Annotated in this window: 54 protein-coding genes, 1 riboswitch and 2 other annotated features (2 of these 57 cut by a window edge); of the genes, 4 read left to right on the top strand and 50 right to left on the bottom strand. The window is 49.3% G+C overall.

Features of this window, described 5'->3' with window-relative positions; genetic code table 11:
* From BM124_RS09445 to BM124_RS09380, 13 genes are all read right to left on the bottom strand, one after another.
* Positions 1-1,490 carry the 5' portion of a chemotaxis protein CheA gene (locus BM124_RS09445; RefSeq protein WP_093337072.1) on the bottom strand. It extends 592 nt beyond the left edge of the window, so only the first 1,490 of its 2,082 coding nucleotides appear in the window; its start codon is at positions 1,488-1,490; the stop codon falls past the left edge of the window.
* A 224-nt stretch (positions 1,491-1,714) separates the two neighbouring features.
* Positions 1,715-2,365 carry a phosphate signaling complex protein PhoU gene (gene phoU / locus BM124_RS09440; protein ID WP_093337071.1) on the bottom strand — a complete coding sequence of 217 codons (651 nt, stop codon included), beginning with the start codon at positions 2,363-2,365 and terminating at the stop codon, positions 1,715-1,717.
* A gap of 16 nt (positions 2,366-2,381) precedes the next feature.
* The gene (gene pstB, locus BM124_RS09435; RefSeq protein ID WP_093337069.1) at positions 2,382-3,203 is read right to left on the bottom strand and encodes a phosphate ABC transporter ATP-binding protein PstB; all 822 of its coding nucleotides are present in this window, start codon (positions 3,201-3,203) and stop codon (positions 2,382-2,384) included.
* Positions 3,204-3,224: 21 nt separating this feature from the next.
* A complete protein-coding gene (gene pstA, locus BM124_RS09430) occupies positions 3,225-4,133 on the bottom strand; it encodes a phosphate ABC transporter permease PstA (RefSeq protein WP_093337068.1) in 909 nt (302 codons plus the stop codon).
* On the bottom strand, positions 4,133-5,074 hold the full coding sequence (gene pstC / locus BM124_RS09425) for a phosphate ABC transporter permease subunit PstC (RefSeq protein ID WP_093337066.1): 942 nt from the start codon (positions 5,072-5,074) through the stop codon (positions 4,133-4,135). Before pstC ends, pstA begins: the two co-directional genes overlap by 1 nt.
* Positions 5,075-5,148: 74 nt before the next feature.
* Complete coding sequence (locus BM124_RS09420) at positions 5,149-6,225, bottom strand: PstS family phosphate ABC transporter substrate-binding protein (protein ID WP_093337118.1); 1,077 nt, start codon at positions 6,223-6,225, stop codon at positions 5,149-5,151.
* A gap of 434 nt (positions 6,226-6,659) precedes the next feature.
* Positions 6,660-7,403, bottom strand: coding sequence for an MBL fold metallo-hydrolase (locus BM124_RS09410; protein ID WP_093337063.1), 744 nt, complete (start codon positions 7,401-7,403; stop codon positions 6,660-6,662).
* Positions 7,404-7,597: 194 nt separating this feature from the next.
* Positions 7,598-7,900, bottom strand: a complete 303-nt coding sequence (gene rpmA / locus BM124_RS09405; RefSeq protein ID WP_093337117.1) for a 50S ribosomal protein L27 — start codon at positions 7,898-7,900, stop codon at positions 7,598-7,600.
* Positions 7,901-7,918: 18 nt separating this feature from the next.
* Positions 7,919-8,248: a ribosomal-processing cysteine protease Prp gene (locus BM124_RS09400; RefSeq protein WP_093337061.1), complete on the bottom strand. Its 330-nt coding sequence runs from the start codon at positions 8,246-8,248 to the stop codon at positions 7,919-7,921.
* A 12-nt stretch (positions 8,249-8,260) separates the two neighbouring features.
* On the bottom strand, positions 8,261-8,569 hold the full coding sequence (gene rplU / locus BM124_RS09395; RefSeq protein WP_093337060.1) for a 50S ribosomal protein L21: 309 nt from the start codon (positions 8,567-8,569) through the stop codon (positions 8,261-8,263).
* 11 nt (positions 8,570-8,580) lie between these two features.
* Positions 8,581-8,654 (bottom strand) — a sequence feature (ribosomal protein L21 leader region).
* 50 nt (positions 8,655-8,704) lie between these two features.
* The gene (locus BM124_RS09390) at positions 8,705-10,213 is read right to left on the bottom strand and encodes an Rne/Rng family ribonuclease (RefSeq protein ID WP_170841076.1); all 1,509 of its coding nucleotides are present in this window, start codon (positions 10,211-10,213) and stop codon (positions 8,705-8,707) included.
* The gene (locus BM124_RS09385) at positions 10,140-11,084 is read right to left on the bottom strand and encodes a M50 family metallopeptidase (RefSeq protein WP_093337056.1); all 945 of its coding nucleotides are present in this window, start codon (positions 11,082-11,084) and stop codon (positions 10,140-10,142) included. The genes BM124_RS09390 and BM124_RS09385 overlap by 74 nt, the downstream gene beginning before the upstream one ends.
* Positions 11,077-11,862, bottom strand: a complete 786-nt coding sequence (locus BM124_RS09380; RefSeq protein ID WP_093337055.1) for a M23 family metallopeptidase — start codon at positions 11,860-11,862, stop codon at positions 11,077-11,079. The genes BM124_RS09385 and BM124_RS09380 overlap by 8 nt, the downstream gene beginning before the upstream one ends.
* A gap of 147 nt (positions 11,863-12,009) precedes the next feature.
* On the opposite strand from BM124_RS09380, the gene BM124_RS09375 reads away from it, so the two are divergent.
* A complete protein-coding gene (locus BM124_RS09375) occupies positions 12,010-12,210 on the top strand; it encodes a TatD family hydrolase (RefSeq protein ID WP_093337053.1) in 201 nt (66 codons plus the stop codon).
* Between the two features lie 528 nt (positions 12,211-12,738).
* Here BM124_RS09375 and arsC read toward each other — a convergent pair.
* The 24 genes from arsC to BM124_RS09260 form a co-directional block, all read right to left on the bottom strand.
* Positions 12,739-13,149 carry an arsenate reductase (thioredoxin) gene (arsC, locus tag BM124_RS09370; RefSeq protein WP_093337051.1) on the bottom strand — a complete coding sequence of 137 codons (411 nt, stop codon included), beginning with the start codon at positions 13,147-13,149 and terminating at the stop codon, positions 12,739-12,741.
* Between the two features lie 12 nt (positions 13,150-13,161).
* Entirely contained in the window at positions 13,162-14,493 is a 1,332-nt protein-coding gene (locus tag BM124_RS09365; protein WP_093337050.1) for an arsenic transporter, read from the bottom strand.
* Between the two features lie 15 nt (positions 14,494-14,508).
* On the bottom strand, positions 14,509-14,868 hold the full coding sequence (locus BM124_RS09360; protein ID WP_093337048.1) for an ArsR/SmtB family transcription factor: 360 nt from the start codon (positions 14,866-14,868) through the stop codon (positions 14,509-14,511).
* Positions 14,869-15,108: 240 nt separating this feature from the next.
* Complete coding sequence (locus tag BM124_RS18930) at positions 15,109-15,276, bottom strand: hypothetical protein (RefSeq protein ID WP_170841075.1); 168 nt, start codon at positions 15,274-15,276, stop codon at positions 15,109-15,111.
* 900 nt (positions 15,277-16,176) lie between these two features.
* On the bottom strand, positions 16,177-16,974 hold the full coding sequence (minD, locus tag BM124_RS09355) for a septum site-determining protein MinD (protein ID WP_093337047.1): 798 nt from the start codon (positions 16,972-16,974) through the stop codon (positions 16,177-16,179).
* A gap of 35 nt (positions 16,975-17,009) precedes the next feature.
* Positions 17,010-17,696, bottom strand: coding sequence for a septum site-determining protein MinC (minC, locus tag BM124_RS09350; protein WP_170841074.1), 687 nt, complete (start codon positions 17,694-17,696; stop codon positions 17,010-17,012).
* Positions 17,697-17,804: 108 nt separating this feature from the next.
* Positions 17,805-18,329, bottom strand: coding sequence for a rod shape-determining protein MreD (gene mreD / locus BM124_RS09345; protein ID WP_093337044.1), 525 nt, complete (start codon positions 18,327-18,329; stop codon positions 17,805-17,807).
* Entirely contained in the window at positions 18,326-19,264 is a 939-nt protein-coding gene (gene mreC, locus BM124_RS09340) for a rod shape-determining protein MreC (RefSeq protein WP_093337042.1), read from the bottom strand. Before mreC ends, mreD begins: the two co-directional genes overlap by 4 nt.
* A gap of 14 nt (positions 19,265-19,278) precedes the next feature.
* Positions 19,279-20,322: a rod shape-determining protein gene (locus BM124_RS09335; protein WP_093337041.1), complete on the bottom strand. Its 1,044-nt coding sequence runs from the start codon at positions 20,320-20,322 to the stop codon at positions 19,279-19,281.
* A gap of 251 nt (positions 20,323-20,573) precedes the next feature.
* Positions 20,574-21,245, bottom strand: coding sequence for a RadC family protein (gene radC / locus BM124_RS09330; RefSeq protein WP_093337116.1), 672 nt, complete (start codon positions 21,243-21,245; stop codon positions 20,574-20,576).
* A gap of 35 nt (positions 21,246-21,280) precedes the next feature.
* A complete protein-coding gene (locus tag BM124_RS09325; protein WP_244504290.1) occupies positions 21,281-21,904 on the bottom strand; it encodes a Maf family protein in 624 nt (207 codons plus the stop codon).
* Between the two features lie 67 nt (positions 21,905-21,971).
* Positions 21,972-22,922, bottom strand: a complete 951-nt coding sequence (locus BM124_RS09320; RefSeq protein WP_093337038.1) for a hypothetical protein — start codon at positions 22,920-22,922, stop codon at positions 21,972-21,974.
* 145 nt (positions 22,923-23,067) lie between these two features.
* Complete coding sequence (locus tag BM124_RS09315; RefSeq protein ID WP_093337036.1) at positions 23,068-23,844, bottom strand: hypothetical protein; 777 nt, start codon at positions 23,842-23,844, stop codon at positions 23,068-23,070.
* Entirely contained in the window at positions 23,834-24,427 is a 594-nt protein-coding gene (locus tag BM124_RS09310; RefSeq protein WP_093337035.1) for a hypothetical protein, read from the bottom strand. Before BM124_RS09310 ends, BM124_RS09315 begins: the two co-directional genes overlap by 11 nt.
* 32 nt (positions 24,428-24,459) lie before the next feature.
* On the bottom strand, positions 24,460-25,443 hold the full coding sequence (pilM, locus tag BM124_RS09305; protein WP_093337033.1) for a type IV pilus biogenesis protein PilM: 984 nt from the start codon (positions 25,441-25,443) through the stop codon (positions 24,460-24,462).
* A gap of 48 nt (positions 25,444-25,491) precedes the next feature.
* Positions 25,492-26,247 carry a prepilin peptidase gene (locus tag BM124_RS09300; protein ID WP_093337031.1) on the bottom strand — a complete coding sequence of 252 codons (756 nt, stop codon included), beginning with the start codon at positions 26,245-26,247 and terminating at the stop codon, positions 25,492-25,494.
* Positions 26,248-26,854: 607 nt separating this feature from the next.
* Complete coding sequence (locus BM124_RS09295) at positions 26,855-27,358, bottom strand: competence type IV pilus major pilin ComGC (RefSeq protein ID WP_093337114.1); 504 nt, start codon at positions 27,356-27,358, stop codon at positions 26,855-26,857.
* Positions 27,359-27,465: 107 nt separating this feature from the next.
* Positions 27,466-27,549, bottom strand: a riboswitch (cyclic di-GMP riboswitch).
* 55 nt (positions 27,550-27,604) lie between these two features.
* On the bottom strand, positions 27,605-28,813 hold the full coding sequence (locus BM124_RS09290) for a type II secretion system F family protein (RefSeq protein ID WP_093337030.1): 1,209 nt from the start codon (positions 28,811-28,813) through the stop codon (positions 27,605-27,607).
* A gap of 47 nt (positions 28,814-28,860) precedes the next feature.
* On the bottom strand, positions 28,861-29,922 hold the full coding sequence (locus BM124_RS09285; protein WP_093337028.1) for a type IV pilus twitching motility protein PilT: 1,062 nt from the start codon (positions 29,920-29,922) through the stop codon (positions 28,861-28,863).
* Between the two features lie 15 nt (positions 29,923-29,937).
* Positions 29,938-31,593, bottom strand: coding sequence for a GspE/PulE family protein (locus BM124_RS09280; RefSeq protein ID WP_093337026.1), 1,656 nt, complete (start codon positions 31,591-31,593; stop codon positions 29,938-29,940).
* Between the two features lie 15 nt (positions 31,594-31,608).
* Positions 31,609-33,033, bottom strand: a complete 1,425-nt coding sequence (locus tag BM124_RS09275) for a VanW family protein (RefSeq protein WP_093337025.1) — start codon at positions 33,031-33,033, stop codon at positions 31,609-31,611.
* Entirely contained in the window at positions 33,030-33,716 is a 687-nt protein-coding gene (locus BM124_RS09270) for a hypothetical protein (RefSeq protein ID WP_093337023.1), read from the bottom strand. Before BM124_RS09270 ends, BM124_RS09275 begins: the two co-directional genes overlap by 4 nt.
* Before the next feature lie 192 nt (positions 33,717-33,908).
* Entirely contained in the window at positions 33,909-35,210 is a 1,302-nt protein-coding gene (locus BM124_RS09265; protein ID WP_093337021.1) for a bifunctional folylpolyglutamate synthase/dihydrofolate synthase, read from the bottom strand.
* Between the two features lie 27 nt (positions 35,211-35,237).
* On the bottom strand, positions 35,238-37,880 hold the full coding sequence (locus tag BM124_RS09260; RefSeq protein ID WP_093337113.1) for a valine--tRNA ligase: 2,643 nt from the start codon (positions 37,878-37,880) through the stop codon (positions 35,238-35,240).
* A gap of 57 nt (positions 37,881-37,937) precedes the next feature.
* Positions 37,938-38,158: a binding site (T-box leader), on the bottom strand.
* Positions 38,159-38,433: 275 nt separating this feature from the next.
* Here BM124_RS09260 and BM124_RS19510 point away from each other — a divergent pair.
* The gene (locus BM124_RS19510; RefSeq protein ID WP_280139724.1) at positions 38,434-38,559 is read left to right on the top strand and encodes a hypothetical protein; all 126 of its coding nucleotides are present in this window, start codon (positions 38,434-38,436) and stop codon (positions 38,557-38,559) included.
* A gap of 29 nt (positions 38,560-38,588) precedes the next feature.
* Here BM124_RS19510 and spoVID read toward each other — a convergent pair whose 3' ends face one another.
* Positions 38,589-39,623 carry a stage VI sporulation protein D gene (gene spoVID, locus BM124_RS09250; RefSeq protein WP_093337018.1) on the bottom strand — a complete coding sequence of 345 codons (1,035 nt, stop codon included), beginning with the start codon at positions 39,621-39,623 and terminating at the stop codon, positions 38,589-38,591.
* 222 nt (positions 39,624-39,845) lie between these two features.
* Between spoVID and BM124_RS09245 the strand changes: the two genes are divergently transcribed.
* Positions 39,846-41,156 (top strand): MFS transporter, encoded by a 1,311-nt coding sequence (locus BM124_RS09245; RefSeq protein ID WP_093337016.1) that lies wholly within the window; start codon positions 39,846-39,848, stop codon positions 41,154-41,156.
* Positions 41,157-41,177: 21 nt separating this feature from the next.
* Here BM124_RS09245 and hemL read toward each other — a convergent pair whose 3' ends face one another.
* From hemL to hemA, 6 genes are all read right to left on the bottom strand, one after another.
* Positions 41,178-42,467, bottom strand: a complete 1,290-nt coding sequence (hemL, locus tag BM124_RS09240; protein ID WP_093337015.1) for a glutamate-1-semialdehyde 2,1-aminomutase — start codon at positions 42,465-42,467, stop codon at positions 41,178-41,180.
* 126 nt (positions 42,468-42,593) lie between these two features.
* Entirely contained in the window at positions 42,594-43,577 is a 984-nt protein-coding gene (hemB, locus tag BM124_RS09235) for a porphobilinogen synthase (RefSeq protein WP_093337013.1), read from the bottom strand.
* Between the two features lie 14 nt (positions 43,578-43,591).
* On the bottom strand, positions 43,592-44,350 hold the full coding sequence (locus tag BM124_RS09230) for a uroporphyrinogen-III synthase (protein WP_093337012.1): 759 nt from the start codon (positions 44,348-44,350) through the stop codon (positions 43,592-43,594).
* Entirely contained in the window at positions 44,347-45,282 is a 936-nt protein-coding gene (gene hemC / locus BM124_RS09225; RefSeq protein WP_093337010.1) for a hydroxymethylbilane synthase, read from the bottom strand. The genes BM124_RS09230 and hemC overlap by 4 nt, the downstream gene beginning before the upstream one ends.
* A gap of 94 nt (positions 45,283-45,376) precedes the next feature.
* On the bottom strand, positions 45,377-46,207 hold the full coding sequence (locus tag BM124_RS09220) for a cytochrome C assembly family protein (RefSeq protein WP_093337009.1): 831 nt from the start codon (positions 46,205-46,207) through the stop codon (positions 45,377-45,379).
* Positions 46,208-46,224: 17 nt separating this feature from the next.
* Positions 46,225-47,619: a glutamyl-tRNA reductase gene (hemA, locus tag BM124_RS09215; protein ID WP_093337007.1), complete on the bottom strand. Its 1,395-nt coding sequence runs from the start codon at positions 47,617-47,619 to the stop codon at positions 46,225-46,227.
* 237 nt (positions 47,620-47,856) lie between these two features.
* Here hemA and BM124_RS09210 point away from each other — a divergent pair, with 237 nt between their 5' ends.
* Positions 47,857-48,333 (top strand): hypothetical protein, encoded by a 477-nt coding sequence (locus BM124_RS09210; protein WP_093337006.1) that lies wholly within the window; start codon positions 47,857-47,859, stop codon positions 48,331-48,333.
* A 10-nt stretch (positions 48,334-48,343) separates the two neighbouring features.
* On the opposite strand, the gene yihA is transcribed toward BM124_RS09210, so the two are convergent.
* The 6 genes from yihA to BM124_RS09180 form a co-directional block, all read right to left on the bottom strand.
* Entirely contained in the window at positions 48,344-48,928 is a 585-nt protein-coding gene (gene yihA / locus BM124_RS09205) for a ribosome biogenesis GTP-binding protein YihA/YsxC (RefSeq protein WP_093337004.1), read from the bottom strand.
* On the bottom strand, positions 48,915-51,245 hold the full coding sequence (lon, locus tag BM124_RS09200) for an endopeptidase La (protein ID WP_244504289.1): 2,331 nt from the start codon (positions 51,243-51,245) through the stop codon (positions 48,915-48,917). Before lon ends, yihA begins: the two co-directional genes overlap by 14 nt.
* 378 nt (positions 51,246-51,623) lie before the next feature.
* On the bottom strand, positions 51,624-53,339 hold the full coding sequence (gene lonB, locus BM124_RS09195; RefSeq protein ID WP_093337001.1) for an ATP-dependent protease LonB: 1,716 nt from the start codon (positions 53,337-53,339) through the stop codon (positions 51,624-51,626).
* Positions 53,340-53,542: 203 nt separating this feature from the next.
* Positions 53,543-54,823: an ATP-dependent protease ATP-binding subunit ClpX gene (gene clpX, locus BM124_RS09190; RefSeq protein WP_093337000.1), complete on the bottom strand. Its 1,281-nt coding sequence runs from the start codon at positions 54,821-54,823 to the stop codon at positions 53,543-53,545.
* Positions 54,824-55,214: 391 nt separating this feature from the next.
* A complete protein-coding gene (gene tig, locus BM124_RS09185; protein ID WP_093336998.1) occupies positions 55,215-56,558 on the bottom strand; it encodes a trigger factor in 1,344 nt (447 codons plus the stop codon).
* Between the two features lie 163 nt (positions 56,559-56,721).
* Positions 56,722-57,671, bottom strand: partial view of a tetratricopeptide repeat protein gene (locus BM124_RS09180; protein WP_093336997.1) — the 3' portion only. 58 nt of this gene lie beyond the right edge of the window; 950 of the gene's 1,008 nt are visible here — the last part of the coding sequence; its start codon lies off the right edge, out of view — the gene reads right to left on this strand; it ends in the stop codon at positions 56,722-56,724.

Raw genomic sequence — 57,671 nt, 5'->3', positions numbered from 1 at the left:
TCATTCATTTTTTCCAGGTCCTCTTCGTTTACGACACCATTTTCAAGCGATTTTTTTATGACCTTTTCCTTGTCAATGCCATTGCCGTCATCCTCGATTTCAATGAAAACATTATTTCCGCTGTGGTAGGCACTCAAATGCACATTACCCTGGGCAGGTTTTCCGGCAGCTTCACGGACATCCGGCTGTTCTATGCCGTGATCAATCGAGTTGCGGATCAAATGAACGAGAGGATCGCCAATTTCGTCAATGATCGTACGGTCGAGTTCCGTCTCAGCCCCTGAGATTTCAAGGTTCACATTTTTGCCGAGTTCTTTGGAAAGACTTCTTACCATTCGCGGGAAACGGTTGAATACCTGATCCACCGGCATCATTCTCATATTCAGGATGATTTCCTGAAGATCACCTGAAATTCGTGACATGCGTTCCACTGTTTCACTGAGCTCATTATTATTGAGCTCGCTTGATATCTGTTCAAGTCGGCCCCTGTCGATGACCAGTTCTTCGAACAGGTTCATCAATACATCAAGCCGGTCAATATTCACCCGGATTGTCTTATTGAGTTCACTTCCCTTTTTGGAGCCGCCGCTGTGTTTTTCCGATTTATCTGATTTAGCAGATTCTTTCTGTTCGTCTTTTTTGGCTGGCGCGCTCTCCGCCGGCTCTTCAGCATTAGACGGACTGGTGCTTTCTGCTTCCGGAACAGGTTCTTCCACATTAACGACTTCCACAGACACGTTCGTTATTTCTGAAACTTTAAGAACACGCTGCTTCAGTTCTTCCTGTTCCACACTGGAAATTACGGTGATCACAAAGGAGAATTCGAAATTTTCATCTTCCAGATCATCAGCGGGAGGAGTGGATTTAATAATGTCACCGACCTGCTCAAGCACATCAAAAATCATATAGACACGGGCTGCTTTCAACATCGTCTGTTCATCAAGTGTGATCTCGATTTTATAGGGGTTATATCCCTGTTCATAGGATTGTTTGAGCACTGTCCGCTCATATTCATCGTAGGATTCCTGAACCGCTGTCTGTTCCTGCATTGGTTTCTGCGGAGAATCCACAGCGGCAGCCGCCGTTTCAGACGCTGCTGCTTTTTCCTGATCTTTGTTCTGCAGCGCTTCAAGCTTTTGTACCGTTTCATTAACATCCCGGGAACCATCGCCACCACCCGCAATATCCGTGATCATTTCTTCAAGATCATCAACCGATTCAAACACAACATCCATGACATGAGATGTTACGCTCATCTGTTCATGACGGATAAGATCCAGCACATTTTCCAGATTGTGTGTCAGATGCGCAAGATCTTCGAATCCCATCGTTGCTCCCATCCCCTTTAAAGTATGGGCAGAACGGAAGATTTCCCCCACAATCGATATATCTTCCGGTGCTTTCTCCAGCTGCATCAAATGATCATTGAGTGTCTGCAGATGTTCCTGACTTTCATCAATAAATACTTCCAAATACTCAGATTGACCCATCATCCAAACCCCCTGATTCTGCAAGTTATCTATAATAAGAACTGTTTTTCTTATGTTTTTGTCTGTTACTCCACTTATATCGGTAAGTATAAGAAAAATTTCATAGTTCAGGAGTTATTTTTTCTTAAAAACTATTTTCTTTAGTTCGAAATACTCATTATACATTGGTTTTATCGTCCTTTAAATAAAAAATAACCGGCACAGGATATCTGCGCCGGCTGTATTTAATTTAAATCAAAATGTTTTCCGTTGGATTCATACACAATCCATTCCGCAAGATTTGTAGCATAGTCGGCTATCCGTTCTACGTAACGTCCGATAAACGCAAGCTGGGTCGTTTGTCCGGCGTTGGTTTCATCACTCAGCGTAAAAAGACTCTGAATATAGTGCTTGTACTTCTGATCCACTGTATCATCTAGTGTTGCAATGCGCTGCGCCCGCATTAAATCTCTGTTCTGATAAGCTGTCAACGCTTCACGAAGCATTTCTTCGGCAACATCCGCCATTTCCAGAATCGCTTTTATTTCATCTTCATTGCTGTTCTGCTCCATCCGCTTCGCTGCTTTCACAATATCTACTGCAAGGTCTGCGACTCTTTCCAGATCGCTCGACACTTTCATAGCGACGATAGTCGTACGAAGATCGGTCGCTACCGGCTGCTGCCGGGCAATCATCATCGTAGCGTCATCATGAATACGAAGTTCTATCCCGTTAATATCGCTGTCGCGTTCAATAAGGACATTCATCTCTTCTTCGTCCGGATTGTTGAGAAGATTCAACGCCTGTCTGAATGCAGCTATGACATCTTCCCCCATAGAGAAAATGTCTGCTTTCAGCTGCAGGAGCTCCTGCTCATACGTCCCTCTCACGCCCATACATCAGCCTCCTTACTCAGCCGAACCGGCCGGAAATGTAGTCCTCGGTACGCTTATCGTCGGGGGAGGAAAAGATTTTGTCCGTCCGGTCGTATTCGACGACTTCCCCGTTCAGGAAAAAGGCGGTGTTGTCTGAAATACGTCCTGCTTGCTGCATATTGTGTGTGACGATGATAATGCTGTAATTTTTCTTCAATTCCTGTACGAGTTCCTCAATTTTTAATGTTGAAATCGGGTCAAGTGCAGAAGTGGGCTCGTCCATCAGGAGTACATCAGGTTCTATCGCAAGACACCTTGCAATACAGAGACGCTGCTGCTGTCCGCCGGATAGACCGAACGCGTTTCTTTTCAGGTCATCCTTTACTTCTTCCCAGAGAGCTGCTCCTTTTAAGCTGCTTTCCACAATTTCATCGAGCACTTTTTTGTCTTTTATGCCGTGGATTTTCGGGCCGTATACGATATTTTCGTAAATGGATTTCGGGAACGGGTTCGGATTCTGAAAGACCATCCCTACTTTAGTCCGGAGCTGCTCCACTTTGTACTTTTTATCAAAAATATCCTGGCTTCTGTAATAAATACCGCCGGATGTCTTCACCGAAGGAATCATTTCCGTCAAACGGTTCAGAGTTTTAATAAACGTGGATTTCCCGCACCCTGATGGACCGATAATGGCAGTTACTTCCCGTTCCGGAATGTCCAGTTCGATATTTTTCAGGGCCTGATCTTCACCGTACCACAGATTAAGCTGATCGACTTTGTAAACCGAATCCCCGGTTTTTTTTGTTTCGGTTGTGGTGTTCTCTTCATATTCTGTATTTTTGTCCTGGCTTGCGAGCATCGTAAACACCTCTTTAAAAATTTAGAATCGACGTTGGAATTTGTTTCGTATCCATACGGCAATGGAGTTCATTAAAAGCAGCATAACCAAAAGAATAATAATTCCGGCTGCGGCTACCATGTGAAATTCTTCCTGCGGACGGTTTGTCCAGTTAAAGATTTGAATAGGCATGACGGTAAACTGCGACATAATGCTCTCGGGCAGGAAGGCGATGTAGGTCAGAGCCCCGATCATGATGAGTGGAGCCGTCTCTCCAATCGCCCGTGAAAGGGCAAGAATAGTTCCTGTTAAAATGCCTGGTACCGATGCCGGCAGTACGACCTTAAATATTGTCTGCCAGGTTGTCGCTCCCATCGCATAAGAAGCCTGCTTCAATTCGGACGGAACAGCGCGGAGAGCCTCCTGTGTAGATACAACGATAATCGGCAGAATAAGGAGAGACATTGTCAGCGCCCCTGCAATAAGACTGCGCCCTAAAGCCAGTTCCCGAACAAACAGCGTCAGCCCGAGCAGACCGAAAACAACAGACGGCACGCCGGCGAGATTGGATATATTGGTCTGGATAAGTGCTGTAAAGCGGTTCGGCTTCGCGTATTCCTCCAGATATATCGCTGTGCCGACTCCGAGTACAAAAGAAATCGGAGCAGTCAATGCCATCATCCAGATGGTTCCGATAAGCGGCGCCTTTAAGCCTGCCTGTTCCGGATGTCTGGAAGCAAAGTTCGTGAACAGCTGCCAGTCGAGCGAGCCAATTCCTTGAGTGATAATCCGAATAATAAGAATGAGCAGCATCAAAAGGCTGAAACCAACCGCCGTTGCGAATATGGTTTTGAATACGCGGTTTTTCCATTCTCTTTTTGGAAGATTGGATGGTGCGGATAAATGCTGCGTTTGTGCTCCTGGTGTAGTTTCCTGACTAACTTCCTTCATCAGTATTCCTCCCTGAATCGCTTCGAAATAAACTGGGCAAGAAGGTTCATGGCCAGTGTGAATATAAACAGTGTCATCCCGACGGCATAAATGCTGTAATATACGGTCGTGCCGAACCCGGCATCGCCAAGACTCATCTGTACGATATAAGCGGTCATGGTCTGCATGGAGGACGTGATATCAAGGCCCTGTGCCGGACTGCCGCCGCCTGCAACCGTTACAATCATCGTTTCGCCGATTGCTCTGGATATCGACAGAACAAAAGAAGCAATAATTCCTGATAATGCAGCGGGAAACACTACTCTAAGTGATACTTCCAACCGGGTCGCCCCCAGCGCAAAAGCTCCTTCCCTCATCGATTGGGGCACAGCACTCATAGCATCTTCCGACAGAGATGCCACCATTGGGATAATCATGATTCCCATAACAAGCCCGGGGCTTAATGCATTGTATATGGCAAGTCCCGGTATAACAGCCTGAAGCACAGGCGTCACGAAGGTCAAAGCAAAAAACCCGTATACTATAGTAGGAATACCGGCCAATACCTCAAGAATCGGTTTAATCGTTCTTCTTATCTTATCACTCGCATACTCACTCAAATAAATGGCTACCGCCAGTCCAACCGGTATCGCTACAACCATGGCAATAGCAGCTATTGTAAACGTACCAAGCAGGAGCGGTCGGATGCCGTAATCCGGATCCGAAAACATCGGATACCACTGGGAACTTGTAAGAAATTCAACAATCGACACTTCTGAAAAGAACGTAATTGTTTCGAAAAGCAGCGTCAGGACGATTCCGAACGTCGTTAATATAGAAATAATGGCACATATAAGAAACAACTTCGGCATCGTCTTTTCAGCTGCATTGGTTGCCCCTTTTTGTGAAGCTTTATCTTCTATCATTTTACGGATAGATGGCCGCTCATTGTCTGACATCATGCATCCCCTTTCTGTTTACCTTCATAAAACGAAGACAAAAGGTAAGATGCAGGCATCTTACCTTTTGGCCTGAGCTATTCTCCTGAACCAGATCCGGATCCGGACCCGGACCCGGACCCTGCTGCTTCTTCAATCTTTGTCGCGTTTTCCTGATACACTTCTTCCGTAGCGTTTACGTATCCAACTTCCAGAGCAAGATCGCCGACATTCTCGTTCAGGTACTGTACATAGTCTAGTACCTGCGGTTCCTGAAGGGAAGATTCTTTCACGTACGTGAACAACGGACGGGAAAGCGGTGCATAGGAACCATCGTTGATTGTTTCTTCACTTGGTTCAACCGGACCGTTACCATTGTCGATCGGAACGACTTTCAGGCTGTCCTGGTTTTCAGCGTAGTATGCGTAACCGAAGTAAGCGATACCGTTCGGGCTTCCCTGAACACCTTGTACAAGTACGTTGTCATCTTCAGAGAGCTGCGCGTTACGGTTAATGTCTTCGCCTTCAAGAATGGTTTCATGGAAGTAATCGTACGTACCGGAATCTGTACCCGGGCTGAAGCGCTGAATCTGTTGATCCGGCCATTCGCTGCGGACGTCACTCCAAGTTTCTGCACCGCCGTCCACCCAGATCTGCTTCAGTTCTTCTACTGTAAGATGATCAATGAAATCATTCTGCTGATTGACAACGACGGAAATGCCGTCATAGGCAAGAGTCATTTCAAAGTAATTGATGCCGTTCTCTTCAAGAGCCGACGCTTCTTCATCCGTGATTTCACGGGAAGCGTTACTCAGGTCTGTTTCACCGGCGATAAATTTCTCAAAACCGCCGCCGGAACCGGAAACACCAACCGGTGCCTGTACGTTCGGATGTTCTTTTGTATATTCTTCAGAAACTGCTTCCATAATCGGGAATACGGTGGAAGAACCATCAATTGCTACTTCTCCGGAGAGTTCTTCACCGCTGCCGGTAGAAGATCCTTCAGAACTGCTTCCTTCACCGGATGATGTTTCTTCAGATCCGCTGCCTTCGCCGGATGTTTCTTCGGACGAACCGTTTCCTGACCCCTCGGTTCCTTCAGATGAGCCTCCACCACATGCTGCCGCAAATGCAACGACCGCAGCGAGTGCGATGAACAGCCATACCTTTTTCATACTCAAAAGCACTTCCTCCTCTTTTTCTTGTTTAAAATAGATAAGGAGCTTGTCTCTCCCCACTCACAAGTGCAAGTATAAGAAACAAACATTAAGAACACATGGTGCTGATGTAAAGATTGTGTAAACATACATGAAGAAATGTAAAGAATGCTGTATGATTGCGTTTTTGTGTGCATATGATTCCCGTATAACAGGGATTGAAAGGGATGGCTTTTTTACATCCGAATCTTACCAGGACATTATTTTCTTCAAAATTTTTTGTAGAAAAAATCGGTATCTGGAGCCGGGATGCGATTGTTACGGTACGGTGCGGCTCTGTGAACACTAAACCGTTGGCCGCGTAGGCAGTGTCCACGGCCGGATGAACGTATCCAACAAGTGCCCGACCCGCTGACATAAAAAAGCTGCCCGCTATCGGACAGCTTTTTTCGTCAGGATAATGTTTTATTCCAGCCGGAAGATGCTTTTTCGACTTTGGTATCCGGGCATTCAATCTGCGCTTCTCCTATCATATCGTCATGCGTCCCGTAATGCGGCAGGTGGGTAAGTAAAAGATGAGGGACTTTGGCGAGCCCGGCCATCTGCCCCGCTTCTTCGCTTGTCATGTGGCCAAACGATGCACCGTCTCCGCCTTTGTATGCGGTGGATTCTGCAATCATAAGGTCTGCTCCGCAGGCGGCATGAGCCAATTCAGTCGAAAATCCGGTATCCGCCGAATAAAATAAAACTGCCGTTTCTGTTTGAACTCTCATGGCGTAACAGGGTACCGGGTGGGTTGTTTTGAAAAATGTAAAGGTAAAAGGACCGATTTCAAGCGGCTGGTCCGGAGCATAGTCTTCTGTTGGAATCGTACCCTGAAAAGACAAATTGTCAAAACCCGCCGGATCTTCGTTATGTCCGTAAATGGTGAGAGGCTGCTGGGGGGCATCTATTATGACCGGCTGAAGCAGACGGAAATAATGAAGAGCTCCAATATCCCCGACGTGATCATTATGATAGTGGGAAATGATAACCGCGTCGATATCTCCTAAATCACTGTACTGCTGCAGCTGGGAAATGACGCCGCTGCCGCAGTCAATAAGTATTTTATAATCTCCTTCTTCTATCAAATAACCGGAGGCGGCCTCTCCTGCTTCCGGAAATGCGTGCCAAAATCCTATGACTGTTACTTTCATTTTGTTTTCCCACCTTCCCGTTTTCTGTTTCTGCCTTCAGTATAAACCTGACACGGTGAAAATGGAAAGAAATTTTTCCAATACTAAGTGGCAGACAGGTTATTTTATCTCATCTACCTCTGCTCTTTTTTCCAGGCATGTAAAGAAAATGTAAAAAAAGCGCCCCGCGGGTACGGGACGCTGTTTGGCGTTATTTACGCTTCCTGCACTGCTTTTGCTTCGTTTGCGTAAACGCTCACCTGTTTTTTCTTTTTGCCGCGGCGTTCGAATTTTACAACGCCGTCCACTTTGGAGAAAAGAGTATCGTCACCGCCGATACCTACATTCTCACCAGGATGGATGCTCGTACCGCGCTGACGCACGAGAATGGAACCATTCGTCACGTGCTGACCGTCAGCCCGCTTCACGCCGAGGCGTTTCGCAATGGAATCACGGCCGTTCTTCGTACTTCCGACCCCTTTTTTCTGGGCGAAAAATTGAAGATCCAAATTCAGCAACATGTTTCTCACCTCCTGTCAGTCTGAAACGTGTATATAATCTCCGTACTGTTCTGCAATGGTCTGCAGGGAAATAAGCATTCCTTCCAGAAGCAGCTGCACTTCTCTGCCGGTCTGTTCCGCCAGACCTTCGGGAATGCGGCAGAAAAGATAACCGCCTTCATCTGCCAGTTCGACATCCAGATCCACTCCGCATACTTCATCCACCGCATTGACGGCTCCGAAGGAAACGGCCGAAGCACCGGCGCATACAAGATCGTACCCGTATGGTCCGCTGTCGGCGTGCCCGGACATCGAAAAAGCATCTATATTCCCGTTATCGCTTCGGTCCACCTTGATTTCTATCATGGCATTCCGGCCTTATGCTTCGATCTTGTCGATAATAACTTTCGTATACGGTTGACGGTGACCCTGCTTGCGGCGGTACCCTTTTCTTTTCTTCATTTTAAAGACAGTGATCTTTTTCTGACGTCCGTGTTTTTCCACTTTAGCCGAAACTTTCGCACCGTCAATATACGGAGAACCGGTTTTTACCTCACCGCCGCCGACAAAGATAACATTGTCAAAGGTAACTTCTTCGCCTTCGGAAGCATCCATTTTTTCCACGTATACTTCCTGGCCTTCTTCCACCTTGACCTGTTTACCGCCGGTTTCGATAATAGCGTACATCTTCTGCACCTCCTATGACTTAGACTCGCCGGCATAGGTGCCGTTTTTGGACTTGTAACCCATGCGTGTGCGGTTGAAGTTTGGTGCCAGCCAAACAACTAACAAAAGATATCTTATCACAGCCTTAGAACCGTGTCAATCACGCGCTTCGTGCTGTTTTTCCAGCACTTCTTTTCTTCGCCGGGCTTCTGTTTTACTCCCTGTGTAACGAATCACAATGTCCCTGTCCGACAGCCCTGAAATCGTAAAAATGGCAAAAGCGTAGCGCGCGCGCCACGTATCAAGAAGAAAAGAGCCATCTGTTTGCAGCCAGTCATATACCCGTTTAGGAAGTTCGATGACAAGTGCATCGGACTCCATGTCACGGCACTCGTGGATATAGCGCTCCGCCTGGTAGGCAAGCGTCTCCGCCGAAATACGGCGTCCTGTCCCGCGGCAGCCGCTGCAGGTTTCAAGCAATAGGTCTTCCACCCCTCTTCTTACTTTTTTGCGTGTCATTTCCACCAAACCCAGAGGGCTCATGCCGGCCACATTCGTCGTTGTCCTGTCATGTTTCAACGCCTTTTTCAGTTCTTGTATTACTTCCTCTTTATGGGAATCGTTTTTCATATCAATAAAATCAATGACTACCATTCCTGATATGTCACGCAGTCTTAATTGGGCTGCTGTTTCGGCAGCAGCTTCAAGGTTCGTGCGGCGGACTGTTTCCATCAAATCAGACCCACCGGTATAACGCCCGGTATTGACGTCAATCACTGTGAGTGCTTCTGTTTTTTCAATCACCAGAAATCCACCGTTTTTCAGCCACACATTCGGTTTTAATGCCCGTTCCATTTCTTTTTCAATGCCTTCAGCGGAAAAAAGATTTTCCCTGCCCTGATAATGAACAACTTTTTTCGTGTCCTTCTCTTCAAATCGAAACATTCGTTTCAACTGCTGAACGGCGGGAAAGTAGTCAGCAGTGATTTGATGAATATCGTCCATCGAATAATCCCGCAGGAGCTGTTCCACGATGCCGCCGCCATGCACTACCAAACCCGGCGTATGGGTTTTGGCAGCCAGCGTCAGGATTTCTTTCCAATCCGCGCGAAGGTAATCAATGTCTGCTGCGACAATATCAACATCAAGGTGCTCACAAACCGTGCGTATAATAACACCTTCTTCTTCGCGCAGCTGTGACTCCGCCCAGGTCCGCCAGCCTTCCCGGTTCTCTTCCTTCATTTTTTTCGAAATGCCGGTGTAGCCGCCATCCGGGAGATATACCGTATACTTTCCCGACAAAGACACATTTTCAGTCAGCCTGGCCCCTTTCTTTCCAAACTCTTCTTTCAGTACCTGCACCAGCACGGTCTGTCCTTCTGTAATAAATTCGGATATACTCCGCTTTTCCTTTTCCTCGAGCGGTTCCTGCTTCTGTTTATAGCCGATGAGTTCGTCACGGTACAAAAAGCCGTTTTTCTCCCGTCCGATATCAACAAATGCCGCCTGCATGCCGGGCAGGACATCTTTCACCCGTCCCTTATAAATATTTCCAGCAATCCGGTTTTCATCGGGGCGTTCCACAAAGATTTCAGTGACCCTGCCATTTTCCCGAAGTGCTGCTCTTCGTTCCGTTGTCGATGTATTTAAAAGAATATCGATCATACCTGCTGTGCCTCTTTTCATCTTTGCCGTTCGAGCTTACTATATGTTTCAGCGTCTCCATACCTTTTCTTTTTTTTGTGATTGTTTCAAGGATAAAAGATTCGGATAAGGTTTGTCCATTTTCTACAATATAAAAGAACGACACCCCGTGCCTGCGTATCAGCTTCGCAGCGTCCACCGGCCTCCGCTGCCAGGATATATGTCTGTATTCACGTGGATACGCAGAAAGAGGCTCTCCCGTTTTTTTGATTAAAAACCGGTAAAAACGATAAGTAAGCTGCTTCCACTCTTTGATGTGCACCATGATAAAAAAGGAGGCAATCAGCCAGGCCTGCATATGCAAAGGGATGTACACAGCGGCCAGAATGATGCAGACACCAAGAACGGCTCCGGATGTCAGCAGTGTTTTTTTCTGAGCCAGATAAAACGGAATATGGCGGGCATACAGACAGAACAGCAGCCTGCCGCCATCAAGCGGATGAATCGGCAGCAGATTAAAACAAAATAAAGATATATTATAGTGCATGAATAACGCATGGTCTGCGCTTCCCCAAAAAGCAGCCCCCTGCAGAAAGTAAGAAAGAGCGGCAAGCGGGAGATGCACGAGGGGTCCGGATGCTGCTACCACAGCCTCTTCCCGGAGCGGACGGGTTCCATATTCATCGGTTTCCATCATTCCGCCGAAAGGAAGCAGCGATATTTTCCGGATTTTCCATTCGTAATGAAGAGCAGCCGCGGCATGTCCAAGTTCATGGAGCAGTATGATAGTGAATAGAAGCATGAGGTCATAGAAATACCCCGTCATTACAGCTGTTCCCATCATCACCCAGAATAATGGATGGATGTGCAGGAGACGAAGCTGTTTAATCAACAGCAATCACATCCATCGGGTCGACGTACTGTCCATCCTTTTTCACGGCGAGTGCGTATCGTCCGTTTCCTTCACCGGCTTCGACTTTTCCCAGGACATCCCCGCTGGCGACATGGTCATACAGTTTCACATCAACCTGATCAAGCAGACCGTACCAGGATTCGCCTCCATCGTAGTGCTGTATACCAACAGCAAGCTCCCAGTCTTCATGAGGACCTGTGTGTATCACGAGTCCTCCGTTTACCGCCTCGATGTCACTCCCGCTTCCTGTTTCCAGCACGACTCCTTTTCCATTTTCGGAGAAACTCTCTGCCACCGTTCCCGAAACAGGAACAGCCGCCGGTTCTGCTCCTTCTTCTGCTGTGAAATCCGACGAAGCAGTGTCCGTCTCGGCGCCGTCCGGCAGAAACGCTACCGGACTGCCAAACCGTTCTTCATACCAGGCCGTAACCGCTGCAAATGGAAATTCTTCCTGAAAGGAACTTTCCACAAACTGCTTTGCTCCCTGAAAGGAAGGGTGCGCCGACTGAAATAAAATACCGGTCAAAAGGAACACCATCGCTGCCAGAAAACTCTGCAGCACCCAGACCCCTTTTTGTTTACGGCGCGGTTCCTGCCGTTTCTCCTGATCCTGCCATACATAAAATTCCGGCTCATGATAAGGCGCATCACTGTGGCTCGGATAATATCCATAAGACGGACTCCGGTCGTTTGCAGCAGCCCGTTTCCGCCGCTTGTGATGAACCTGTCTGCGTACTTTCTGAATATTTCTGTCCATCCTTCTCCCCCTTTTTCCATCAGACAGCTTGTTCACTTTTTCCTACTGCCGTCATTATATGAAAAAGTCGGGAGGATATTATCATCTTGTTGCTGAAAAAAGAGGAAGATCGGCTAAGCTGCTAAAACCGCGCACGTCCTGTACCGGGTGTCGAAGCCACCACGGCTCGCGGCCGAGGTTCCACCGGATCAGCTGCTTGTTGAAACCGACGAACCCCGGCCGTCCCAAGGCCCGTTTGCCGGAATCGAAACCACCCCTGAGCTGCTCCGCGATGTGACCACGGCACCAGCCGGTATAACGGGGGAAAAGGTAGAAGATCTGGCCGGGCGGATGTACGGTGGTTTGTAGAAAATGGAGGTATTTGTTTGTGGCGTTTCAGATTGGGTGGAAAGCAGATGGACGGACGTTCGTTGGGAATGGGTCATAAGGCACTTTAGGGGGTTCCGCCCCCTCTTAAACGTCGTTAGGCATGTCGCATGAGGCACTTTAGAGTATCCGGTGCGCCCTTAAACGTCATCATGAATGATTCATAAAGCACTTTAGAGGGTCTCGTTCCCCTGTAAACGTCGTCATGAACGAATCCAGGTTCCGTTTAGCGGGAAAATGAACGGGCCGACGCAGCAAAGAGTTCGCGTCGCTGCATGAAAAGTGGGATGAATAGTCATAAAGACACTTTAGAGTATCCGGTGCCGCCTTAAACGCCATTATCCTGTGGAAGTACGTCACGGGTACCCGCATCCTGCGGGTACCCGTGACTCGTGCTGTTCTGAGCAGGAGCTGAAGCATTTTGGCTCCACTGCTATACGGCTCTTGAACAACGACGCAAGACATTCGTGTTCTCTTCCGCCTATTTTACTTTTGTCCCATCCTCTTCCCTTATTGCTCTACGGCAAATCGGCGGATCCGTTCCTGCATTTCATCGCGCACCCGCCTGAATGCCGCCAATTTCTCTTCTTCCGTTCCCTTTTCCCGGGCCGGGTCGTCAAATTCCCAGTGTTCCCGTCTTACGTGCGGGGGAACGGCCGGGCAGACGTCATTGGCGTGACCACACAGCGTCACTACCATATCTGCATGATGCAGCAGTTCCATGTCGATAGTATCCGAGGACTGGCCGGAAATATCGATCCCGATTTCCTTCATGGTTTCCACCGCTTTCTGATGAACGCCATGCGCTTCTATACCGGCGGAGTAGACATGCCGGTCTGTCAGAAACTCTTTCCCGAAACCCTGCGCCATCTGACTCCGGCAGGAATTCCCGGTACAGAGAAAATATATTGATTTTGTCATTTTTATTCTCCTTTATCCTATAATAAGCAGCCATACGTACAGCCCGCAAAGGGTAATGAACAACGTCGGGATCGTTAGTATAATGCCGATTTTAAAATAGTAGCCCCAGCTGATCCTGACGCCTTTTGTCCTGAGGACATGCAGCCACAGGAGTGTCGCAAGCGAACCGATCGGCGTGATTTTCGGTCCTAGATCAGACCCGATCACATTCGCATAAATAAGAGCCTCGCGCAGCGTTCCCATTGTTTCTGTTCCGGAAATCGCGAGCGCATTGATCATGACAGTCGGCATATTGTTCATGATGGAGGACAAAAAAGCCGCGGCAAACCCTGTAACCATCGTTCCGGCAAACATGCTCTGGTCCGCGGCTGCCTGCAGACCAGAGGCAAGCACATCGGTCAACCCGGCATTACGCAGACCATAAACGACCACATACATACCTACGGAGAATACAACAACATCCCACGGGGCTCCTTTCATAACAGCCCCCGTTTCCACTGCCTGACTGCGCCGAGCCATGAAAAGGAAGAAAACAGCGGTAATACCGGAAATAAACGACACCGGAAACGCCTCTGTTTCTCCTGTCACAGGATTCGTCCATGGAATAAATTCACTGGCGAAGTAGCCCGCAAGAAGCAGTATAAGCACGAGCCACGACAACCGGAACATTTTCAGATCCTGAATAGCATCAGCGGGACGACGCAGATCCTTCATGTTATAGGTTTTTGGGATTTTTTTTCGGAAATACAGATACAACACGATAATACTTGCAACGAGGGCAAATAGATTCGGTACGATCATGCGTGAGGCATATTCTGCAAAGCCTATATCAAAAAAATCGGCTGATACAATGTTGACGAGGTTGCTGACAATGAACGGAAGACTCGTCGTATCAGCAATGAAACCACTTGCCATTACAAATGGGAGTACCATCGCTTCATTGAACCGAAGCGCCCGTACCATCGCCAGCACGATCGGCGTTAATATCAGTGCTGCCCCGTCATTGGCAAATAAAGCTGCTACCACTGCTCCAAGAACCGTTACATAGACAAACATCTTCACGCCGCTTCCATTCGCAAAACGGGCCATATGCAGCGCCGCCCATTCAAAAAATCCAATTTCATCCAATATTAAAGAAATGATAATAATAGCGGCAAATGTCAGTGTCGCGTTCCAAACGATGCCGGTAACATCCCCGACGTCCTGAAAAGACACCACGCCGGCCAGTAAAGCAAGTACCGCTCCAAATACGGCGGACCAGCCAATTGACAGCCCCCGCGGCTGCCAGATGACAAGAATCAGTGTAACCAAAAATATAAGTACAGCTGTAAGCCCTTCATTCATATACCATATAACTCCTTACCGCTTCGTATCACACCAGACGACATGATTACCGTTCTTCTCCAGTTCGTCCAGCTTCTCTTTTTGCGAAGGCATGCCGTTCATAATACTTTTCACAAGCGGATACATCTTATGTTCTGTATTCAGAGCATAAAACACCCACTGTCCACGTCTCGTTTCAAGCACAACCCCCGCATCTCTTAATTTACGGAGATGCTGACTGACCGCCGGCTGGCTCATATCAAAGATTTCGGTGAATTCACAGACGCAGCATTCCCGCTCCATCAACAGGCCGGCCATCGTCAGTCTCGTCTTATCCCCAAGAAGTTTTAAGACCGGGGCTGCTGTATCAATCGGCACATCCGAACTAGTGTTCATCCACTTACTCCTTTCCTTCGTCTTGATATGTAGTGCAACACACATCATTATATAAGAATATGCTTATATGTCAATGTATAATTCGATCTGGTGACAAGCTCCTGAATACGATAAGAGGGAATGTTGGGCGGGGGTCCTTCCGACACGTCTGTGTGTACTATCTCACCACAGCATAAAAGCCCCGCACGATGCCTGGAAACGTTTACCGTGCGGGGCTTTATATAAGGCAGCCGCGCTTTTTCAGGACTGCTTTGTATCTTTACGTACCCTTGCTTTTTCATAGAGAATGGTCATCTCTGTGGTGTATCGTTTTAATAATTGATCATTTTCCGCGTGCTGGACTTTTTCTTCGAGGTCTTCGATTTTTCTTTTCTCTTCCGCAGACAAATAATCGAAGTCCGCTTTCATCTTTTTCCCTCCTTCATATGTCTGTTTTCATTATGACCGGTTTTCCGGTTTTTAACCGGATGACCCGTGATACTACGAAGTAAAGCCCATGGAAAATCGATAATAGATACCAGTAATAAGGGGTAGGGGAATAATCGGCATCGGTATCCTGATTGGAATGGTTTTGATTTTACTATAGCATGGATGCAGGAAAGAAGTAAATTTGTTCATGCAGCGTGACAGATAAAAAAGAACGAGCATCTGGAGCGGGGCTGCGATTGTTCCGTACCACAGCGGCTCCGTGGATACTAAACCGGCTAACAGCATACGTAGTGTCCACGGAGGTGATATTCGCGGACACTGGAACTTTTCCGCCGGCAGTTAGTTTCCATTGATTTATACCGGCAGATACTAATTCCTGATTTGAGTGACCCAGTGTCCACAAAACAGGGATTCATGGATACTACCTGCTTATTTTGAAATGGTAGTGTCCACTCACGACTTGATAGAGATGTCCAGTCACTACGCGATTCACTAATAAACTAACAGACACACGCTGTCCATAGCTGCATCCCTGAAGGAAGATCGGTTATATTCGGCACATCCTGTCGGGCACCGTTCTGACTCTCCACGCGAGCGACTCCCTCAGACGAACAGGATGTTTCAGGATCAGCGCCCGTAACAGGACGTACTTCCACAGGACGTGCACGGTTTTAGTAGAAGATCCCCATTTTCAAGCCGTGCCTGGGACAAAGTAGATACGGTGAGCACCAGCGAGCCGATGTAGCCCTTGTGCTCTGGAGTAAAAGCGAAGTATTTTGGCGCAGCGGTTTATCTTAGGAACGAAAAATGCCGAACGAATTTTTTAAATTCGTTCGGCATTTTTCTATATTTAAAGGTTTTGTCCCAGCCTCCGACTTTTTACGCTTTTAATCCGAGCATTCCTTTCAGCTTGGCGAAGAAGCCTTTCTTTTCGTCTATCGCCATTAAAGGGACAGATTCGCCGAGAATCCGTCTGGCAATATTGCGGTACCCGATGGATGCCCGGCTTTTTGGATTCATCGCAATTGGTTCTCCCTGATGTCCCGCCTTTATCACTTCTTCGTCGTCTACAATGATACCGAGCAGATCTACAGCCAACGTGGAGACAACATCATCCACATCAAGCATTTCCCCGCGGTTGGACATATGGCTGCGGACTCTGTTGATGACAAGCTTCGGGGAGCCTGTTGGTTCCTGTTCAAGAAGTCCGATGATCCGGTCGGCGTCCCGCACCGCCGACGTATCCGGTGTGGTCACCACCACCGCCTGATCAGCTCCTGATACAGCATTTTTATATCCCTGCTCAATACCAGCCGGGCAGTCAATAATGATATAGTCATAGTCCGGCTTCAACTCTTCCACAATCTGTTTCATCTGTTCCGGATTGAGTGCGCTTTTATCTTTGGTCTGCGCTGCCGGCAGTAAATGGAGGCAGTCAAACCGCTTGTCCCTTATTAAAGCCTGCTGTACCCGGCACCTTCCTTCTGCTGCATCGACAAGATCATAAATGATACGGTTCTCAAGCCCCATGACAACATCCAGGTTGCGCAGACCGATATCCGTATCGATTAAACAGATATGTTTTCCCTGCAGAGCCAAGGCTGTGCCAATATTGGCCGATGTCGTCGTCTTTCCGACACCGCCTTTACCGGATGTAATTACAATTGCCTCTCCCACTGCAATTCCTCCTTCCAGACATGCACGCGTGCTGCTTAAAGCTTGTTTTGAAATTGTGTTAACAGTCTGGTTTTTTCAAATGATATTTGATTATCCGGCGCTTCTATGTAAGCAAAGACAGGTTCATCAAACATAGGTCCCTGCTGTTGTTTTTTTTCATAACGGTCAGGTGCGTAAAACATTACGTCCGACACGGAAATCTGAGTCGGCTCCATGACTGATGCACATACGACCGCTTCCGTGTTTCCTTCTAATCCAGCACGGGCGGTCCCTTTCAAGGTTCCCAGTATATAGACATTACCGGTTGCCTCCACGGCTCCACCGGGATTTACATCACCAAGCAGCAGAACATCCCCCCGTACAGAGATGACCTGTCCGGAACGAACGATGCGGGTAATAGAAGTTAACGACCCTTCCTCCCGCAGACGCTCTGCTTCCTCCCGGCTGATGACCTCCGAACGGAATTCCTTGATCCGTATGGATTCCGCTTCTTTCAGAAGATTTGTGATCTCCTCTCTTTCTTTCGCCCCTGCAAAACGGTATCCGGTATCCACCGTGACCTCCACTTCGGGACCATGGCCGAAGGTCTGTTTATCTTTTTCAATCTTTTCCTGAAGTTCGGTTTTCAAATCCTCAAACGAACAGCGGTCATCCATCATGATGGTCAAACCGTCCTTCGTTCCTTTAATGGTGACAAGGTTTTTCGGGGGTCCTGATTTCATAAGCTCCACCTCTGAAACACAAACCATGAATATCTCTTCATTTCATGGATCGATTATTATTCCTTCCACGTCACTACCGTTTATTCCTTCTTATCCGGTGAGATTTGTTTACCGATGCTGTAATTCTTCCACTTCCCTTATTTTGGCAAAAATCCGCTGCATCGGATAAATCAACAGCAGCGCTGCGATTCCATTCATAATCAAGGACGGAAGAGCCCTCATCATAAAAAACTCTTCAAACAGCAGGTCGGTTCCTCCAATAATATAATGAAGTCCATATGTCATCCACTCGAGTACAAATATGGCTGACACGATAATGACAAAAGGCCACAGGAAACTGGCGCGGACCGATCGATAGGTGAACGCGCTGATATAGGCCGTGAACCCCATACTAAACATGTAAATGCCGATAATATCGGTGTACACAATGTCGTACAAAAGACCAAATCCCGCGCCGACCAGCACTCCGCTCCCTGCTCCCCGGTAGATGGATGTCAGTACAACAGCAATCAGCATAAACCGCGGAACAAGATAAAACTCCCGTTCAGGCGAAGGAGGAACGAATATCTGAAACAGCGTACCCTCCAAAAGAAACAGAAGAAAAATGAAAAAAGGAAGCGCAAACCGTATCATGATGAGCCTCCTCCATCTGCATTCTGCTGCTCTTCTTCGGACGACTGTTCTTCATTACTTTCTCCGCCTGTCTCCTGCTGAATCGTCTCATCCAGCGTCTCACTTGTCCGTTCAATGACATTGACCTGTTCCAGGTTATAATAATCCGCAGCCGGTTCAACGAGCGCATTGTAGCTTAAACCGTATTCATCAGGCTGCAGGGAAGTGATGGTTCCAATCGCAAGCCCTCTCGGAAACAGACCGCCAAGTCCTGAGGTTATCACCTGCTGTCCTTCTTCTATTTCAGCGTCCGACTGAATCTTACGGAGCATCAGTCCTTCCTGTTCCTCATTCCAGCCTTCGATAAAAGCATACACAGGTTCGCCGTCGGTGGCAACCATAGCCGATACCCGGTTGGCACGGCTGTCATCGGAAAGAAGCTGGACAGTGGAGGTGAACTCCGACGTCGTTTCCACTTTCCCTATAAGCCCTTCCGGCGTCACCACAGCCATATTCTCCGACACACCGTTCTGGCTGCCTTTATTTATGCCTATCATATCCGTCCACTTGTCGGGACTGCGGTGAATGACAAGAGCAGACCGTGTCGTATAATCACTCAGGCTGCTTTCTGAATCAATCATTTCCCTCAGGGTGGCGTTTTCCTGTTTTACGGTTTCCAGTTCAGCTGAAAGCGAAGCAAATTCTTCCATACGTGATTTCAGCATTTGATTTTCTTCGTAAACACGAAAAATGTCTGCCACATTCCCAAAGAAACCCGCTGTCATATGAGCGGGTCTGCTTACCAATGATTGAACCACACCAGTCGTGTCCCGTAGAAATTTCTCCGGCCAGGTAATCGTTTCATTGTTCCTCGTCGAAAAACCTATTAAAGAGACGAGTACGATGATACTGACCATGAGCAGGATAAGTCGTTTGTTGGAAAAAAAGTGCGGCATACCGGTTCACCTTCTTATAAGGTTTCCCGGCTGGATCTAGCGGTTATTCCCGCTTTCGACCGGAAAAGATGCAGATTTTCAAGCGCTCTTCCTGTACCGAGCGCGACACAGTCGAGCGGTTCCTCGGCAACCAGCACAGGCATGTTTGTTTCGTCACTGAGAACTTTGTCCATATTACGAAGTATAGCTCCGCCCCCGGTCAGCACAATCCCTCTATCCATAATGTCTGCGGAAAGTTCCGGCGGCGTCTGCTCAAGCGTGCTTTTGACAGTCTCCACAATGGAATGCACGGTATCAGCAAGGGATGCCGAGATTTCCTCCGCCGATACCGAAATGGTTTTCGGAAGGCCGGATACCAGGTCCCGTCCACGTATATCAAGGTTATCTATTCCTTCAAAGGTTCCTGCCGACCCTATTTCCATCTTCAGGGTTTCTGCCGTTCTTTCCCCGATCATCAAGTTATATGTTTTTTTAATATACTGGATAATGGATTCATCCATTTCATCTCCGGCAACCCGGATCGACTGGCTTGTCACGATACCGCCTAGTGAAATGATCGCTACTTCCGTCGTTCCTCCGCCGATGTCGACAATCATGCTTCCGGTCGGTTCCCAGACGGGCAGGTCGGCTCCGATAGCGGAAGCGAACGGCTCTTCAATGGTATAGGCTTCTCTCGCCCCTGCCTGTTTGGTAGCGTCTTCCACCGCCCGCTTTTCCACGGCGGTAATGCCGGAAGGAACGCAAACCATCACATTCGGCTTTCTCGTGAAAATGGAGCGGGTCCGCTGCGCCTGCTGAATAAAATATTTCATCATGGTTGCTGTCGTATCAAAATCAGCGATAACGCCGTCTTTCATCGGCCGGACCGCTACTATATTACCGGGGGTCCGGCCGATCATATTTTTGGCGTCATTGCCGACTGCTTCTATCGTATTGGTATCGGTCCGCATGGCGACAACGGACGGTTCCCTCACGACAACCCCTTTTCCCTTTACGTATACAAGGGTGTTCGCCGTTCCCAAATCAATCCCCAGATCTTTTGAAAAGCCTCCAAACATCTATGTATCTCCCTTCATCCTTCACAAGCTGTATCCCTGTATCACTAAGGTGCGTCTCTGGTGGTTCATTTATCATTTTACAAGCGGTCCCGCTGATGCAATGCCGCTATATGTTATTATACTGAAAACATCCTGAAAAACATAGACTTTCCATTTTCTTTCACAAATTTTACATGGCTCACAACGATGACTTCAAGCAATCCATAGTGTATACGATAGATGCTGGTTCAGCAAGAGCCCAAAGACATCCGCTACACGCATCCTTTTTCTTTCAGACTCGTAAACCGGCGGTCTCCGATAATAATGTGATCCAGGACATCAATACCCAGTATCTGCCCGGATTCCATCAAACGCTTCGTCACGTCGATATCCTCACGGCTCGGCCCCGGGTCGCCGGAAGGGTGGTTGTGCACGCATATAACAGCAGCCGCTGACCGGCGCAGCGCTTCTTTAAAAACCTCACGGGGATGCACAATACTTGAATTAAGGCTGCCAATAAACAGTGTCTGCTTGTGAATCACCTGGTTTTTCGTATTCAAACAAAGAATAACAAAATGTTCCTGGGTCAAAAAACGCATCTCCTCCATTACAAGACCGGATACATCTTCCGGAGACCGTATCACCCATCGTTCTTCTTCGTGATAGGTATAGATGCGCCGGCCGAGCTCGATGGCGGCCCGCAGTTCAAGCGCTTTGGCTGCACCAATACCTTTAATAGTCTGGAGCTCCTCCACCGTTGCATCTTTAAGCATGAATAATCCGTCAAAATCATAAAGAAGGCGCTGGGATAACTGAAGAACGGATTCCTCTTTGGTTCCGCTTCGAATCAGAACAGCGAGGAGTTCCTGATTGGAAAGCTGCTCCGCTCCAAACTTGGCCATTTTTTCACGGGGACGTTCAGAAAAAGGGACATCTTTGATCATAACCGTGGATGAATGCAAAGCTCGCTCTCCTTTTTTCAAATAGTAGGGGTGAAAGATGGTACGATGTGAAAAGTTTTCAATTCTCTGCTGACACGGGAAACAGGAAGGCCCATTACGTTGTAAAAGTCGCCCTGGATTGATTCCACAAACAGGCTTCCCTGACCCTGTACAGCGTAGGAGCCGGCCTTGTCATACGGCTCGGCTGTTGAAAGATAGGAGTGAATCCACTCTGTATCCAGCGGACAGAAACGGACTTCGGTTTTCACGTAAAAGACAGTCTTGCTGCGTCTTGTAAAAACCGCTGTCCCGGTATATACGTCGTGGGATCTGCCGGAGAGCGCCTCCAGGGTGCGCCGGGCATCATCTCTGGATGCCGGCTTGCCAAGGGGGCGGCCATCCAGGGAAATCATGGTGTCGGCAGCGAGCACGACGGTATCCGGATACTGTTGCAGCACTTCTTCGGCTTTCTGCCGGGCCAGCTGCTGTACTGCCTCTTCCGGTGAATCGTCATCAGAAAACGTCTCCGGCCCTTCGGCCGGGCGGACGGAAAATGTATAACCCGCCCTGTGTAAAAGGTCACTTCTGCGTGGGGACTTTGATGCAAGGATAAGAGAAGGCATGAAGGGAGCACCACCTTTGTTATGCGTTGTTATATGCATTATAGCAGTGGTGAAAAAAGTGTACCAAAAACCCGCAAAAACAGCAAGAAATTTTTTCCTTCCAAAACTACGACCGGCTTTCTTCTGTTTCTGTGCCGTTGTATTCATACACGGTCTGCTCATAAAACAGTACGGCCTCAATAAAGGCTTCCTGAAACGCTGCAGATGTTTCTCCTTTTTCCGGCCAGTTTTTTTCCATGTTCTGCATCGACGTCTTCAGCTTTGTGTACGTATCATTGTCCGGAAAAGCCGCTTTCGAAAGAAAAGCAGAGAATGTGTCGCGCACGGTTCCTTTTTCTGCTGAACCATTCTCTCTATCAGCAGCCTGCTCCAGCAGTTCTTTTACACGGAGCAGCTGCTGATGCTCCTCTTTCTTTTCGTTCAACGGCTCAGGATCACGAATGGTCCTGGTTTTCTGAAAAACAGTCACTCCTTCCTTCTCAAAAAAAGCCACACGCTTGTCCGATGGTTTCTGATTCAGGTGGACGCCTGTAAATAAATAATAGTATTCTCCGTCATACGTTAGAATGCCGGGGTACCCTTTACCGGTCAGCGACTGCTGCATCTGGACACCTTTACTTTTCTTGGTGAACGCGCCGGCCTGAATAAAGTAAGCTGTCAATGAATCATTGAAATCAGCTGTGATGCCGGGGGGATCCGCTTTCGGCTCCGCACCGGACGAAGAGTCTCCGGCAGACACAAACTGCAGCAGCATGACTCCGAAAATTAACCCGAGCACAGCGGCCCCTGCTGTTAATGAAACAAAATACATAGGAGTCTTCATCGTTTTTTTTGAAACCGGGTGGCGCGATTTTTTCTTTTTGCGGTTGGCGCCAAGAGGAAGGCGCGGGCGTTTTTTTTGTTTGGCCATGCCTGCCGCAGCCGCTTCTTCCATGTGCCGCGTAGTCTGCCAGTCCCGGATTTCCGGAGTCGTTTCTTCGCGCGGCTCCGTATCTTTTGTTTCATCTACATGGGTTCCATTGATTTTAAGAGAAAAACCGGGCTTGTCCTTTTTCATGACATCCTCCTTCTAACCCTGCGCCGGGCATGAATCAGATTTCCCGGTAGACTTCCGGGACTGTCATCACTGTAGCACAGCGGCAGTAAAAAAGAACGGGAGACTTGTCGCCCCGTTCCTGAAAAGAATGTCACTGGACATCGGATCAGCGGATAGGAATGTCATTTCCATCCGGTTCTTCCAATGTAGACGATGGTGGAAGGTCCTCAAGCCCCTGTGCGTTCCCTGCGTAATAAAAAGCGGTAACAGTAAGATCAATGACAAACGGCTGCCGTTCCTGATCTTCCCGTACTATTTCCTCCCGCCCCTGAAAAGAAATGGAATGTATATTCAGGACTCTGCTGCCCGCGTCCACTGCTTCCACAAACTGAACCAGATTGGCATACTCCGGAGTACGGACGCGCACATGATAAGTAAACACGTCCGTGTCCGTCTCCTCATACATGGCAGAAGCACCTTGTTCCTTCTTCTGGTCCTGTTCTTCTTCCACCACGCTGTTGTTCTCCGTCTCCGGCTGTTCTGTGCTTCCACCCGTTTCCTGTTCTTGGGTATTCTGTTCCTGCTCCGATTCTGTTTCATCTACAGGTGCGCTGCCAGGTTCGAGCTGTTCCAGGCTCATAATATAGCTTCCAGACCGTTCTTCCGCCTGATCGAGAACCAGCAGAAATTCTTCTGGCCGGGGGTTGAGGGGCAGCTGCTGCAGACTGCGGAAAAGAGCCGCCTCCTCATATTCGCCGGCGTCCGCACCGGAAGATTGGTTCTCCAGCTGCGTTTCTGCCGCCTGAATATTCTCCTGCAGCCTTTCCTGTTCCGCTGTAAGCGGACCTAAGCCGTTGTTGTTCTGAAACACGGCAAATATGATTAGGAGAAGCAGAGCACAGCCGGCTGTGATCCAGTGCCGTTTTTCCATATCAATCCGCAACAGCTTCACCTTCTTCCCGGACTGCACTGCCGGCCACACTTATTTCGTACACAGCTTCATAGCGGGGGAGCTGGTCATTCTGTGCCTGCGTCGTTTCCGTATTTGCGCTAGGGGGACTGTAAGCGTTCAGCGCCTCCATCGTAACATCATCAAAAACAGCGGCTTCGCCAAGCGCATACTGCATATCCGCCGCCTGATTCACTTCATTCAATTCTACTGTCACCGTCAGCGTGGAAGGATAGACATAATCAAAGGCCCGGATATAACCGTCGGATGGCAGTGCACGTGCTACGGTACGGATTACCGGTGAAGCTGGAATCACCGTGCTTTGCAGCTCATCCAGCGTACTCCGGTGGGCCTTAATCTGCGCTTCTTTTCCGTCGCTGCCCGCTTCTTCTTCCAGAGCTGCGGTGAGCTCCTGCTGTCTCGTATTCAACTCTGTTATCTCCTGCTGCTGTCTGTTTTCAGCCATCTGAAAAAGCAGAAACACAGCAAGGAACAAAACGAGCAGGATGCCTGCCAGCATGATCCATGTGATATCACGTTTTTCTTTTTCCGGAAGCAGGTTGATATCTGCTGACATAACCGGCCCCTCCCTGTCCGTACTGTTCTGCTTTATCGTATGTTTTGTTTAAGGACAAGTCCCGCATTCTCGTAATAACGCATCGGAACCTCCTCCTGCCCAGCCGTAATCCGGGCGGCTCCGACCTGCTTCACCGGAATGTCAAGACGTCCTGCAAGCGTGTCGGTCCACCGTTCCAGAAACGGATGGTCTCCTCCTGTAAAAATACCATCAATCCCTTTTTCGCCGCGCTGCATGGAATACCGGTAGAAGTTCATGATCCGCTCCACTTCTTCCGCCGCCGTAACCGCCTGCTGCTGCAGCGTCTCCGGATGTCCGTTCCAGACTGGTTGATACGAACGAAAGCGTCCCGTCTGTATCGACCAGTCCTCTTCTTCAGTCTCCAAAGACATTCTGCTGATAAAAAGCGGCCGGCCCTCATGAAAAACACTGATGTTAACAGCATAGAGATCGACAAGCACGAGCAGCGTATGAGCGTTCTGGTCCACCGCCTCCGACATGGCCAGCGCCCTGTAAAAACAAAGGGACGAAATATCTGCGGCATTCGGGCGGCAGTTGAGGGATTCAAGCAGTCCGGCATAGGTATCCACCGGTCCGCGCGGGGCGGCGAGCAGAATGACAACATGCCTTTCCGGTACGTATACATAATCAAACACCGGATCATCAAACGGCACCGCAATGCTGTCTCCTACTTCCATGTACAGGTAAGCACCGATTTCGTCTTCACCTACCTCTTCCGGAAGCGGCACTTCTCTCGCCACGACAAAAGCATCCGGCACACAATACTGCACCGGCTTCCTATGAAGACCCCAGACATCAGCACACTCCTGAAGAATCTGCCGGAGGGTTTCCTCATCCTGCACCCGGCCTTCCTGGATGACCCCGGGCGGAAGATACCGCTCGTCCATGACTTCGAGCTCATCCAGATCCGGCTTCCGGGCTCTTATGTACCGGATGACGTGATCTTTGATGATGAGCGCGTTACGCTTGTCTTTCTTACGTTGAAACAGCGTCATAAAAAAGTTCCTCCAGATAAAAATAGGGACCTGCCCGCAGATTCGATGTTACAAAAATCCGGTATACCATGTTAAAAGATTCTCTCCGAAAAAGAGCGTAAGAACACTGCCGGCTGCAATAAAAGGTCCAAACGGCATCGGAACCCCTCGTTTCACCGCCCCCATCAGGAGACCAAACCCGCCGAGCAGAGCGCCGGTGGCAACCGACAGAAAAAAGGCAGGAAGCAGCTGCTGCCAGCCGAAAAAGAACCCGAGCACCGCGAACAGCTTAATGTCGCCTCCTCCCATGCCGCCTTTACTGACGATGGCAATCAAAAGAAGCAGCGAAAAGCCCAAGGCCGCTCCCGCCAGAGGGTCCCACCACGAGTCGAGCGGTGCTGCACTCCAGCGGAGAACCGCGATGATCGGCAGAAAAAACAACAGTACCTTATCCGGAATGAGCATCGCCGTCCAGTCGCTCACCGTAATAATCAAAAGAAGCGACAACAGGATCAGTGCAGCTGCTGTGTCCCATGCCGCGCCCCAGCGCAGCCAGGCCGCGGCAAAAAGAATACCGGAGACAGCTTCCATCACCGGATAAAACGCCGGTATCCGGGTGCGGCAGTACCGGCACCTGCCTTTTAAAAAGAGATAAGAAAACACCGGAATAAGATCCGGCGCCTGCAGGGTGGTGCCGCAAGACGGACAGTGCGACCGCGGCCGGATGATCGACGCCCCCTGCGGAATTCTCGTACCGACCACATTAAAAAACGAACCGAGCACCAGTCCCGCGACACTTATGTAAATGAGCCAAACGTAGTCCATAACTTGTCCACTCTCCGACCTTTTTCATACAACCTGCGTCTATTTTACCACATACCGGGCAGCAGAGGTAGAAATGTTTGAAAATAAAAGCGCTGCATTCTGCCACGGTGCCGGCTCTAAGGTGCACATTTCATGGCAGGGACGTCAAAAGTGACGTTTAGCCCTGCTCTAAGAGTTACTTTTTATTCCGCCGGCCCCGAATGTAACCCTTAGACCTCGGCTAACCTTCACTTTTCCGGTTTCCCACCTGGATTTTGTCGTTTAGAGCAGCAAGATGGCATTGCATTACGGAATTTTCAACGTTTTCGCACATCTTAACAAAATGGGACTGTATCAAAAGCCATTAAACGTTAAGGCATCCGCTGCAGGCGGACGCTTGCCGCGGGCAGCGCCTCAGCTACATCAAACGGTAAAACCGTCGTTTGATGGGATCTTCGGCTGCTGCTCTTCCCGCTGGCGTCGCCGCCTTCCGCTTCTGCCTAGGGTGAATTTTCTATATTACAGAAATGGAGCTGCACCTTTTGATACAGCTCCATTTTGACCTTTTTTCAAACACTGCTGACTGCAGCCATCAATCCAACATAGTCCAAAATCATTATCATTTAGCTTAACTTTCACCATCTTCTTCCACTCCGTCCACTGAAATACGGTCCCGGCCGCTTTCCCTGAGTTGTTCAATGGTGGCTGTGTGCGGAGAATCGTCCTCACTCTCGCCTTGTATGATGTGTTGATTTCTATTTTCTTTACCAACCAAAGTAATGGTATATTGTCTATTCCCGCTATCTCCACTTACTTCAACTGTTGTTTCAGAGGTATTATAGGAATCCGGTGAGCCAGGATTTTCAGGTTCCTCGATATATCCGCCGTCTATTAGTTGCTGTAATGAGTATGTGTTTTCATTGTCACCATTTCCGGAAATATTTGATGCCATCGCAAGACGTGTGGAGCTTACCATCTGCTCAGCATTGGCGATGTGGGCGTCTTTTTTGGTGTTGTCGATGATGCCTCCGATGCTTGGGACGGCGATGGCGGCGATGATTCCGAGGATGACGACGACGGCTAGCAGTTCGATGAGTGTCAGTCCGCGTTGGTTTTTCAACATGTTTGTCATTTTGTTCACGATCCATTCCTCCATAATAAGTATAAGTGCCTAAAACTAAACACCCTTTTTCTTTACAGAAAACATAAAAAAAGGCCATAAACGCCGAACTTTCTTCAGGCGGAAATGGCCGGTTGCACTAACAGCTTCGGATGACCCAAGTGCCCATATACAGATCATCGTTCTTCGCTTCCGTATCTTTATGCTCATTTTCATTATAGTGAACGATAGCTCTTTTGTCACGAAATTTTTTCCGGGTTACTGGACCTGTCCGAAAATGTCGAACATCGGGATCGCAATGGAGGCGACAATAATGCCGACCACAACCGCGAGTATAAGAATCATAATGGGTTCGACGAGCGATTTGATCTGGTCGGCGGCGGCATCCACTTCTGCTTCGTAATAGTCCGCGATACGGTCGAGCATGGCGTCGAGGGTCCCTGTTTTTTCGCCGACAGCCGTCATCTGGGTTACCATCGGCGGAAAGACCCACATCTTCTCAAGCGGCCCCGCCATAGATTCCCCCCGCTCCAGCGCGCCGCGTACTTCTTTCAGCGTAGCGGTGATCACAGCATTTCCCGTCGTTCCCTCCACGATCGCAACCGATTGAATAATCGGCACCGAACTCTGAAACAGAGACCCTAGTGTCCGCGTCATGCGTGCGATTTCCGCTTTCTGCAGCAGCATGCCGAACACAGGGATTTTCAGCAGCGCATAGTCCGTATAATACAAAAAGGTCCGGTTTCTCTTCCGCAGTGCCTTCCATAAAAAAAACACAGCGGCCAAGCCGGCAGGAAGGAGCCACCAAATGCTCTGAACGAGTTCGCCCGCCCGAAGGACAAAGACCGTTATCAAAGGCAGATCCGCTTCAAATGAGTTATACATCCCGGCAAACGTCGGTACGATGTAAAGAAGCAGAAACAAAACGACCGCTGCCGCTACAGTGCCGATCACAGCCGGATAAATGAGCGCGTTCATTACTTTACGACGGGTTTCGTACCGTTTTTCGTAGTAAGAAGCCATTTTATCGAGCATATCGTCAAGATTCCCCCCGGCTTCCCCGGCTTTCATCATGTTGACAAAGAGAGAGGAGAAAATCGAAGGGTGCTGCGAAGCCGCATGGGAAAACGAACGACCGGTGCGGAGTTCACTCTCCATCTCTGACAAAATCCGGCGGAACTGTTTTCCCGAGAGCTGCTGTGCCAAGATGTTCGTTGATTCCACGACGGAAATTCCGGCCTGGAGCAGCGTAAAAAACTGGCGGAGAAACAGCACAAACTCTTTGGCGGAGACACCGCTGCCAAGCGATATGTCACGGTAGAGAAACCCTTCAAGCTCTGTGAGTTCTTTCGCCGTAATTCCCTTAGCCTGAAGCCGCTCCCCGGCCTCTTTTTCATCGGAGCCTTTTTGCCTTCCACTAACAATCCGGCCTTTTTTATTTCGTCCTTTGTAATGATAATACGGCATGATGTCCTCCCGCTTCTTCGTGAAAATACCCGGAGCAGACGTTGTTACTATGATTCACGGCGGTGCATGCGGTCCGCATCGTTATTCTGCAGAAAAGGAGATGCCTCTTCCAAAGATACAGCACTGTCCTGCAGCAGGGATTGAATGCTCATTTCCATCGTATGCATGCCTTCCGCTCTGCTCGTCTGCATCACACTCTGGAGCTGATGGATTTTTTCATTTCGTATCAGATTCTGAACGGCCCCGTTGTTTCTTAGAATTTCCGTCGCTGCCCGGCGCCCGGTATCGTCTCCGTTACGGAAAAGACGCTGACTGATAACCGCAGAGAGCACTGTCGCGAGCTGAATACGGACCTTATCCTGCTGATCGGACGGAAACACATCAATGATCCGGTCGATGGTAGCCGGGGCACTTGTCGTGTGCAGCGTACCGAAAACGAGATGTCCTGTTTCCGCGGCGGTGATGGCTGTTGAAATGGTCTCCAGATCTCTCATCTCTCCGACGAGAATGATGTCGGGATCCTGGCGGAGACAGGAGCGCAGGCCGTTCGCAAAATTCTGTGTGTCAAACCCGATCTCCCGCTGATCCACTAAAGACAGGTCGTGTTTATGCAGATACTCAATCGGGTCCTCAAGCGTAATAATGTGGCGTTTAGCTATCCGGTTAATATAGTCGATCATGGAAGCAAGTGTTGTTGATTTCCCGCTTCCGGTCGGGCCGGTGACGAGAACAAGCCCCTGCGGCTTAAGCGCAATGGATTCCAGCGCAGAGGGCAGCTGCAGTTCGTGGAGTTCCGGTATCCGCGTCGGTACAATCCGGACAGCCATACTGATGCACGATCGTTGAAAATAGGCATTGATACGAAACCGGGAGACGCCCCGTATGCCGTACGAAAAATCAACCTCGCCTTTTTTCTGGAATTTGTTCCACACCGGGTCGAGCATAACCGAGCGTGCCATATCTTCGGTTTCCGCCGGGCGCAGGGAATCCCCGCTTTTCCGGTGAAGTTCCCCGTTTATCCTGAAAATCGGAGGCACTCCGACTGTCAGGTGAATATCAGATGCTCCCTGTTCGAATGCTTCCGTCAATAGCGCATCCAATGCTGCCAATTCCCATTCCCCTTTCTATTCATCCACAGCGACACGCAGCACTTCCTCTACGGTTGTCCAGCCTTTTTTCACCTTAAGCAGACCGTCGTCTATCAGAAAAATCATGCCTTCCTGCATCGCATACGTACGCAGATCGGCAGCCGTTTTATAGTTCATCAGCATATTCCGCATCGTGTCATCCATTTCCAGCAGTTCGTGAATCGCCACCCGGCCGCGGTAACCCGTTTGATTACAGGAAGAACAGCCTCTGCCTATATATACCGGACCTGCTGAAAGCCCGCGTTTTTCGAACAGCTCTTTTTCCATTTCATTCGGTTCATAGGGTTCTCTGCAGTCCGGACAGATGGTACGGACGAGACGCTGGGCGTTCACCCCTGTCAACGAGGACGCAACCATGTATGGTTCCACACCCATATCGATTAACCGCGGTACCGCAGCGACGGCACTGTTCGTATGGAGTGTCGTAAAAACAAGATGACCGGTCAGGGATGCGCGTATGGCTATCTCTGCCGTCTCGGCATCCCTGATTTCTCCGACCATGACGATGTTGGGATCCTGCCGCAGGATGGAGCGAAGTCCGGCAGCAAAAGTCAGCCCAATGCCGCTGTTCACCTGCATCTGATTGATGCCCTCGAGCTGATATTCCACCGGATCCTCAACCGTGATGATATTTACCCCTTCGGTATTCAGGTGATGGAGGGCGGCATACAGCGTGGACGTTTTTCCGGAACCAGTCGGCCCGGTTAAAAGAACCATACCCGACGGCCGTTCAATCATGTTTTTGAAGCGGGTGAAATTCACTTTGTTTAAGCCCAGCTGCTCAATATCGTTCAATGAACTGCTCATATCCATAATCCGCATGACAATTTTTTCTCCGAATATGGTGGGCAGAAGCGATATCCTAAGGTCCACAGGGTGCAAATCAACCGTCGTCTTCACACGGCCGTCCTGAGGCAGCCGTGATTCGGTGATGTTTAAGTCTGCCATGATTTTCACCCTGGCTGTCAGCACATTCTGCATGTTTTTTGGAAACGCGCGTTCTGTTTTCAGCACCCCGTCCACCCTGTAACGGACGAGTACTTTGTTTTCCTGCGGATCAATATGAATATCACTGGCCTGCTGCTGCAGGCCGTAGAGTATCATCTGATTGACGATACGAATGACCGGAGCTTCCCCCTGCTCTGCTGTGTCCGCCATCTCCTCCGGCACATTCTGTTCTTCAAAGGCATCGAGGGATTCATGGATATGATAATGTTTCTGTACAGCTGACATGATTTCACGGCGGGTCGCAATCACCGGTTCAATCTGCAGGCCGGTTGATACACGGAGTTCGTCCATCGCAAAATAATCCATCGGATCCGCCATGGCAGTGCGGAGACGGTTTCCTTCTCTCTTCAGCGGAAGAACCGCGTGTCTTTCGGCGAATTCTTTCGATACGAGTTTTACAGCGTCTTCTTCCACCGGGTAATTATAAAGGCTGATTCTTGGAATGCCGAGCTGGTATTCCAGTGTTTCAATCAGCTGCTGCTCAGTAATGTATTTCCGCTCAAGCAGCGCATCACCGAGCTTTTGGTCTGTTCTTTTTCCCTGCAGTGTCTCGTTCAGCTCGGTTTCGGTGATCAACGCTGCTTCAAGCAGTAAGTCTCCAAGACGCTTCCGCTTTTCCGCCATACAGACCGCTCCTTTTTACTCATACCCTTTGATCGGTTGATCGTTCTGTTTCATACGTTCGTTGAAATCTTTCCTGTTTTCTGTATCGGACGTGTCTTCTCCGCCGCTTCCGCTTTCTTCTGTTTCTCCGGCATTTTCCAACTGAGACGAATCCGGACTGTCTGAAGCACCGCTGTCTCCGCCGTTTTCTTCCGGTGCTTCTTCCGAATTACCACTGCTCACGCCCCCGCTGCTTTCCGGAGGTTCAATATCAGGCGGACTACTGCCGCTTTCGTCAGAGGTTTGGAGGCTCTTCTCGACGATCCGCTGTTCCGGAGGGTAGTAGTCCCGGCCAAGCACCGTTTCCTGCAGCACGTTCGCATCTGCATTCGCTACTACCCGCACCGCTTCCGCGTAATATCCGTTTTCACCTTCACGCAGTGTCCGGCGCCCTCCAGTTGTCCGGTTTTCGTCCACACGCACCACCGTGCGCGGTTCAAGGGTCTCTTCTTTTCTGCGTTCCAGTTCATAGGAATGAAGAAATTCTGGTCCGCTTAGAGAAAGAGAGAGCTCCGATCCATTCCAGGAAGCATTCCACCGGTACGAGTAGATATTTGGATTGTGAAACATAAGATCACGGTCCGGAACCTCTATGTGAGCGTCTTCGCCGGGTGCGGCGTATGAAGGCAGTTCTTCGTTAATGTGACGCTCCGACATTTCAAAATTGGTTACTGCCAGTACCTGGAACACACCGGAGGCTAGCGCATCAAGTCCCGGGTCATTATAAACGGTACTTCCGCCTTCCTCCAGAGCCTTGAGAAGGGAGAAAATAGATCCGCCTTCCATTTCGTAACCGTCCAGCGCATCCGCCCAGTCTTTCAGCCCTGTTCCGGGAACATCAGGTGTCAGTGTCACATTATTGAAAGTGGTGGTTTCCAGAGGCATCTCTTCGATAAAGAAAGAACGGATATCCTGCGCTGCCTTCTTCTGCCCGCTGATATTTCCGATCATTGTCACCTGTTCATTCAACGCTGTCATATCGACCCTGTCCCGCAAATTTTCATATGTAAAGCGGTCCAACGCCTCGGGCAGCACATTCCCCTCGTCCGTCCACGATACCTGAAGCAAAACATTCTGGTCCGTGAACGCCTGTTCCACCGTTTCTTCCACTTCGGCTTCGAAACGTTCTCCCTCTATCATAACTTCTTCATTAAAAAGCTGGAGAGCCACACCGGAACGCTCCTGCCAGTTTTCCCATGCGTCGGACACGGCTTCTTCGGCCTCGGATCTTTTCATTCCACCGATGTCCACGCCGCCTGCTTCGGCTTCGTCCGGAAGCATCTCCTCTTCCGGCCAGACGTATTCGTACGCAGCCGCCCCTCCGATGGAAAAAAACAGAATGACACCTGTCAAACAGGTGAACAGAAGCATCGATTTCTCTATGTATCTATTTCGTTTCATCGGCGGTCCTCCACCTGTTTTTCCAGGTTGTCTGCAGGTTGTTCATCCAGCTCATCAAGAAGCTTTGCTCGTTTATCCGACCATGATCTGTCTTCTGCCTCGCCGGACGTGCTTTTTTCTTTATCCACTGTATTATTCTGCGCAAAAAGCGGAGCCTCTGTTGTCTCCTCTTCTGACTCCTCCTGCGGTTCCTCTTCAAGCATGAAGGCTCTCCGCTGAAAAAAGTGTTCTTCCTCCTCCATCAGTTCCTGTTCCGCAACGGAATCCCCGCTCCTTGTTTGAGGAAATTGCTTCTCGTTCTCTTCTGCTGAGCTCTGCTTTCGGTGCGTGTTCGTCCTTTCCCCGGGAGCCTCCCTCCCAAACAATTCCTGCACCGTCGGTTCCGAGCTTTTTTCCGTAAGGTCTTCTTCTGTCAGGAAGAGAAACTGTTCTTCCTCTACTGCGGCTTCTTCTGCATATTGTATCTGTTTTCCGATAAGAAAGGAAAACAACAGCATGAATACGAGAAAAACGACGGCGGCTGCCGGGAACGAATATAATTGATGTAACAGATATATGAGTGCGGCGGTTAATAAAGCCGAGAGTACGAGCTGTGCCTGTGTTCCCCGATTCCATGGTGCCGGTAATTTTCCAAGCACAACAAAACACACCGTCGCTGCGGCCGCCATAGCAGCAAAGACCATAGACCCATCCTCCTTCTTTGTTATTATGCTGATTTCGTTCTTCTTTCGTATCATGGCATGTCCATCCGCTCAGGTCAATGGAATAAAATCCCTTATACCTGCATCTAATACACCACCTCCCCTCCCTGACTATCATTCGAAAGGAGGGTATCTAAAAAAACTGTGCCGCCCGGGACACAGTTTTAATTGAGGTTATTCTATTTTTTTATCTTCCGCTGCCACTTCTGAAATGAAATACAGAGAGCCGGCAGCTACAACGAGGTCATCAGGTGAAGCGGTCTGCTTTATTTTTTCCCAGGCTGCCTTCCAGTCAGACAAGGCTTCGGTATCAGGAATAGGGCTTTTAGCAGCCGTTTCTTCCGCCGATGCAGCCCGGAAAAAGTCAAAACCGACAGCGGCCGCTGATTGAATGGGCAGTGCTTTCAGTGGTTCCAACAGGACAGCCGGATCTTTTTCTTTCGTCATGGCAGCGATCAGATGAATGGAGCGGCCGGGGAAATGGTCCGTAAGCGCCTCGGCCAGGCTTTCCATTCCTTCTTTGTTGTGGGCACCGTCCAGCAAAAGCGGCGGTGTTGTTTCCCTGTAATCGAGGCGGCCGATCCAGGATACGTGTTGAAATCCGCGGCGGATATGATCTTCATCCACCGGCAGCGCGTAGTACAGCATCAAATACCGGAAGGCCATCAAAGCCGCTGCCGCATTTTTTGTCTGATGGCGGCCGAGCATCGAGATCTTCACATCCGGGATATGGTTTAAAATGGACTGAAAAGAAAATGTCCACCCGGAAGACTCCGCCTCAGCATTCGTCACATGAAAATCACGATCCAGCCGGTACAGTCTCGTCCGCGCGTCTTCTGCCGCTTCCTCCAGAATCTCTGTCACTTCCGGATTCGTGTCACACGTCACAACCGGTACGCCAGACTTGATAATGCCTGCTTTCTCCCGTGCGATTTCTTCAATGGTATCCCCGAGAACCGCCTGGTGGTCATGCCCCACATTGGTAATGATGCTGATCATAGGATGAACGGCATTCGTTGAGTCCAGTCTTCCGCCGAGGCCGACTTCCCAGACGACTACATCCGGAAAGGCAGAGGAAGCGAAATAATGAGCCGCGATGACCGTCAGTACTTCAAATTCCGTCGGTGGTCCGAAGGGCGTTTTTGCGACACTTTCCACGACCGGCCGCACCGCCTGCGCGCTTTTTAGAAAATCTTCTTCCGATACAGGCTCCCCATTCACTGCGATACGTTCCCTGAATTCATGTACATACGGGGAGGTGAACGTGCCGCATACGAGGCCTGCTTCTTTCATCGGTTCTTTCAGAAACGCGGTCGTCGACCCTTTTCCGTTCGTTCCTCCCACATGGATACTTTTCAGCCGCCGCTCCGGGTTGCCGAGCCCCTCAAGCATCATGCGGACCCGGTCCAGACCGGGACGGATGCCATGGGCGCTCAGCTCCGAAAGCCAGCTGAGGGCTTCTTCGTACGTCTGCATGACTGCATCCCTCACGTTTTCTATCTATTATGCTTTCAGTTCCTGAATCCGGGCTGTCACTTTCTCCCGTTTTTCCATGTAATCTTTTTCTTTTTCCCGTTCTTCGGCAACGACATTTTCCGGCGCTTTCTGGATAAAGCCTTCGTTCGCCAGTTTCTTCTGGACGCGTTCGACTTCTTTATCCAGCTTTTCCTTCTCTTTTTCCAGACGGGCGATTTCATCGTCCAGATCAATCAGTCCGGCAAGCGGCATATGAAGCTCTGCTCCGCTGAGAACATGGGACACCGTCTTTTCCGGAACATCAAGATCCGGATCAATCGTCAGCTCACCGGAGTTTGAGAAACGTTCAAGATACACGCGTCCGCGCTCCAGCCGGTCCTGTACGCCGTCGTTCTGCGGTTTCAGCTGCAGGTCGATTTCTCTGCTTGGAACCACATTCATTTCGGCGCGGGTATTGCGGACCGAACGGATGACGTGCTGCAGCAGTTCCACATCTTCCACCGATTCCGGATCCATGAATGTTTCGTATGTTTTTGGCCACGCTGCCACCGTAATGGATGAACCTTCGTGCGGAAGGTGCTGCCAGATTTCTTCGGTGATAAACGGCATAATCGGATGCAGAAGACGCATCGTCTGCTCTAAGACGTGGGCAAGAACCGAGCGCGTCGTCAGCCTGGCTGCTTCATCATCACCGTACAGCGGGAGTTTCGCCATTTCGATGTACCAGTCACACACATCATCCCAGATGAAGTTATATAAAAGACGTCCCACTTCACCGAATTCATAATTGTCCATGAGACGCGTCACATCACGGATCGTCTCCTGAAGACGGGTGAGAATCCAGCGGTCGGCAATGGTTTTGTCTCCGCTGAAGTCCATATCACCATAGATAAGGCCACCCATGTTCATGAGCGCGAAACGGGAGGCGTTCCAGATTTTGTTGGCAAAGTTCCAGTTCGCTTCGATTTTTTCCCAGTGGAAACGAAGATCATTCCCCGGTGTTGTTCCGGTAGCAAGGAAGAACCGGAGCGCATCCGCCCCGTAACGATCGATAACGTCCATCGGGTCGACGCCGTTGCCGAGGGATTTACTCATTTTCCGGCCTTCTGCGTCGCGGACAAGACCGTGGATCAGGACATCCTGAAATGGACGCTCCCCTGTAAATTCAATGCCTTGAAAGATCATGCGCGATACCCAGAAAAAGATGATGTCATAGCCCGTGACGAGCACATTGGTCGGATAAAAACGTTGAAAATCCGGGTTTTCCTTCTCCGGCCATCCCATCGTTGAGAACGGCCAGAGCGCGGAGCTGAACCACGTATCGAGAACATCTTCGTCCTGCTCCCATTCTTCCGGGTTGGACGGCGCCGTATGGCCGACGTGCATCTCCCCGGTTTTTTTATGATACCAGGCCGGTATCCGGTGGCCCCACCAAAGCTGCCGGGATATACACCAGTCGCGGATATTATCGAGCCAATGCAGATACGTTTTTTCAAACCGGTCCGGTACGAAGTGAACTTTTTCCTCCTGATTCTGAAGGTTCACCGCCTGCTCTGCCAGTGGTTTCATTTTCACAAACCACTGCGTGGAAAGATACGGTTCCACCACGGCGCCGCTGCGCTCAGAGTGGCCGACAGAATGCTCGTGATCTTCAATCTCAAACAGCACACCGTCTTCCTGCAGATCTTTCACGAGCTGTGTGCGGCATTCGAAACGGTCGAGACCTTGATATCGTCCCGCATTCTCATTCATCGTGCCGGATTCATCCATGACGAGTACGCGTTCGAGATCATGGCGGTTCCCCATTTCAAAGTCGTTCGGGTCATGGGCCGGTGTGATTTTCACCGCACCGGAACCGAATTCCATATCTACATAATCGTCGGCGATAATCTCTATTTCACGGCCGATAATCGGCAGCACAACTGTTTTTCCGATAAGGCAGCTGTACCGTTCATCTTCCGGGTGTACCGCAACAGCAGTATCTCCGAGCATCGTCTCCGGTCTCGTCGTCGCCACTTCAATATGACCGCTTCCATCTTTCAGCGGATATTTCATGTGGTAAAAGTGACCCTGTACGTCTTTGTAATCAACTTCAATATCGGAAAGGGCAGTCTGGGTGTCCGGATCCCAGTTGATAATATACTGTCCCCGGTAAATCAAACCTTTATTGTAAAGGGAAACAAAAACCTCACGAACCGCTGTGGACAATCCTTCATCCAGCGTAAACCGCTCTCTGGAATAGTCCAGGGACAGACCCAGTTTCGCCCACTGCTGCCGGATGAAATCAGCGTATTCTTCCTTCCAGTCCCACGATTTTTCCAGGAAACGCTCGCGGCCGAGTTCATGCCGGTCTATGCCTTCTTCCTTCAGTCTTCCTTCCACCTTTGCCTGCGTGGCAATGCCGGCATGGTCCATACCCGGAAGCCAGAGCGTGTCATACCCCTGCATCCGTTTGAGTCGGGAAAGAATGTCCTGAAGCGTCGTATCCCAGGCGTGACCGAGGTGCAGTCTTCCGGTCACGTTCGGCGGCGGGATGACAATCGTAAACGGCTCCTTGTCCCCTGTTCCTTCCGCTTCAAAATAAGAATGTTTTGTCCAATACGGGTACCACTTCGTTTCGGTGTCACCTGGATCATACTTGGTCGGCATATCGGTGTGCTGCTTCGTCATCGGATTTCCTCCTTTAAAATATATGTTTTCCGGCATAAAAAAAGCCCTTCACCCTGTGCAAAGGACGAAGAGTCTCGCGGTACCACCTTTATTCACAGCTGCATCAACTGTGCGCTCCATCCGGGTAACGGGTCCTCCGGCTTTTCCTACTGCCGTTTCAGAAAAGCAGCTCCAAGGCGACCTTCCGGACTTCCTTCCTCAAAAAACCTTTCAGCCTCGGGTTTTTCTCTCTTATTCAGGCGGAACAATCCGTACTCCTCCCTGTTGTTCGCAGTTCTTATAGTAAGTATAGTCATATTTTACGGGGAAAAGACATTCTCGTCAAGGCGGGTCCTTTTGTGATGAGGAGCCTTTTTCAAACGGCAACATTTGCGGGTACTCTGCATATGCATAAGAGAAAAGATCTCATGCTGCAGAAAGGAGGATTCTTGTGGGATATCCCCCTTATCCAGGGCCGCCTGGTCCACCGTGCCCTCCGCCCAGAAAACATAAAAAAAGGCACCACCATCACCGGCCGAAGCGGAGATGGTGGTGGAAATGGAAGCTGGCTGTCATGCAGATTCTGTTAGTTCTTATTATTTTTCAGGTAATCCGTACATTGATTTTTCCAACGACGTTTGATGTTATGCTTCTCTTTTTGCTGACCGGTGCTTACTTAAGCTGCGTGGTCAGCCGCTGAACGTGCGGGTTTCCTGCAAGAAGCCGTTGTCAGCTGTTATCCGGTTCCGCTGTGGAAACGGGGGCGGGGATATATAATATCTGCCCTTCCTCCACATGTTCATGAGTCAGACGATTAAACCGCAGCAGATGTCCCGCCGTCGTGTGATACCGCTCGGCGATCTGCTCTATCGATTCATTTTCCTGGATGATACACATCTTCAGCCGGGAAAAGTCTTCCTCTCCACTAGTCATCATTTTCGTTAAATACAGCGCATTATCATCGCGGTCCCCCGTTTCTGCTGTTTCACCAGGGCCGCTGTTTTCTTCGGTTTCCGCTTCCTTTTCCACCTGCTCGTCTTCTTCTCTTTCCGATTGCACCGGCAGAGGTTCTTCCTGTGTGTCGCGTCCATGGAAAGACGTGACAATATCGGCTGTATCATCTTCTGTTTCCTCTTCTGTTTCCTCTTCTTCCTGCTTTTCTTCTCTGTCTTCCGCGCCGGATACTAAATCGGCAGGAAACCTTTCTTCTGCCGGTTCGTCTTTGCTGTTTTCTGTTTCATTGTCTTCCGGGCGGAACACATCTTCCATTTCCCACACTGGCAGAGGTTCAACAGCCGGGGATTCCTCCACCGCTTTTGTCTCTTCCTCACGCACGCGTTCCTGCACACCGGAAATGCTAACATCCGCTGTGAGCTGAATGCACCCAGGTTCCGGAAGATCATAATCAAAACTGTCAATCGTTACATATACATCATCAAGGTGTTGAATACGGTTCAGCGGCACTGTGACATCCACCGGAAAAAAATGCTTCAGTTCACCGACCCCGTCTTCGCGCCTGCTATTTGTTTCAATATAACGTGGAGCCGGATCTGTGTCTGTATCATATCCCTGTTCTTCTGTTTCGGGGTAATATTCTCCATTCAGGTACAAACCGCCTTTAATATCCACGTAATCATATTTTTCTTCGATTCGAATATCCGGATCCAGTCCCAGCGACACCAGTTCCTTAATTTTTTCGCCTTGATTCAGCCACACCGATTCTTCCAGACTGAACGTCAGCTCCGAGGCATGTGCGTCTGTCATTTATTAAGCCCTCCTTTGTATCAGGTATACGCAAGGTTGTCTCCATGATGGAAGCTTCAACCTTCCTTCGTTATCCCTTTCACTATATGCCTCCCCGGGCGAAACTATGATTGATAATCCCGTTCGTTGTTTTTCTTATGGCAGATTGATAGAATGTATCCGTATATGAAACGAAGGATTCCCGTCTCAGGGAGACGTGGAATTGACGGAAAAGGGGATTGGATGAATCATAGTAGTACGAAGACAGTAAAGAGACTAAGAAAAGATAATCTGCCTGTACAGCCGCCATTTTTTTACGGTTGGCTGATTGTTGCCATAGCAGCGCTGGGTGCCTTTTTCTCCGGGCCGGGACAGACTTATTCGATTTCAGTATTTATGGACATTTACATTGAGGAATTTGAAGGAAACCGCACGATGATTTCAAGCATTTATTCCGCGTCTACTCTTGCAGCGGGACTCCTGTTGTTTTTGACAGGACGTTTGATTGATAAGAAAGGACAGCGTTATACTACTGTTCTTGTCGGAACCATGCTTGCCATAGCCTGTTTTTGGAACAGTGCCATGATCGGCCCGGTTATGATGTTTATCGGTTTTTTCATGCTCCGTCTGTTCGGGCAGGGATCTATGACCCTTGTACCGAATACGCTGGTGCCCCAGTGGTTTTCTAAACAGCGCGGACGCGCGTTCAGTTTTATGACGCTTGGTGTTCTCGCCAGCGGTGCTGCGATGCCGCCGATTCACTTCTTTTTGATCGAGCTTGGCGGCTGGCGGTTTACATGGGTATTCTGGGGTACGGTGCTTCTCGTTGTGTTTGTGCCGGCTGCCTTTGTGTTTATCCGGAACCGACCGGAGGATGTCGGTCTGCTTCCGGATAATGACGGCAAAGACGGGAACCGGGAAGAAGCAGCCGCAGCCTCTGCAAAAGAACGGCGGGAATCTTCCTGGACGGTATACAGCGCCGTCCGCACGAAATCATTCTGGTTTGCTTTGTTCTGTGCGGTTGTTCCGTCTTTGGTTAATACAGGTATTACAATTCACTTGTTTTCGATTTTAGGAGAGAAAGGGATTGAACGGCCGGTCGTTGCTTTTCTCCTCAGTCTGATGCCGATCACGGCATTTCTGTTCACTCTCGCGGCCGGATTTGTCGTGGAACGCGTCAAACTGCACATTGTGTACTCCCTCGGCTTTCTTTTAAGCTGTTTTACCTTCATTCTTCTGATTTACGCACAGTCGGCGTGGAGTATTGTTCTTTTTGTCGTACTTTGGGGCTTTTTTGACGGAACGACAAAAATTTGCAATAACATGGTCTGGCCGGAATATTTCGGCCTTGATCATATCGGCAAACTGAAAAGTTTCGCAACGACAGCCATTGTTATCGGTTCAGCACTGGGGCCGCTTCCGTTTGGTATAGCGTTTGATTATTTCGGACAGTACAATGAAATTCTCTGGATGATGATTGCTCTGCCTGTTCTCGCAGCAATACTTGCATTTGCTTCCCCGCCCCCTCAAAAAAAGAGCAGCCCGGATATGTAATCCGGCGCTGCTTTTTTTGCTCTATGCCTTTATTTTCGAAAATGTCTTCTCGGCTGCGTCGATTGTTTTCTCTATATCTTCTTCGCTGTGGGCGGTAGACAGGAAGATGCCTTCAAACTGCGAAGGCGGGAGTGATATACCCTGCTGCATCATTTCCCGGAAATAAGAGGCAAACAAATCAAGATCCGATGTTTTCGCCGAAGCGAAGTCAGTCACTTTTTCTTCTGTGAAGAAAAGCGTCGTCATGGCCCCGGCCCGGTTCACGTGATGTGGGATACCATGTCTGGAGGCGGCGGCTTCAAGACCGTCTGCGAGCTGGTTACCGAGCTTATAGAACCGTTCATAATCCGCCGGAGTAAGCTGGCTGAGTGTCTCGTAGCCCGCCGTCATGGCAAGAGGGTTTCCGGACAATGTGCCGGCTTGATAAATCGAACCATCCGGAGCGATTTTTGCCATAATATCTTTGCGTCCGCCGTAAGCACCAACCGGCAGTCCACCGCCGATTGTTTTTCCAAGGCAGGTCAAATCCGGTGTTACGCCGAATTCTCCCTGTGCGCTGTTATAGCCGACGCGGAATCCTGTCATCACTTCATCAAAAATAAGGAGGCTCCCGTTTTCTTCCGTGATATCGCGGACACCCTGCAAGAAACCTTCCTCCGGCAGTACGACTCCCATGTTGCCGGTAACAGGTTCCATAATAACGGCGGCAATTTCTTCGCCGTACTTTTCAAAGGCGAGTTTTAAGCTTTCCAGGTCATTATACGGTACCGTCAGCGTGTTGGAGGCAGTACCGGATGGAACACCGGGGCTGTCCGGGAGTCCTAGTGTCGCCACACCGGACCCTGCCTTGATTAACAGGGAATCACCGTGGCCGTGGTAACAACCTTCCATTTTGATGATTTTATCCCGTCCGGTAAAGCCACGTGCAAGGCGCAGAGCGCTCATGGTTGCTTCCGTGCCGGAGTTAACCATTCGTACGACGTCAATTGACGGAACCCGGTCAATGATGAGTTCAGCCAGTTTCGTCTCCATCTGATGGGAGGTGCCGAAGCTGGTTCCTTTTTCAGTTGCTTTCTTCAACTGTTCCACTACGTGATCATCGGCGTGGCCGCGGATCAGCGGTCCCCAGGACAGAACATAATCAATAAACTCATTTCCATCGAGGTCCCACACTTTGGACCCTTTTCCTTCTTCAATGTAAACAGGCGGATGGCCGACGGAGTTATATGTCCGAACCGGACTGCTCACTCCGCCCGGCATAAGCGGTTCCGCTTCATCAAACGCCGCCTGGGACTTATCAAACGTCTTCATATACAGCACTCCTTTACTGGATATTCTCCTTCCAGCTTATCAAATGAAACGATGGCTTGTCCTCTTCCACATCGTTTTTCCTTTTAAAAAAGGGCTGTCCGTCAAGAACAGCCCCAACAGTCCATGTTACTGCTTTTCATCGATCCAGGCGGCGGCGTCTATGGCAAAGTAGGTTACGATGAGATCGGCGCCGGCCCGTTTCATGCTCGTCAGTTTTTCCATAACAACTTCTTTTTCATCAAGCCAGCCGTTTGCCGAAGCCGCCTTGATCATGGCGTACTCGCCGGATACGTTATAGGCAACCACCGGTTTAGACGTCTCATCTTTCACTTCCCGTACAACATCCAGGTAGGGAAGTGCGGGTTTCACAATGAGAAAGTCCGCTCCCTCTTCTACATCTGATGCTGCTTCGCGGAGAGCTTCGAGCCGGTTCGGGGGATCCATCTGGTACGTTTTGCGGTCCCCAAAAGAGGGAGAGCTGTGCGCTGCATCCCGGAACGGGCCGTAAAACGCGGATGCGAATTTCACGGAATAGGACATCACCGGAATATTTATGTGTCCGGCTTCATCCAGACCGTGGCGGATGGCAGCTGTGAAGCCGTCCATCATGTTGGACGGGGCGATAATGTCAGCGCCTGCGTCCGCCTGGCTTACAGCAGTTTGAGTGAGGAGATCGAGAGACGTGTCGTTCACGATCGTACCCTGTTCAATAATACCACAGTGTCCGTGATCGGTGTACTGGCAGAGACAGGTATCGGCAATGACGGTCAGATCCGGATGATTTTGTTTAATCTGCCGGATTGCTTTTTGAACAATGCCTTCCTCAGCATACGCCTGGGTGCCGTTTTCGTCTTTATGTTCCGGGATCCCAAATACAATGACAGCCGGAACACCTGAAGACTCCAGCCGGTTCATCTCTTCCCCGAGATGGTCCAGAGATACCTGATAGACGCCCGGCATTGATGGTACTTCGTTTTTAATATCGCTGCCTTCAAGTACAAAAATGGGAAAAATGAGATCTTCTTTCCGGAGCACTGTTTCCCGTACCATGTTCCGTATGCCCGGGGTGCTCCGCAGCCGGCGGTGCCGGTGGAATGTCAGTTCATTCATCGTGTCATCCTCCTTCAAAACGCGGTTAACGTTCGTACAATACCCTCAACCGTGGACGGTTCCGCCGTTCTGCGCGATACAAACCCGTGCTTTGCCGCTTCATTATCGGTAATGGACCCAATGCTTACCGTGTCCAGCCCCTGCCAGTCTTTCTTCGGCATGTTTCTTACAAAATGGGCAAAGGCTTTGACGGCGGAAGGGCTCGTGAATGTCAATAAATCAATGGTTCCCTCCTGAATCCATGACAGCAGCTGTTCCCGGTTTTGATACGCAGCAGCCGTCGTGTAAAGCGGGAGTTCGTGCACATAAGCGCCTTCCCTTTGCAGCACATCGGCAATAACTGAACGGGCCCTGACGCTTTTGGGGAAAAGAACAGAGTCCCCTGGGCGCACCCGGCTCTGCAGCAGGTCAGCAAGCCCGTCGCCATCACTGACCCGGGGCAGCAGAGGATTGGGCCATCCTCTTTTGCGCACAGCTTCTGCGGTTTTTTTTCCTACCGCTGCTGTCCGGCATGTTTCCGGCACGGAAAGCGGAACTTCTGCAAGCAGTTCCGAAAAATAAGCGGCCGCATTGGCGCTTGTGAAAATCACCCAGTCCCACTTTTTCTCCGCGGCACGTTTTTTCAGCGGATCCCAGTCTTCGGTGCGTATCGTTTCAATCATCGGCAGAACAAGAGCAGTCCCTCCCTCTGCTTCAATCAAACGCTTTAACGCATCACTCTGACCGGGCGGCCTCGTTACTAAAACGTTCCGGCCGGTGAGGGGCTCTGTCATGTTTGATCCAGCTCATCTTTCACTTTGTCGAGAATTTCTCTGCCTCCCTGCTGGAGCAGTTCCTCCGCAGCCTGTTTACCGACTGTTTCCGGTTCAGGCCCCCTGCGGGAGGAGGTAAGGACCGTTTCACCATCAGGGGATCCAATCATGGCGGTGAGACTGATATCTCCATTTGACTCGAGCATGGCATAGCCGCCGATCGGCACCTGGCATCCCCCCTCGACGGTCTGCAGAAAGGCGCGTTCGGCCGTCACACGTCTGGAAACAATGTCATCGTTGAGCTCCGCAAGAATATCAAGAACTTCCTGATCATCCTCCCGGCATTCCAGTCCAAGTGCGCCTTGACCTACAGCAGGAAGACAGATATCGGGATCCAGATACTCTGTTACAATTTTTTCATCCCACCCCATGCGGGTGAGACCGGCCGCAGCCAGAACAATCGCATCAAAATTCTCTTCGCGGAGTTTGCGGAGACGTGTGTCTATATTCCCGCGGATCCACTGTATTTTTAGATCAGGCCGTCGTGCCAATATCTGAGAGGAACGCCGCAGGCTGCTCGTTCCGACTACAGCGCCCGCCGGCAGATCATCCAGCAGTACATGATCCGTTGATATCAGGACATCCCGCGGGTCCACCCTGTTTGTGACAGCACCCAGACGAAAGCCTTCTTCCACTTCTCCCGGGAGATCTTTCATGCTGTGGACGGCTATATCAATCTCTCTATTTGTAAGGGCTTCTTCAATCTCCTTGATGAAAAGACCTTTACCACCTACTTTGGAAAGGGTGACATCAAGTATTTTGTCCCCTTTTGTTACGATCTTCTTTGTATCAAATTGATAAGGAAGACCGCGCTGATTCAACTCATTAACAACCCACTCCGTCTGCTTCATCGCAAGGTTGCTTTTTCTCGTTCCCAGTACAATCGTACGCATCCTATTCCTCCATCCGTTCAACCGCCTGTCCGGGGGTTGTTATCTCTTTCATCCTGCACCGCAGAGGGTGTATTTAAACATCGTACCCCTTGTTTTAAAAATACCAGAAATGAAAATCAGTCAGCTCACTTGATAAAAAGTAATTAATCAACACGAGCATAAACCCCGCTATATTAAACAACGCCATATTATAGCCTCTTTGATGCCTGACCGCCCATAGATAAAGGTAAATGCTGTATACGACCAGCACAACAAAGGACCCGATCACTTTGGCATCGAGCCACGGCAGCTGGGAAAGCTGAATCGAAGCCCATATAAATCCAAGGGTAAAGCCAAGCAGCATGAAGGGAACACCGATTGTTGTCATCCAAAAAATAAAACGTTCCATTTTCGGAAGGTTCTCCAGCCGCAACAATCGCTTTCCCCACTGCTTCTGTTTCAGCAGGTGATGCTGAAACACATACAGCGCGGAAAACACAAAAGCTATCGTAAATGCAGCGTACCCAATCATAATAAGCGTCACATGAACGACCAGCAGTTCCGAGATAAGAAGGTCGTTCAAATCCGACGGCACATCACCGTCCGGGGTGAACAAACTGAAAGCCATCATGACAAAACCAACGACATTTGTAAAAAACACGAGAAAATCCACACGGAAAAACCAGTTGATAATAAGTGAGAGACTTACAAGAAGCCAGGCATAAAAAAACAGCCCTTCAAACGGTGTAATGATGGGCAGTCTGTCATATTGAAGCGCTCGAATAACAAAAAAAAGTGTCTGGAGCACCCATACGATAGAAAGCAACCAGAAGGCGATCCGGTTCACCTTCCGGTTGTTCTGCAGAAAATCTATGAAATATCCGAGCACACTCAGACTGTACAGCACAATCGTTAAAGCATAAATAATGCCCGCAGAAGCAACCATTTGTGACAACTCCTCTCCTAGGAGTGGAAGCTGATATCCTGAGCGTATGCATAAGGGGAGATCCGCCTTTTTTTACGGCGGCCCCATTCCTGCTCCGCTTCTTCCACTTTTACCTGCTTCTCTTCAGCCTCTCTGGCCGCTTCCACTTCTTCATCGAGCCCGAATATTTCGGTAAACAATGCAAGCGACTCATCGGCATCCGGTTCTCCGGCCATTTCTTTCGCTCTTGTGATAGGCTCGCGCAGCATCTGGTTCACTATGCTTTTTGTATGCTTACGCAGTACTTTTTTATCGCGTTCCGATAAATCCGGAAGTTTGCGCTCCAGGCTGTCCATCGTTTCGGACTGAATGGACAGAGCTTTCGTTCTCAGTGCAGAAATGACAGGCACAACACCGAGTGTGTGCACCCACTCTTTGAAAGAGGCGAGCTCATCCTGAATACCGGCTTCTATCTTTTCCGCTTCCGTTTTTCTCTCTTCCATATTTGCCGCTACAATGCCCTGCAGATCATCAATATCATACAGAAAGACATTGTCCAGCTTCTCAAGGGCAGGATCGAAATCGCGCGGCACAGCGATATCCACCATGAAAAGCGGCTGTCCGCGCCGCTGCTTCAGAACGCTCTCCATCCATGCCTTGTCAATTACATAATCACTTGAACCCGTGGAAGAAATAACGATATCTGTCTTCTCCATGTAACGCCGCAGTTCTTCCATGCTTCCGGCTGTACCGAAAAACCGTTCCGCCAATTCAGCAGCTTTCGCGTACGTCCGGTTTAACACCGTTACTTCAGCCGCACCGCCTTCATAAAGGTGTTTGGCTGTCAATTCACTCATTTCACCGGCTCCAAGCACCATCACGTGCTTGTCCCGGAAATCGCCGAGAATTTTTTTCCCAAGCTCAACAGCGGCATAACTTACCGAAACAGCATTTTCATTAATTTCTGTCTCGCTGTGTGATTTTTTCGCAAATGTGACAGCCTGCCGGAATAATTCGTTCAGGACAGTGCCTGTGGCTCCTTCATTCTGTGCCAGAAAGAAGCTGTCTTTCACCTGTCCCAGAATCTGCGTTTCCCCAAGGACCATGGAGTCCAATCCTGCACTCACCCGGAACAGGTGCTGTATCGCTGTATCGTTTTCCCGTATATTCAGATGAGCCCCATACTCATCGATCGGAAGACCAAACCATTCATACAGAAATTTCTTTATAAAATGACGTCCGGTGTGCAGCTGATCGGCAACGGCATAAATTTCGGTACGGTTGCACGTTGAAACAATGGTACACTCCAGTATGCTTTTCATGTTTCTAAGCTGCTGCAGCGCATCCGGCAGCGACTCTTCCTGAAACGCCAGCTGTTCTCTGATTTCGACAGGGGTCGTTTTATAATCAAAGCCGGCAACGATAATGTGCATGTGTTTTTCACCCCCGATTGCAGCAATGTCTCTATCTTTCGTTCAGCGTCAAATGCATTCGTATACTTGTCCACTGTCATATTATATCATGCCCACGGCACACGTGAATCATGAAATGTGAACAGCCGCTGACTTTTATCTTCTATACAACAGCCGGACAGCACCGGCTGTAGATTGTGTACTTATATGATATCATAAATATTCGACATAATTCTAATGAGTTGATGGAGGACACATATGAAAAAGCAGAGCATCTTTTACGGTATCATCGTTTCCGGACTTGCCCTGATTCTTATTGTTGAAAACTGGGACCTGGCCCCGGGCGGAATATGGACCGTGTGGCCGGCACTGCTGCTTGCGGGCTTCGCTTTCCTCGTAGAGAGCCTGAGCGGCCGCATTCCGCTGTCGTTTCTTCCGGGTGTGCTGCTGCTGTTACTTGGCGCTCACTTTTACCTTCTGCAGTTCACCGCATTCTGGCCCGATCATATCGGCATGTATTTTCTCTACTTCGGAGCTGCTTTCCTTGTCGACTCGCTGAAGACGAGAAATTCCGGTTTATTCACAGGGATTCTTCTTTCAGCTGCCGGTGCCGGATTCCTGTACAGTTCCGAACTGAGACAGGCCTCAGGCACGCAGGTCTCCTATATTGTAGAAATGTTCTTCCCCATCGTGCTTCTCGGATTCGGCGTTTACATGATTATTGTACGAAGATAGATCCGATACCTCATCCAATCATGGCCTGGATTGCTTTCCAGGCATCTTCTTTGCCCTGCCCGGTTTCTGCTGAAAACAGCAGGATATTATCTGCTTTCTCAAGCTCGAGTGTTTCTCTGATGTTTTTTACATGTTTCGGCCGTTTGTTTTTTGTTACTTTATCCGCTTTCGTCGCGATGACAAGCACCGGAAGCTCAAACTGTTTCAGATACTGGTACATCTGGACGTCCAGAGCGCTCGGTGAATGTCTGGAGTCGACAATCATGGCCACCCCGCGCAGTTTCTCTCTAGAGGAAAAGTACGTTTCCATCATTCTTCCCCATGCCTCCCGTTCCGACTTGGAAACTTTGGCATAACCGTACCCGGGTACGTCCACAAACATCAGCCTGCCCTCAATATCATAAAAATTCAATGTCTGGGTCTTTCCTGGTTTCCCTGAGGTCCGGGCCAGATTTTTGCGCGTGACAAGTGTATTAATAAATGATGATTTGCCTACGTTGGAGCGGCCGGCCAGAGCAATCTCCGGCAGACCATTCTTAGGATACTGGTCCTGCCGGACGGCGCTGATCAAAAGCTCCGCTTCATTTACTTTCATTTTCCTCCCCCAATGCATAGGCCAGTACTTCATCCAGATGGGACACCGTGATAAACGTAAGGCCTTTCCTCACACTTTCTGGTACATCTTCAATATCTTTTTTGTTTTCCTGCGGTATGATAATGGTTTCAAGTCCTGCGCGGTGGGCACTCATTGCTTTTTCTTTCAAACCGCCGATTGGAAGCACCCGTCCCCGCAGCGTAATTTCCCCGGTCATACCGACTTCTTTTTTGACCACTCTATTTGTCAGTGCCGAAATCAGCGCGGTTGCCATTGTGATACCGGCGGAAGGCCCGTCTTTTGGAGTCGCACCGGCAGGCACATGAATATGAATGTCATATTTTTCGTGGAAATCCTCGTCGATTTTCAACTCTTCGGAGCGTGAGCGGATATAACTGAAGGCAGCCTGTGCTGATTCTTTCATCACATCGCCGAGTTTGCCTGTCAATGTGAGCTCTCCTTTTCCCTGTGCTAGAGAGACTTCAATGGAGAGCGTGTTTCCTCCGGCCGTCGTATAGGCAAGGCCTGTAGCCGCACCGATCTGGTCGGTTTCCTCCGCTTTGCCGTATCTGTATTTCGGCTGTCCGAGCATATCTTCAATGGTATTTACCGTTACAATAACCCTTTTGCGTTCCCCGGAAATAATGCGCTTCACTGCTTTCCTGCAGACATTGGCAATTTCCCGCTCAAGACTACGCACACCGGCTTCTCTTGTATAATATCGGATAATTTTAAGCAGCGCGTCTTCCTTAAACTGAATCTTTCCTTTGGTAAGTCCGTGCTCCTCTGTCTGCTTCGGAAGCAGATGATTTTTGGCAATTCCCAGTTTCTCGACTTCCGTATAGCCGGCGATAGATATAAATTCCATCCTGTCGAGAAGCGGCTCCGGAATCGTGGAAACATTATTGGCCGTCGTGATAAACATGACTTTCGATAAATCATACGGCTCTTCAATGTAATGATCACTGAACGTATTATTCTGTTCCGGATCCAGCACTTCCAGCATGGCCGCCGAAGGATCTCCCCGGAAATCACTTGCCATCTTATCAATTTCGTCAAGCAGAAAAACGGGGTTGGTCGATCCGGCTTTTTTCATGCCCTGAATTATGCGGCCCGGCATCGCTCCGACATACGTCCGCCGGTGGCCGCGGATTTCCGCTTCATCCCGTACGCCGCCAAGCGATATGCGGACAAAATTCCTCTCCAACGCTCGGGCGACAGAACGGGCAAGCGATGTCTTGCCGACTCCCGGCGGGCCGGTCAGGCATAGAATCGGACCTTTCAGGGACTGCGTCATTTCCTGCACAGCCAGGTACTCCAGCACCCGTTCTTTCACCTGATCAAGGCCGTGATGGTCTTCATCGAGGATATTTTGGGCGTGGTTGATATCAAGACGGTCTTCGGTCTCCTCCGTCCACGGAATGACCGTAAGCCACTCGATGTAATTACGGATGACCGAACTCTCCGCCGAAGAAGAAGGCATTTTTTCGTACCGGTCCATTTCTTTGTATGCCTTCTCCTTTACATTTTCGGGCATGCCGGCGTCTTCAATTTTCTGTTTAAGCTCTTCCACTTCCCCCGTTTTTCCTTCTTTATCTCCGAGTTCTTTCTGGATGGCTTTCATCTGTTCCCGGAGATAGTACTCTTTCTGCGTTTTTTCCATGGATTTTTTCACGCGCTGGCCGATTTTCTTTTCGAGACCGAGTACTTCCTTTTCATTATTCAGGGTTTCCAGAATCTTCATTAACCGATTCTGTACCGGCACTGTCTCAAGCAGTTTCTGTTTCTCTGCGATTTTCAAAGGGAGATGGGATGAAACAACATCCGCCAGTCTCGCTGGTTCGGCAATGTCCTGCACGGACTGCAGTGTTTCATTGGACACTTTCTTGGAAATCGACACATACTGCTCAAACTGTTCAATCACATTGCGCATAAGAGCCAGTTCTTCGGAGTCATATTCGTTTTCTTTCTGTTCGAGTCGTTTCATCTCAACTTCAAAATAATCTTCCCGATCGAGAAAGCGGCTGATTTCTGCACGTGCCAGCCCCTCCACGAGAACACGGATCGTGCCGTTTGGAAGCTTGAGCATCTGTTTCACTTTGGCGTGCGTTCCAATATGATACATATCTTCCTCGCCCGGTTCATCAATGGATAAGTCGATCTGGCTGGTCAACATAATTTCGCTGTCATCAACCATTGCCTGTTCCAGAGCCTGCACCGATTTTTCACGACCGACATCCAGATGCAGTACCATCGTCGGAAATACAAGAAGTCCCCGAAGCGGAAGCAGCGGGATATTTCTATTCTCTTGTTCCACCGGCAATACCTCCATTTTTTCAGTTCTTTTCCATCACTGTAATTATGTAAAATAAGAAAAGCGCAGGCTCTCTGCTTAGCGGAATTCCGGCTGATAAAGCAGATCATCCGTCCGTTTTGCGCTCGTTCTGCGGGCAGCGCCGGACGGTCCCGGATCCACTGGGGCTTTGAACGGACAAGCGTTGAAACCGGTCTACCAAACCCCAATATTATCACCCTTCCCTGACCGTCCGGAAAAGGTGCAGGAAGAAGGGTCATCTTCCCTTTTAAAAAAAGACCCGCTTCGTTTCCTTTTCCTTTGCGGCGGGTCTGCTTCTCTATAAAACAGCACAGTATCGTGCGCTTTTTCTTTTCTACTGCATGATGGTTTTATTTTATCCTATTTCTCATTCATTTGTCTAATTCCAGGCTCCTCGGTTTCGTGATACGAAACGGATGTATCACCGGCCGGTATAATGAAACCATGCCCGGTTTCTGACACTTCTTCTTCGGGAAGCAGTGCTTGTTTCAAAAGCTCTTCCACCCGCGCAACGGGAATTATCGTTCCCTGTTCCTGTTCATGAAAGGAAGGACGGTCATTTTCATGCGGTATGAATACAACCTGTGCCCCAGCCTTACATGCTGCATCTACTTTTTCAGGCACCCCGCCTACCGGTTTAATATCGCCCCGCACTCCGATTTCACCGGTTACGGCAGTGAAAGGCTTTACTTTTACCTGTTTGACTGCCGAGTAAACTGCCAGCAGAATGGCGGCGCCGGCGGAAGGACCATCGATAGGAAGGCCGCCGGGAAAATTGACGTGAATATCATATTCTTTTACCGGGAGATGCATCGTATGAAGAACCGTGACAACATTTTCGACCGAACTTTTGGCAAGGCTTTTCCGCCGCGTGGAAAAAACGGGTGTTCCATGTTTTTCTTCTTCCATCACGCCGGTCACCGTAACGTTGCCCGGATACACGCCTTTTTTTGCGGCGGCCTCCACATCAAGAATCATACCGGCGCCTGCTGCTGTTACAGCCAGCCCATTTACTTTTCCGACAAAACGGTCGTGCTGGATGGAGCGGCCGGGTTTTGGTTCGAGCCGGCCCGCCTGAAGCACCCACTCGATGTCGCGGGTCTCCAACACAGTACGCTCGTCTTCTTTCGCCGCTCCCGCCGCGATCTGAACAATATGAACCGCATCCCGGCCGTTTCCGGCAAACCGGGAAATCAAAAACGCTGCTTCTTCTGTAAGTTCGGCACCGCTCTTCTCCCCGGCCTGGTATGCAATCTTTCGGACCTCGGAATCATCCAGCGGCCGGAAATAAATTTCCATGCAGCGGGAGCGCAGTGCCGCAGGCAGTTCCTGCGGCTGTCTTGTCGTGGCTCCCACGAGCCGGAAGTCAGCCGGAAGCCCGTTGTTAAAAATATCATGGATATACGTTGGTATCTGCGGATTACTCTCGCTGTAATACGCACTTTCCAGATATACTTTCCGGTCTTCCAGCACTTTCAACAGTTTATTCAGCTGTATGCTGTGAAGTTCCCCTATTTCATCAATAAACAGCATACCTCCGTGTGCTTTTGTGACTGCTCCCTGCTTAGGCTGGGGGACGCCTGCCTGCCCCATCGCTCCCGCTCCCTGATAAATTGGATCATGCACCGAGCCGATTAAAGGGTCGGCAATCCCGCGCTCATCGAAACGCGATGTCGCACCATCAATCTCCACAAATGCTGCATCTTTTCGAAACGGAGAAGCCGGATTGCGCTTAGCTGCTTCAAGAACGAGTCTCGCCGCTGCTGTCTTGCCGATGCCGGGCGGTCCGTAAAGCAGAACATGCTGCGGGTTTTCTCCGCATAATGCTGCTTTGAGCGCTTTGATTCCTTCTTCCTGTCCAATGATATCGCTCAATGACGCAGGACGGGCCTTTTCTGTCAGCGGCTGGGATAACGAAACAGAACGCATCCGGCTGAGCTGTTCAATTTCTTTTTTTGAATCCCTCTGGACCGCTGTTTTGCCTGCGCGCTGCTGTTTGAGGAGATTCCAGAAATAAAGACCGACAATCACCCCGAATATCATTTGAACAATAAGTACAATCATCATCAGATTCATATTGTTTATGCCTCCTTGCCGTCTTCCCTGACTTAGTATGCCGCCGTCTGCTTTTGAACATGCAGAACGGAAATCAATTATTCAGAAGAAGGACAGCCCGGAGACATTCCCAACTGTTGTATTATCCTTTGCACATAGTCTGCCTATCCTTATAAAAACGGTCCAGCCGTGCGTGCTTCGGCTGGACCGTCTCTGCCTTATAGTCAGGCGCTTTCTCTTGGTGCTTTGCTTTCCAGATAAACTTCTTTACCGTCGTGTGTTTTTAGAATAGGAGACACGTCATCCGTTACAGCTTCTGCTGTAATGGTACAGACAGCAATGTCTTCTTTATTCGGAAGGTCATACATGATGTCGAGCATAATGCCTTCAATAATGGAGCGCAGTCCACGGGCTCCGGTTTTTCGTTCAATCGCTTCACGCGAAATCTCACGGAGCGCTTCGTCTGTGAATTCCAGTTCCACTTCATCCATTTCAAGAAGTTTCTGGTACTGCTTCACGAGGGCATTCTTTGGCTGTGTCAGGATATCCACAAGCGCATCTTCATCAAGCTCGGAAAGACTCGAAATAACCGGGAGACGTCCGATAAATTCCGGAATCAAACCGTAACGGAGAAGATCTTCCGGAAGAATGCGGCTCATGTATTCGTCTTTGTCCATGTCGGCTTTTTCCGATTCCGAGCCGAAACCGATAACCTGTTTGCCGAGACGTTCCTGGACAATCTGGTCGATTCCGTCGAACGCACCACCGCAGATAAAGAGAACGTTGGACGTATCAATCTGAATGAATTCCTGATGCGGATGCTTACGGCCGCCTTGAGGAGGAACACTTGCCGTTGTCCCTTCAAGAATTTTCAGCAGAGCCTGCTGCACCCCTTCACCGGAAACGTCTCTTGTGATGGAAGGATTCTCTGATTTACGTGCTACTTTATCGATTTCGTCGATATAAATTATTCCTTTTTCCGCCTTCTCCACATCGTAGTCGGCTGCCTGGAGGAGTTTCAGCAGAATATTCTCCACGTCTTCTCCGACATAGCCGGCTTCAGTGAGCGATGTGGCGTCCGCCATCGCAAACGGAACGTTCAGTATTCTTGCCAGTGTCTGCGCCATCAATGTTTTCCCGCTTCCGGTAGGTCCGATCATACAGATGTTACTTTTGGCAAGTTCTACATCTCCCTGCTGCTTTGCTGCTGCGGAGTTTACACGTTTGTAGTGATTGTACACCGCCACAGCCAGGGAACGTTTCGCTTTTTCCTGACCGATGACATAATCATCAAGCGTCTCGTTGATTTCATTCGGCTTCGGAAGTTCTTCCAGTTCCACTTCCTCTTCTGTGCCAAGTTCTTCTTCCACGATTTCCGTACACAGCTCGATGCATTCATCGCATATATAAACGCCGGGTCCAGCGACTAATTTTCTCACCTGGTCCTGTGTCTTCCCGCAGAAAGAACATTTCAATTGTCCCTTCTCTTCATTGAACTTAAACATCTTCTCACCCCTTACATGGTTATTGTACACGAACTTCTGTGTTTCAGTACAATCATTTGAACAGCTGCCATGCTATACCGAATCTGCCTTTTCGCGTACATAATGACCATAGTATATGATTATGCTTCGCATTGTATCATACACAGTGGCCCAACTTGAAACAATACGGATGGAAAAAAGGATATTGTACCGCATCTTATGTAGAACCATCCCTTATATCATAGACACTTTCCTTATGTATATTCAACCATGACGTACACCATTCCTTCTTTTTCCCCGGAAATGATAGAAATCTATACTTCATTTTGATTGAAATGCCCTTTAAGTTTTCCATGCCGTTTCTTATGAAAAACCCTAAAAGCTTTTTCAAGCTTTTAGGGTCGTGAATCCATTATTCGGCTTCTTCTGCCACGTCTTCATTTTCTTGGGATTTCGGGACGGTTTTGCTGTTTTCTACAAGAAAGTCGATCGCCTTTTGAATGCGGAGATCATCTTTCAATGCATCCGTTCCGCCCTGCATCGCGAGCAGCTGCCGGATTTCTTCTTTCTCTCTCTGATACGTTTCGGCCATTTTATCCAGTTCTTTTTCCACGTCATCGTCACTCGCTTCGACTTCTTCCGCGTTGGCTACAGCTTCCAGGGTAAGGTTCATTTTTACCCGTTTTTCGGCTTCGCCTTTGAACTGTTCTTTCATGCCTTCTTCGTCCGTTCCTGCTACCTGATAATACATATCAAGAGACATGCCCTGTGCCTGCAGACGCTGATCGAATTCCTGCATCATGCGGTCGGATTCTGAAGAAATCATGGCATCCGGAATATCAACCGACGCGTTCTCCGCTGCTTTTTCAACGACCGTATCGCGCTCATGGTGTTCTTTTTCGTGCTCTTTATCGTGCTTGAGCTTGTCTTCCTGTTTATTCTTCAGTTCATCGAACGTCTCGACATCTTCATCCACATCTTTGGCAAATTCGTCATCCATTTCAGGGAGTTCTTTGCGTTTGATGTCATGAAGCTTCACGGAAAATACAGCTTCTTTTCCGGAAAGTTCTTCTGAATGATATTCTTCCGGGAAGGTAATCGTAATATCTCTTTCTTCTCCCGGAGTCATGCCGGTGATTTGTTCTTCGAATCCCGGAATAAACTGACCGGAGCCGATTTCGAGCGAATAATTCTCTGCTTCGCCGCCTTCAAACGCTTCGCCGTCTACATAGCCTTTGAAGTCCATGACAACGGTGTCTCCGTTCTGTACTTCACCGTCTTCCACGACAACAAGCTCAGCCTGCTGTTCTTTGAGCTTATCGAGCTCTGCCTGGACATCTTCTTCCGAAACGGAGGTTTCGAATTCTTCCACTTCCAGTTCTTTATACTGGCCGAGCTCCACTTCCGGTTTCACCGTAACAGTGGCTTTGAAGACCAGATTCTTTCCTCTTTCAATCTCTTCGATATCAATATCCGGCTGATCCACCGGTTCAATCTGCGTTTCCTGAACGGCTTCTGAATAAGCCGGCGGCAGCACAATATCCACCGCATCCTGGTAAAGGGATTCTACACCAAACCGCTGTTCAAACAGTTTGCGCGGCACTTTCCCTTTACGGAAACCAGGAATATCCACCTGTTTTCTTACTTTTTGGAACGCCTGATCGAGTGCTTCTTCAAATCTTTCGGATTCGACTTCGATTGTCAGGACGCCCTGGTTCCCTTCTTGTTTTTCCCAATTGGCATTCTCAGCGCTCATTTATCTTTCCCTCCAAGTTTCATAGGTTATCTCCGTATTCACAACCTCCTTATTATAACATATCAAATGTTCATTTCAATGAAAAACACCATAAGAAAGCCTGAACAAATACGGATTTCTGTTCATAAAGGACTGTTCGGCTTCTGCCGGAATAAAGCAGCTTTTATATATGTGATATGTTGGGTTTTAATGTATCATATTCTTGTTTTACATCACAAAAAGTTTTCTCTGAAATATCATAGTGCGCTGCTGTATCATCTGTCTTTGAAGGGTATCCGATGCGCCCTGCAGCTTCTGCATGAATCACAGCGGCCAGCCCGTTTACCGGCATGGATGGTGGAAAAGGATAATAATACAGCAGAAGTTCTTTCAACAGTTCCAAACTATGTTCGAGCAGCACCGGCTCCTCGTGGGCAAGCACATCCCGAAGAAGCCCCTTTGTTTCTATGTACACCGAGCTGTCTTCCAGTGGAGGCAGAGAAGAGGGAATAAAAGTCCCCGTGCGCTCCAGTTTCGTTATCTCAACTTCCCGGTCTGTATGGATATCCTTCAGTAAAAACAAAAGCATACTTTTTAAGAGCGGAGTTATTTCCGGATCGGTAAGCAGCGTTTCGACGTCCGGCACTACCGAAGAAAAGGGATAACCTTTCATTTCCTGAAGAATCGACAGTTTATATTCTGCCCCGCCTGATTTTAACTCCACACTCCAATCCCGATCAGGCCGGTCTTCTTCCGGCTCCGGCTCAATGGACGTTTCAGCCATCGTGCGTGACAATTCCAGCAGCTCAAACAACTGCTCCGCCATCTTAGCGGGAAAGCGGTGTTCTTCCTGAACGCCTTCGAGGATCGTCACCACTTTTTGATATTCTCCAGCCTGCGCAAGCAGCGACACATACACCTGCAGGACTTCGAAATAGTTGCTATTGTTCCCGTCCATTAACTGTTCCGCCAGTCTGATTCCTTCCGTTAGTCTTCCGGTTTCCGCAAGCCCGAGAAGCAGACCGTACGACGCCTCTTCATGAAAGGAGTCATGCTGCAGGGCTTCTGAAAAGAAGTTCACTGCTTTTTCTTTGTTTCCTTTTTTCAGTTCTTCCAGTCCCTGCGTTGATAGTC

The organism is Salibacterium halotolerans (assembly GCF_900115625.1).
In the GTDB taxonomy this organism is placed as follows: Bacteria; Bacillota; Bacilli; order Bacillales; family Marinococcaceae; genus Salibacterium; species Salibacterium halotolerans.
The sequence above is the reverse complement of the archived record's forward strand: the minus strand, read 5'-3'. Positions and strand labels throughout refer to the sequence as shown.

Bases quoted from the DNA above. Each gene is read 5' to 3' on its own strand.
- phoU (WP_093337071.1), bottom strand. From the start codon at position 2,365: ATGGGCGTGAGAGGGACGTATGAGCAGGAGCTCCTGCAGCTGAAAGCA.
- pstB (WP_093337069.1), bottom strand. From the start codon at position 3,203: ATGCTCGCAAGCCAGGACAAAAATACAGAATATGAAGAGAACACCACA.
- pstA (WP_093337068.1), bottom strand. From the start codon at position 4,133: ATGAAGGAAGTTAGTCAGGAAACTACACCAGGAGCACAAACGCAGCAT.
- pstC (WP_093337066.1), bottom strand. From the start codon at position 5,074: ATGATGTCAGACAATGAGCGGCCATCTATCCGTAAAATGATAGAAGAT.
- BM124_RS09420 (WP_093337118.1), bottom strand. From the start codon at position 6,225: ATGAAAAAGGTATGGCTGTTCATCGCACTCGCTGCGGTCGTTGCATTT.
- BM124_RS09410 (WP_093337063.1), bottom strand. From the start codon at position 7,403: ATGAAAGTAACAGTCATAGGATTTTGGCACGCATTTCCGGAAGCAGGA.
- BM124_RS09400 (WP_093337061.1), bottom strand. From the start codon at position 8,248: ATGATAGAAATCAAGGTGGACCGAAGCGATAACGGGAATATAGATGCT.
- rplU (WP_093337060.1), bottom strand. From the start codon at position 8,569: ATGTACGCTATTATCGAAACCGGCGGTAAACAGGTCAAGGTGGAAGAA.
- BM124_RS09390 (WP_170841076.1), bottom strand. From the start codon at position 10,213: ATGATCGATATTCTTTTAAATACATCGACAACGGAACGAAGAGCAGCA.
- BM124_RS09380 (WP_093337055.1), bottom strand. From the start codon at position 11,862: ATGGACAGAAATATTCAGAAAGTACGCAGACAGGTTCATCACAAGCGG.
- arsC (WP_093337051.1), bottom strand. From the start codon at position 13,149: ATGACAAAATCAATATATTTTCTCTGTACCGGGAATTCCTGCCGGAGT.
- BM124_RS09365 (WP_093337050.1), bottom strand. From the start codon at position 14,493: ATGAATGAAGGGCTTACAGCTGTACTTATATTTTTGGTTACACTGATT.
- BM124_RS09360 (WP_093337048.1), bottom strand. From the start codon at position 14,868: ATGAACACTAGTTCGGATGTGCCGATTGATACAGCAGCCCCGGTCTTA.
- BM124_RS18930 (WP_170841075.1), bottom strand. From the start codon at position 15,276: ATGAAAGCGGACTTCGATTATTTGTCTGCGGAAGAGAAAAGAAAAATC.
- minC (WP_170841074.1), bottom strand. From the start codon at position 17,696: ATGAAATCAGGACCCCCGAAAAACCTTGTCACCATTAAAGGAACGAAG.
- mreD (WP_093337044.1), bottom strand. From the start codon at position 18,329: ATGATACGGTTTGCGCTTCCTTTTTTCATTTTTCTTCTGTTTCTTTTG.
- mreC (WP_093337042.1), bottom strand. From the start codon at position 19,264: ATGCCGCACTTTTTTTCCAACAAACGACTTATCCTGCTCATGGTCAGT.
- BM124_RS09335 (WP_093337041.1), bottom strand. From the start codon at position 20,322: ATGTTTGGAGGCTTTTCAAAAGATCTGGGGATTGATTTGGGAACGGCG.
- radC (WP_093337116.1), bottom strand. From the start codon at position 21,245: ATGATCAAAGATGTCCCTTTTTCTGAACGTCCCCGTGAAAAAATGGCC.
- BM124_RS09325 (WP_244504290.1), bottom strand. From the start codon at position 21,904: ATGCATATAACAACGCATAACAAAGGTGGTGCTCCCTTCATGCCTTCT.
- BM124_RS09320 (WP_093337038.1), bottom strand. From the start codon at position 22,922: ATGAAAAAGGACAAGCCCGGTTTTTCTCTTAAAATCAATGGAACCCAT.
- BM124_RS09310 (WP_093337035.1), bottom strand. From the start codon at position 24,427: ATGTCAGCAGATATCAACCTGCTTCCGGAAAAAGAAAAACGTGATATC.
- pilM (WP_093337033.1), bottom strand. From the start codon at position 25,443: ATGACGCTGTTTCAACGTAAGAAAGACAAGCGTAACGCGCTCATCATC.
- BM124_RS09300 (WP_093337031.1), bottom strand. From the start codon at position 26,247: ATGGACTACGTTTGGCTCATTTACATAAGTGTCGCGGGACTGGTGCTC.
- BM124_RS09295 (WP_093337114.1), bottom strand. From the start codon at position 27,358: ATGACAAACATGTTGAAAAACCAACGCGGACTGACACTCATCGAACTG.
- BM124_RS09290 (WP_093337030.1), bottom strand. From the start codon at position 28,813: ATGCCGTATTATCATTACAAAGGACGAAATAAAAAAGGCCGGATTGTT.
- BM124_RS09280 (WP_093337026.1), bottom strand. From the start codon at position 31,593: ATGGCGGAAAAGCGGAAGCGTCTTGGAGACTTACTGCTTGAAGCAGCG.
- BM124_RS09275 (WP_093337025.1), bottom strand. From the start codon at position 33,033: ATGAAACGAAATAGATACATAGAGAAATCGATGCTTCTGTTCACCTGT.
- BM124_RS09270 (WP_093337023.1), bottom strand. From the start codon at position 33,716: ATGGTCTTTGCTGCTATGGCGGCCGCAGCGACGGTGTGTTTTGTTGTG.
- BM124_RS09265 (WP_093337021.1), bottom strand. From the start codon at position 35,210: ATGCAGACGTACGAAGAAGCCCTCAGCTGGCTTTCGGAGCTGAGCGCC.
- BM124_RS09260 (WP_093337113.1), bottom strand. From the start codon at position 37,880: ATGACGAAGCAGCACACCGATATGCCGACCAAGTATGATCCAGGTGAC.
- BM124_RS19510 (WP_280139724.1), top strand. From the start codon at position 38,434: ATGCAGATTCTGTTAGTTCTTATTATTTTTCAGGTAATCCGTACATTG.
- spoVID (WP_093337018.1), bottom strand. From the start codon at position 39,623: ATGACAGACGCACATGCCTCGGAGCTGACGTTCAGTCTGGAAGAATCG.
- BM124_RS09245 (WP_093337016.1), top strand. From the start codon at position 39,846: ATGAATCATAGTAGTACGAAGACAGTAAAGAGACTAAGAAAAGATAAT.
- hemL (WP_093337015.1), bottom strand. From the start codon at position 42,467: ATGAAGACGTTTGATAAGTCCCAGGCGGCGTTTGATGAAGCGGAACCG.
- hemB (WP_093337013.1), bottom strand. From the start codon at position 43,577: ATGAATGAACTGACATTCCACCGGCACCGCCGGCTGCGGAGCACCCCG.
- BM124_RS09230 (WP_093337012.1), bottom strand. From the start codon at position 44,350: ATGACAGAGCCCCTCACCGGCCGGAACGTTTTAGTAACGAGGCCGCCC.
- hemC (WP_093337010.1), bottom strand. From the start codon at position 45,282: ATGCGTACGATTGTACTGGGAACGAGAAAAAGCAACCTTGCGATGAAG.
- BM124_RS09220 (WP_093337009.1), bottom strand. From the start codon at position 46,207: ATGGTTGCTTCTGCGGGCATTATTTATGCTTTAACGATTGTGCTGTAC.
- hemA (WP_093337007.1), bottom strand. From the start codon at position 47,619: ATGCACATTATCGTTGCCGGCTTTGATTATAAAACGACCCCTGTCGAA.
- BM124_RS09210 (WP_093337006.1), top strand. From the start codon at position 47,857: ATGAAAAAGCAGAGCATCTTTTACGGTATCATCGTTTCCGGACTTGCC.
- yihA (WP_093337004.1), bottom strand. From the start codon at position 48,928: ATGAAAGTAAATGAAGCGGAGCTTTTGATCAGCGCCGTCCGGCAGGAC.
- lonB (WP_093337001.1), bottom strand. From the start codon at position 53,339: ATGAATCTGATGATGATTGTACTTATTGTTCAAATGATATTCGGGGTG.
- clpX (WP_093337000.1), bottom strand. From the start codon at position 54,823: ATGTTTAAGTTCAATGAAGAGAAGGGACAATTGAAATGTTCTTTCTGC.
- tig (WP_093336998.1), bottom strand. From the start codon at position 56,558: ATGAGCGCTGAGAATGCCAATTGGGAAAAACAAGAAGGGAACCAGGGC.